Origin of the sequence: Leptospira bourretii, assembly GCF_004770145.1 — a bacterium.
GTDB classification, from domain to species: Bacteria; Spirochaetota; Leptospiria; order Leptospirales; family Leptospiraceae; genus Leptospira_A; species Leptospira_A bourretii.
Genome location: NZ_RQFW01000010.1, coordinates 5,001 through 62,671, shown reverse-complemented (window position 1 = coordinate 62,671; position 57,671 = coordinate 5,001). Strand labels below are relative to the sequence as shown.

At 38.6% G+C, this 57,671-nt stretch carries 51 protein-coding genes (2 of these 51 cut by a window edge); 30 read left to right on the top strand and 21 right to left on the bottom strand.

Annotated features, from left to right (window positions below; all coding sequences use genetic code 11):
* The 3 genes in view from thrB to EHQ47_RS05300 are tightly spaced (at most 53 nt apart) and all read right to left on the bottom strand, a layout consistent with a single transcriptional unit that may run on beyond the window.
* A protein-coding gene (thrB, locus tag EHQ47_RS05310; RefSeq protein ID WP_135748609.1) for a homoserine kinase crosses the window boundary here: on the bottom strand, positions 1-105 show its beginning. 849 nt of this gene lie to the left of the window's left edge; only the first 105 of its 954 coding nucleotides appear in the window; its start codon is at positions 103-105; its stop codon lies beyond the left edge, outside the window.
* A gap of 34 nt (positions 106-139) precedes the next feature.
* Positions 140-1,660, bottom strand: a complete 1,521-nt coding sequence (locus EHQ47_RS05305; RefSeq protein WP_135776714.1) for a phytoene desaturase family protein — start codon at positions 1,658-1,660, stop codon at positions 140-142.
* Positions 1,661-1,713: 53 nt separating this feature from the next.
* Positions 1,714-2,898 carry an acyl-CoA dehydrogenase family protein gene (locus EHQ47_RS05300; RefSeq protein ID WP_135748607.1) on the bottom strand — a complete coding sequence of 395 codons (1,185 nt, stop codon included), beginning with the start codon at positions 2,896-2,898 and terminating at the stop codon, positions 1,714-1,716.
* 374 nt (positions 2,899-3,272) lie between these two features.
* Between EHQ47_RS05300 and EHQ47_RS05295 the strand changes: the two genes are divergently transcribed.
* Positions 3,273-4,745: an HD domain-containing phosphohydrolase gene (locus tag EHQ47_RS05295; protein ID WP_135692783.1), complete on the top strand. Its 1,473-nt coding sequence runs from the start codon at positions 3,273-3,275 to the stop codon at positions 4,743-4,745.
* Here EHQ47_RS05295 and EHQ47_RS05290 read toward each other — a convergent pair.
* The gene (locus EHQ47_RS05290; RefSeq protein WP_135776713.1) at positions 4,742-6,091 is read right to left on the bottom strand and encodes an adenylate/guanylate cyclase domain-containing protein; all 1,350 of its coding nucleotides are present in this window, start codon (positions 6,089-6,091) and stop codon (positions 4,742-4,744) included. The two genes, EHQ47_RS05295 and EHQ47_RS05290, sit on opposite strands and share 4 nt — an antisense overlap.
* Positions 6,092-6,171: 80 nt before the next feature.
* Here EHQ47_RS05290 and EHQ47_RS05285 point away from each other — a divergent pair, with 80 nt between their 5' ends.
* From EHQ47_RS05285 to EHQ47_RS05215, 15 genes are all read left to right on the top strand, one after another.
* Positions 6,172-7,002 carry a hypothetical protein gene (locus EHQ47_RS05285; RefSeq protein ID WP_244290233.1) on the top strand — a complete coding sequence of 277 codons (831 nt, stop codon included), beginning with the start codon at positions 6,172-6,174 and terminating at the stop codon, positions 7,000-7,002.
* A gap of 16 nt (positions 7,003-7,018) precedes the next feature.
* Positions 7,019-7,318, top strand: a complete 300-nt coding sequence (locus EHQ47_RS05280) for an LIC10362 family protein (RefSeq protein ID WP_135748605.1) — start codon at positions 7,019-7,021, stop codon at positions 7,316-7,318.
* Positions 7,319-7,385: 67 nt separating this feature from the next.
* On the top strand, positions 7,386-8,147 hold the full coding sequence (locus EHQ47_RS05275; RefSeq protein ID WP_135600841.1) for an electron transfer flavoprotein subunit beta/FixA family protein: 762 nt from the start codon (positions 7,386-7,388) through the stop codon (positions 8,145-8,147).
* Positions 8,148-8,157: 10 nt separating this feature from the next.
* Positions 8,158-9,117, top strand: coding sequence for an electron transfer flavoprotein subunit alpha/FixB family protein (locus tag EHQ47_RS05270; protein WP_135776712.1), 960 nt, complete (start codon positions 8,158-8,160; stop codon positions 9,115-9,117).
* A 22-nt stretch (positions 9,118-9,139) separates the two neighbouring features.
* Complete coding sequence (locus EHQ47_RS05265) at positions 9,140-9,721, top strand: LolA family protein (protein ID WP_004788865.1); 582 nt, start codon at positions 9,140-9,142, stop codon at positions 9,719-9,721.
* A gap of 2 nt (positions 9,722-9,723) precedes the next feature.
* Positions 9,724-11,694: a hypothetical protein gene (locus tag EHQ47_RS05260; protein WP_135748604.1), complete on the top strand. Its 1,971-nt coding sequence runs from the start codon at positions 9,724-9,726 to the stop codon at positions 11,692-11,694.
* Entirely contained in the window at positions 11,691-12,659 is a 969-nt protein-coding gene (gene trpS, locus EHQ47_RS05255; RefSeq protein ID WP_135748603.1) for a tryptophan--tRNA ligase, read from the top strand. Before EHQ47_RS05260 ends, trpS begins: the two co-directional genes overlap by 4 nt.
* A gap of 41 nt (positions 12,660-12,700) precedes the next feature.
* A complete protein-coding gene (locus EHQ47_RS05250) occupies positions 12,701-14,533 on the top strand; it encodes a ComEC/Rec2 family competence protein (protein WP_135776711.1) in 1,833 nt (610 codons plus the stop codon).
* Complete coding sequence (gene rsmA, locus EHQ47_RS05245; RefSeq protein WP_135748601.1) at positions 14,487-15,362, top strand: 16S rRNA (adenine(1518)-N(6)/adenine(1519)-N(6))-dimethyltransferase RsmA; 876 nt, start codon at positions 14,487-14,489, stop codon at positions 15,360-15,362. The genes EHQ47_RS05250 and rsmA overlap by 47 nt, the downstream gene beginning before the upstream one ends.
* A 19-nt stretch (positions 15,363-15,381) precedes the next feature.
* On the top strand, positions 15,382-16,623 hold the full coding sequence (locus EHQ47_RS05240) for a sterol desaturase family protein (protein WP_135748600.1): 1,242 nt from the start codon (positions 15,382-15,384) through the stop codon (positions 16,621-16,623).
* 253 nt (positions 16,624-16,876) lie between these two features.
* Positions 16,877-17,662, top strand: a complete 786-nt coding sequence (locus EHQ47_RS05235) for a M23 family metallopeptidase (protein WP_135692768.1) — start codon at positions 16,877-16,879, stop codon at positions 17,660-17,662.
* A gap of 6 nt (positions 17,663-17,668) precedes the next feature.
* Positions 17,669-18,496 (top strand): HAD family hydrolase, encoded by an 828-nt coding sequence (locus EHQ47_RS05230; protein ID WP_135776710.1) that lies wholly within the window; start codon positions 17,669-17,671, stop codon positions 18,494-18,496.
* Positions 18,493-19,179, top strand: coding sequence for a 16S rRNA (cytidine(1402)-2'-O)-methyltransferase (gene rsmI / locus EHQ47_RS05225; RefSeq protein ID WP_135776709.1), 687 nt, complete (start codon positions 18,493-18,495; stop codon positions 19,177-19,179). Before EHQ47_RS05230 ends, rsmI begins: the two co-directional genes overlap by 4 nt.
* 39 nt (positions 19,180-19,218) lie before the next feature.
* The gene (locus EHQ47_RS05220) at positions 19,219-19,842 is read left to right on the top strand and encodes a helix-turn-helix domain-containing protein (protein WP_035983954.1); all 624 of its coding nucleotides are present in this window, start codon (positions 19,219-19,221) and stop codon (positions 19,840-19,842) included.
* A gap of 2 nt (positions 19,843-19,844) precedes the next feature.
* On the top strand, positions 19,845-20,771 hold the full coding sequence (locus tag EHQ47_RS05215; RefSeq protein ID WP_135692762.1) for a 50S ribosomal protein L11 methyltransferase: 927 nt from the start codon (positions 19,845-19,847) through the stop codon (positions 20,769-20,771).
* On the opposite strand, the gene EHQ47_RS05210 is transcribed toward EHQ47_RS05215, so the two are convergent.
* Positions 20,768-22,882, bottom strand: coding sequence for a 7TM diverse intracellular signaling domain-containing protein (locus EHQ47_RS05210; protein ID WP_135750009.1), 2,115 nt, complete (start codon positions 22,880-22,882; stop codon positions 20,768-20,770). The two genes, EHQ47_RS05215 and EHQ47_RS05210, sit on opposite strands and share 4 nt — an antisense overlap.
* A 105-nt stretch (positions 22,883-22,987) precedes the next feature.
* Between EHQ47_RS05210 and EHQ47_RS05205 the strand changes: the two genes are divergently transcribed.
* On the top strand, positions 22,988-24,364 hold the full coding sequence (locus EHQ47_RS05205) for a flavin monoamine oxidase family protein (RefSeq protein ID WP_135776708.1): 1,377 nt from the start codon (positions 22,988-22,990) through the stop codon (positions 24,362-24,364).
* A 3-nt stretch (positions 24,365-24,367) separates the two neighbouring features.
* Here EHQ47_RS05205 and EHQ47_RS05200 read toward each other — a convergent pair whose 3' ends face one another.
* Complete coding sequence (locus EHQ47_RS05200; RefSeq protein WP_135750010.1) at positions 24,368-25,480, bottom strand: acyltransferase family protein; 1,113 nt, start codon at positions 25,478-25,480, stop codon at positions 24,368-24,370.
* A 49-nt stretch (positions 25,481-25,529) separates the two neighbouring features.
* On the opposite strand from EHQ47_RS05200, the gene EHQ47_RS05195 reads away from it, so the two are divergent.
* The gene (locus EHQ47_RS05195) at positions 25,530-25,823 is read left to right on the top strand and encodes an HNH endonuclease (RefSeq protein WP_135748077.1); all 294 of its coding nucleotides are present in this window, start codon (positions 25,530-25,532) and stop codon (positions 25,821-25,823) included.
* Positions 25,823-26,188: a DUF1292 domain-containing protein gene (locus EHQ47_RS05190; RefSeq protein WP_100721626.1), complete on the top strand. Its 366-nt coding sequence runs from the start codon at positions 25,823-25,825 to the stop codon at positions 26,186-26,188. Before EHQ47_RS05195 ends, EHQ47_RS05190 begins: the two co-directional genes overlap by 1 nt.
* On the opposite strand, the gene EHQ47_RS05185 is transcribed toward EHQ47_RS05190, so the two are convergent.
* From EHQ47_RS05185 to EHQ47_RS05170, 4 genes are read right to left on the bottom strand one after another with little or no spacing between them, the layout of a single operon-like run.
* Complete coding sequence (locus EHQ47_RS05185) at positions 26,172-26,594, bottom strand: MaoC family dehydratase (protein ID WP_135748075.1); 423 nt, start codon at positions 26,592-26,594, stop codon at positions 26,172-26,174. The two genes, EHQ47_RS05190 and EHQ47_RS05185, sit on opposite strands and share 17 nt — an antisense overlap.
* Positions 26,578-27,843 (bottom strand): sensor histidine kinase, encoded by a 1,266-nt coding sequence (locus EHQ47_RS05180; protein ID WP_135776707.1) that lies wholly within the window; start codon positions 27,841-27,843, stop codon positions 26,578-26,580. The genes EHQ47_RS05185 and EHQ47_RS05180 overlap by 17 nt, the downstream gene beginning before the upstream one ends.
* 3 nt (positions 27,844-27,846) lie before the next feature.
* A complete protein-coding gene (locus tag EHQ47_RS05175) occupies positions 27,847-29,421 on the bottom strand; it encodes an acyl-CoA dehydrogenase family protein (protein WP_135776706.1) in 1,575 nt (524 codons plus the stop codon).
* Positions 29,418-31,319 (bottom strand): AMP-dependent synthetase/ligase, encoded by a 1,902-nt coding sequence (locus tag EHQ47_RS05170; RefSeq protein WP_135776705.1) that lies wholly within the window; start codon positions 31,317-31,319, stop codon positions 29,418-29,420. The genes EHQ47_RS05175 and EHQ47_RS05170 overlap by 4 nt, the downstream gene beginning before the upstream one ends.
* 118 nt (positions 31,320-31,437) lie before the next feature.
* Between EHQ47_RS05170 and EHQ47_RS05165 the strand changes: the two genes are divergently transcribed.
* From EHQ47_RS05165 to EHQ47_RS05145, 5 genes are all read left to right on the top strand, one after another.
* On the top strand, positions 31,438-32,037 hold the full coding sequence (locus EHQ47_RS05165) for a CBS domain-containing protein (RefSeq protein ID WP_135776704.1): 600 nt from the start codon (positions 31,438-31,440) through the stop codon (positions 32,035-32,037).
* Between the two features lie 9 nt (positions 32,038-32,046).
* Positions 32,047-33,480, top strand: coding sequence for a sodium:solute symporter (locus tag EHQ47_RS05160; RefSeq protein ID WP_135776703.1), 1,434 nt, complete (start codon positions 32,047-32,049; stop codon positions 33,478-33,480).
* Positions 33,481-33,671: 191 nt separating this feature from the next.
* Positions 33,672-34,856 (top strand): 2-isopropylmalate synthase LeuA2, encoded by a 1,185-nt coding sequence (gene leuA2 / locus EHQ47_RS05155; RefSeq protein ID WP_135748069.1) that lies wholly within the window; start codon positions 33,672-33,674, stop codon positions 34,854-34,856.
* A gap of 105 nt (positions 34,857-34,961) precedes the next feature.
* Complete coding sequence (locus EHQ47_RS05150; protein ID WP_135748068.1) at positions 34,962-36,710, top strand: N-acyl-D-amino-acid deacylase family protein; 1,749 nt, start codon at positions 34,962-34,964, stop codon at positions 36,708-36,710.
* Positions 36,711-36,757: 47 nt separating this feature from the next.
* A complete protein-coding gene (locus tag EHQ47_RS05145) occupies positions 36,758-37,558 on the top strand; it encodes a DUF4349 domain-containing protein (protein ID WP_135748067.1) in 801 nt (266 codons plus the stop codon).
* A gap of 129 nt (positions 37,559-37,687) precedes the next feature.
* Here the strand turns inward: EHQ47_RS05145 and EHQ47_RS05140 are convergent, their stop codons facing one another.
* From EHQ47_RS05140 to EHQ47_RS05115, 6 genes are all read right to left on the bottom strand, one after another.
* Entirely contained in the window at positions 37,688-38,254 is a 567-nt protein-coding gene (locus EHQ47_RS05140) for a TetR/AcrR family transcriptional regulator (RefSeq protein WP_135748066.1), read from the bottom strand.
* A 33-nt stretch (positions 38,255-38,287) separates the two neighbouring features.
* The gene (locus EHQ47_RS05135; RefSeq protein WP_135776702.1) at positions 38,288-39,349 is read right to left on the bottom strand and encodes an alkaline phosphatase D family protein; all 1,062 of its coding nucleotides are present in this window, start codon (positions 39,347-39,349) and stop codon (positions 38,288-38,290) included.
* Positions 39,350-39,424: 75 nt separating this feature from the next.
* Positions 39,425-39,937, bottom strand: coding sequence for a hypothetical protein (locus tag EHQ47_RS05130; RefSeq protein WP_135776701.1), 513 nt, complete (start codon positions 39,935-39,937; stop codon positions 39,425-39,427).
* A 120-nt stretch (positions 39,938-40,057) separates the two neighbouring features.
* Entirely contained in the window at positions 40,058-40,591 is a 534-nt protein-coding gene (locus EHQ47_RS05125; protein WP_135748063.1) for a hypothetical protein, read from the bottom strand.
* A 148-nt stretch (positions 40,592-40,739) separates the two neighbouring features.
* Positions 40,740-41,762: a hypothetical protein gene (locus tag EHQ47_RS05120; protein ID WP_135748062.1), complete on the bottom strand. Its 1,023-nt coding sequence runs from the start codon at positions 41,760-41,762 to the stop codon at positions 40,740-40,742.
* 226 nt (positions 41,763-41,988) lie between these two features.
* Positions 41,989-43,101, bottom strand: a complete 1,113-nt coding sequence (locus tag EHQ47_RS05115; RefSeq protein ID WP_135776700.1) for an MBL fold metallo-hydrolase — start codon at positions 43,099-43,101, stop codon at positions 41,989-41,991.
* 241 nt (positions 43,102-43,342) lie between these two features.
* Between EHQ47_RS05115 and EHQ47_RS05110 the strand changes: the two genes are divergently transcribed.
* Positions 43,343-44,026 (top strand): SH3 domain-containing protein, encoded by a 684-nt coding sequence (locus EHQ47_RS05110; protein WP_135776699.1) that lies wholly within the window; start codon positions 43,343-43,345, stop codon positions 44,024-44,026.
* A 46-nt stretch (positions 44,027-44,072) separates the two neighbouring features.
* Here the strand turns inward: EHQ47_RS05110 and EHQ47_RS05105 are convergent, their stop codons facing one another.
* From EHQ47_RS05105 to EHQ47_RS05095, 3 genes are all read right to left on the bottom strand, one after another.
* Complete coding sequence (locus EHQ47_RS05105; RefSeq protein WP_135748059.1) at positions 44,073-45,662, bottom strand: hypothetical protein; 1,590 nt, start codon at positions 45,660-45,662, stop codon at positions 44,073-44,075.
* Between the two features lie 118 nt (positions 45,663-45,780).
* Positions 45,781-46,341, bottom strand: coding sequence for a ClpP family protease (locus tag EHQ47_RS05100; protein WP_135748058.1), 561 nt, complete (start codon positions 46,339-46,341; stop codon positions 45,781-45,783).
* Between the two features lie 10 nt (positions 46,342-46,351).
* Positions 46,352-46,930, bottom strand: a complete 579-nt coding sequence (locus EHQ47_RS05095) for an RNA polymerase sigma factor (protein WP_135748057.1) — start codon at positions 46,928-46,930, stop codon at positions 46,352-46,354.
* Between the two features lie 214 nt (positions 46,931-47,144).
* Here EHQ47_RS05095 and EHQ47_RS05090 point away from each other — a divergent pair, with 214 nt between their 5' ends.
* Complete coding sequence (locus EHQ47_RS05090; RefSeq protein ID WP_135748056.1) at positions 47,145-48,371, top strand: acyltransferase family protein; 1,227 nt, start codon at positions 47,145-47,147, stop codon at positions 48,369-48,371.
* A gap of 549 nt (positions 48,372-48,920) precedes the next feature.
* On the opposite strand, the gene EHQ47_RS05085 is transcribed toward EHQ47_RS05090, so the two are convergent.
* Positions 48,921-50,897 carry an AMP-dependent synthetase/ligase gene (locus tag EHQ47_RS05085; protein ID WP_135776698.1) on the bottom strand — a complete coding sequence of 659 codons (1,977 nt, stop codon included), beginning with the start codon at positions 50,895-50,897 and terminating at the stop codon, positions 48,921-48,923.
* Between the two features lie 61 nt (positions 50,898-50,958).
* Complete coding sequence (locus tag EHQ47_RS05080) at positions 50,959-51,717, bottom strand: helix-turn-helix domain-containing protein (protein ID WP_135748054.1); 759 nt, start codon at positions 51,715-51,717, stop codon at positions 50,959-50,961.
* A 291-nt stretch (positions 51,718-52,008) separates the two neighbouring features.
* Here EHQ47_RS05080 and EHQ47_RS05075 point away from each other — a divergent pair, with 291 nt between their 5' ends.
* From EHQ47_RS05075 to EHQ47_RS05060, 4 genes are all read left to right on the top strand, one after another.
* Positions 52,009-53,652 carry an FG-GAP repeat protein gene (locus EHQ47_RS05075; RefSeq protein WP_244290231.1) on the top strand — a complete coding sequence of 548 codons (1,644 nt, stop codon included), beginning with the start codon at positions 52,009-52,011 and terminating at the stop codon, positions 53,650-53,652.
* A 31-nt stretch (positions 53,653-53,683) separates the two neighbouring features.
* The gene (locus EHQ47_RS05070; protein ID WP_135776696.1) at positions 53,684-54,148 is read left to right on the top strand and encodes an AgmX/PglI C-terminal domain-containing protein; all 465 of its coding nucleotides are present in this window, start codon (positions 53,684-53,686) and stop codon (positions 54,146-54,148) included.
* An 870-nt stretch (positions 54,149-55,018) separates the two neighbouring features.
* Positions 55,019-56,227 (top strand): hypothetical protein, encoded by a 1,209-nt coding sequence (locus EHQ47_RS05065; RefSeq protein WP_135776695.1) that lies wholly within the window; start codon positions 55,019-55,021, stop codon positions 56,225-56,227.
* Between the two features lie 357 nt (positions 56,228-56,584).
* Positions 56,585-57,671: the 5' portion of an HD-GYP domain-containing protein gene (locus EHQ47_RS05060; protein WP_135776694.1), read on the top strand. It continues 371 nt past the right edge of the window; only the first 1,087 of its 1,458 coding nucleotides appear in the window; the start codon lies at positions 56,585-56,587; its stop codon lies off the right edge, out of view.

Below are 57,671 nucleotides of genomic sequence, written 5' to 3'. Positions count from 1 at the left end.
AAACTGGTTATGAAGATCCAAAGCAAGACCCATAAGGTCAAAACCAGGTCCCAAGTTGGCGGAAGTTCCCGGCACTTGGATGAGAATCTTAGGAAGGCGAATCATCGTTTCGCCCAGGCTCTAAGACCTGATTCGAAAATCAACCTCTCTTTCTTGCGAGGAATTGTTCTACAACATGAAGACCACCAAGGACTACCGCCGGAATTCCTTGGCCTGGATAGACAGTGTCTCCTGTAAGAAGTAAGTTTGGATCTTCCGAGCGGTTACCCAACATTTGGAATGGATTTGAAAAATAAGAATTGGGTATTCCTCCCACTCTCCCAAATTTCCGGCCTGTCCAAGTTCTCCATGTAACAGGCGTTGCAGAATGTAAAAACAAAATTTTGTCTTTTTGAAACCAAGGAAACGTTTCCTCTAAGGTCTGAATGACAATCGATTCGATAGTTTTCTTTTTTTCTTGGTAGGAAAGATCACGAATCCAAGATTCAGGATTTTCGATATGGGTTGAAATCGAAAGGATACGAATTCCTTTGGGGGAACGAATGGGATCCTCGGGATGGGAAAGAGAAAGGAAAATGGAATTTCCTCCTCCATATGGTAAAACATCCTTCAAATGGATCTGGTGGTGAAGGCATTCCGTTTTTGCCCATTCTTCGGATGGATTGGTTTCTATGGCAATCCCCAAGGAAAAAGCACCCCAAATTCCTTTTTCAAATTTTGTAGTTTTCTTTTTTAGATTCGGTAAGTCATCAGTGATCTCTGTTAGGTTCCAAATTGGAAGATTCGAAACCACCAAGGGAGCATGAAACAAATTGTGTTCTCTATTTTTTGTATGTAACTCCCAAATCATTTTTGGATTAGTTTTGGTGAAACCATTTTTTTTCAGATGGATCACTTCTTGTTTATAGAGAATTTTTCCACCATTTGTTTCTATTTTTTGCAGGATCGATTCAGAAAGACTTACCATCCCTCCTTTGGCAACATAGTTTTGTAGTTGCGGATAAGTAAGACCGATAGATGCAAATGACATGGGAATCTTTGTTGAAGTTGTTTGGCTTGTGATCAAAAGTTGTTCTTCTAAAAATCGAATCCATACTTTGTTTTTAGTAAGACCCAAACATTTCAAAACGAAACGTAAGGAGATAAAGGAAAAAAACAAAACAAGTAAGTCGCGGAGCCGAAAAGCACCAATGGATTTCCAAATATCGGAAAAATTTTGGAAGGGAAAAAATTTATATCTTCCCGACAAACTCCAAAGAGAATCAGAAATCAAATGACAAAGTATCCAAAATACCTCCATCCGTAGCCCACCACCAAACACACGTTTTGCTTCCTTAACCCATTCCTTGCGGTTTTGGAAACGTTCAACAGTTTTTCCATCCAAATGGACCACCATCGATCGTTTTAATGGAATAAGAGGAAATTGAATTTGAAAATCTGTCGAAAGTTTATGAAGGGGAAGACCTGGTTCTAAACCCACAAGGGTTGTGGCACCTGATTCAAAGACAAAACCATTCTTTTGAAAACTGGAAGCACAACCACCAGGAGTCGTGCCTTTTTCTAAAACCAAAACTCTTTGGCCTTTTTCTGAAAGTGATAAAGCGGCACTAAGTCCGCCAAGTCCAGAACCGATGACCACTACATCCCAAAATGTATCCATCCCTCTGTAGACCATTCTACAAAGAAAGATGGAGATAAATTAAAAAGTTTTGTTTATTCCGACCAAAGTTTTTTCAAATCGCTGGCGATGTTTTTTTGCATGGCTTCGTTTGTTCCCCCACCGATGCTGAGTAAAATCGCATCCCGATGCAATCGTTCCACAGGATATTCACGGCAGTATCCATATCCGCCTAACACTTGTATCGCATTTCTGGAAACACGTTCTGCCATTTGAGTGGCAACGAGTTTTGCCGAGGCTGCACCAAGAGAGTTACGGACATCTGGTCCAAGTTCACTTGCCACATGATACACAAGAGCCCGAGCGGCTTGGTAGTCCGCATAAGATTCGGCGACCATCCTTTGGATTTGACCAAACTCCATTAGTTTTTTACCAAAGGCTTCTCTATGGCGAATGGTATAATCACACATGATATCAATACATCTGCGGGCAATTCCAAGTGACTGGGCCGCAAGTGTCACTCTTTCAATTTCTAAATTGCGCATCATATGAGTGACTGCCCCATTTTCCAGACCGAGTAAATTTTCTTCAGGGACTTCCATATCTTCGAACACAAGTTGTGTTGTGGGGGAAGAACGCATTCCCATTTTCTCTTCTTTTTTTCCAACCGAAAAACCTTTGTAAGACGACTCGATCACAAAGGATGTCATTTTTTTGGAAGATTTTTCTAACTTGGTATAAAGAAGAAAAACCTGGCCGATGGATCCGTTCGTAATGTATTGTTTGACCCCATTGATAATATAACGATCACCCTTTTTCACTGCATTTGTGGTCATTCCAAGAACGTCGGTACCTGCACCAGGTTCTGTCATCCCCATCCCACCAATCCATTCTCCAGTGATGACCTTACTCAAATAACGACTCCTTTGAGAAGGATTGGAACTATAGAAAAAATTATTCACAAACAGTACTTCATGAGCCAGATAAGAAAGAGTAAATCCTGGATCAAACCGAGACATCTCTTCATGGATGATGACAGCAGCAAGAGGGTCGAGTCCATGCCCACCATCTGCTTCTGGAACAGTGATTCCAAAAATTCCAAGTTCAGAACCAAGGCGTTTGAAAAGCATGGTATTGAATGTTTCATTTTCATCGTTTTCTTTTGCTTGTTCGTCCATTTCACGTTCTGCAAAGGATGCCACTGATTCTCGCAGTGCCAGGTGGTCTTCTGTAGGATTAAATAAATCAAGAGATGATTTTTTTGTCGAAAGCGTACTCATGGAGATAATTTTTTCGTACTTTTCCTGAGCCTGTAAACGAAAAAACCAAAGGGAATTGCCTAAGTAAGATTGAATTCGCTACAAAAACGAACAGTTTTTCCGGGAAGCAAAACAGAGAATCAAATTATCAATTTTATTTCCGCTAACAAAAGTTATTTTGTCATGAGAACATTGACACAACTTGTGTTAAGTTAATACAGAAACTACATAGGCTAATAGTATCACTACTAAGAACTAGTAAATACCCTAATAGAGAATTACGATAAATCAAAAAGTAATATTAAATTCTAAGGAATGATTTACTTTTTATCGATTCTATTAAAACATCACCATAACATCTGGAAATAACTTTCGTCATATAAGCAAAAATTACAATGAGCACTAACGATACAAACATAGTACCTAGAGAGAAGCTCGCCAAATTTGAGTTAACTGAAGAATCTTTAAATAGTTTTCGTAAAAACAATAACATTCCTCTCGATCTTTACAATAAAGACGGACAAATCCTCATTCATAAAAAAAGAAACCCCACTGAAGCAGATTTCGGAAAACTACTCAAGTTTGAAATGCAAGGGGTTTACTTTCTAATCTCTGAACTTAAAAAAACCAAACAACAAATGAATGGTGGCCATTTTTTAGAACCAGGCCGAACCACAAAATTATTTGACCAAGAAAAAACAGCCAGGTTCGCCAAACAATCCCAAGCCCTCATTGAAGACCTAAGAAAAACATCCTTTTCCTCAGAACAAGCCGTGTTCGTACAAAATTCGGTGAATGAACTTCTCACTGACTTTACAAGTAATCCTGACTATGAACTGGGAATTTTTAATATTTTAGAAATCCTTGGGGTTGCAGGAGTTTCTGTTGAATCAGAACTGATGACCAAACGCACTGTAGTGGCAATGGGGATGAAAGTTCGTACAAAAAAGATTGTCAACGAAGGCAAAGAAGAATCAAACAAAAAAGACCATTTGAGTCTTATGATGGCAAGTTACTTAGCGGATGTAGGATATTCCCGATTGGATATCAAAAACAATCCCAAACTGACCAAAGAAGAATACACGGTTGTCCAACAACATCCTATCATCAGTTATCTAATGACTCTTCCTGCGCCAGAAATTGAATCCCATGTTCGTACTTTAATTTTAAATCACCACAGACCCTACCGTGGCAATGGGGTGAATAATAATTTTCCCGATCCAAGATCACTTTTCACCAAACTCATGTCAGTCCGTGACAAATATAACAAAGAAGTCGGGAAAGAAAGAATCATCCAGGACATTGAACTCCAACTCCACTTACAAGAGAACAATGTAACTTCTGCTAGTTTTGAAGAAGACATTGCCATCCTTTCATTGGCAAGTGAATATGCTTCTCTTACTTCCAACCAACCGTGGAGACCAGCATTCAAATCATCTACAGCTCTTAAGATGATTTTAAATGATTCTTTTTTCTCTTATAGCAATAAAAACATCAGACATCTTTTAGATTACGTGGGAAGTTCTCTCACCAACAACGAAAACATTGTGAACTTTGGTGACTTTGTCATCACCGCTTCTGTGGATTCTGAAAGACGAGCTCATTTTGATATTTGTCTGGTTTTGGATGTAGGCCGTTACCAAACAAGACCCAAACTCCAAAGAATTTGCAGCATCAATCCTGTGTTTCAAAAAGGAAACAAATTCAAAATTGCTGATTTTGATTTGCATAGCATTAAAATTGATCGTAGAAAAGCCATTATGGACTTAGCCTTACAAGCAGGAACTTCTCGTGTGATTTATATCATCGATCCGGAACTCAATCCCGCTCTCCACGAAGCCGTTTACAAAATCAACATGGCCTCCTAAGTTCCGTTTGGTGCATAGAGATGAATTTTTTGTTCTCTTCCAGAAAGAGTCACAAGTTCCTTTTTGTCCCAACCGGCCGGAGAATCAATCTCCAACCAAACTGCCTCCGAAATTAAAAAGTTAACTCCCAAATCTTTACAAGCCGACTCAATCCGAGAGGCTGTGTTCACCGTATCCCCAATCACAGTGTATTCCATCCGCTCCTCTGATCCTATGCTTCCACAAAATACTTCGCCTGTATGAATTCCAATTCCAATCTTAACCTCCGATTCCCCTGCCCTAATTCTTTCTTGGTTCCATTGACTTAATTCATCTAATATAAACTTGGCGGCAAGGACTGCATTTTTTGAGTCCTCTCCTGGTTTTTCTGATGGAGAGGGTGTCCCAAAGGTTGCCATCACAGCATCTCCAATGAATTTATCCAAACTCCCGCCGTTTTTAAAAATGGCTCTTACCATCCTACGACGAAATTCTGTTAAAAAAACAGAAAGGGCTTCTGGATCCATTGGTTCTGAAAATTGCGTGAACCCTCGGATATCGCTAAAGAGAATTGTTACTTTTTGCCTTTTGCCTTTGGCAATCACTTCTGGTTCAGATACAATTTCCGAAACTAAGTCAGGGGAAAAATAACGAGATAAAGTTGTTTTCTGCGACTCGGCCGCAGCAAATTTTAATAACATACGAAGGCTTCGAAAGATCGCATAGGAAATGGCAAAGACCAAAATCAGATAAACAGTGGGTTTGGTTACAGAAGCGTCTGATAAAATGATTTGGTCTCCGAGCACATAATTATGCCAATCATAACTACTGACAGAATTTTTATCCACAAGTGCATAAACCAAAAATCCGTAGTAACTGAATAAAAAACAAACGAAGGAAAAGTTTACGAGAGAAAATCGGTATTGGAATAAACTCAGAGAAAGTGGTAAAAGATAAAATACAACCAAAGGAGTTTTGACAAGGAAGTTTGGATTTCCTTCTCCTTTTAAAATATACCAATTAAAAATGGTAACTGTTATCAATAAGTTATCAATAAACAAACTAATATAATCATACTTTGTTTTCCAATGCCCACGACTCTTTTTTAGAATTTGCGCATGAATGAATGTATTAATAAAATAAAATGTTATTGCTACATAATTAATCAGATATCCATATATAGTATCGGTATTACTCAGATTGGCAACCGCACTGGCAACAAGAGCCACTCCGATCACATACCGAAACCGAACCGCAAACAAAGCTCCCATTTGTTCCTCTTGAAAAAGAAGCTCTGACATATATTTTGGAAATTGGTCTCGGATGCAGTACACAGAACGAATGGCTTTGATTAGGGAGGGGAACATAGGCAGACATTCCATCACTGAAAGTTTTCATGGCAAGGGAATTTTCTCTTTGCCAAATCAGAATCTCTTCGTATCAATGAATGATGTTCCAAAACGAATTCATCATTCGAATGGGAAAAATCTCTTCCTTTCTTGCTTGGGACATCTTAATCTCCCTAATGGCAAACCTTTCTTTTTTCTCTTTGTTTCGAAACCAAAACCTAACCCCCACCCTTCTCCTGTTTTATCTAAGTTCTGTTTGGGCTTTGTATTTGGCAGATCATTTATGGGATTTTCGACGAGAAACGGAACCTCTTTCGGAAAGAGGATATTTCTACAAAAAGCACCAACAAACAATCGTTATTACTCTAATTCTACTGGTTTTGGTTTCCCTATTTGTCGGAACCCTTTATGAATTTACCTTTCTTTGGGAACACCTCCCACTCCTCCTTTCCTTTTTATTTTGTCTTGGTTTGGTTGTGAAAGCTGTGTCACCAGTCCCTAAAGAAATTTTGGTTTCTGGGTTTTATACACTCGGGGTGTTTGCCCCATTTGGAACATTTGGTCACTTAGATGGACTGGCCTTTGTATTTTTTCTCCATGTCTTGGCCAATGTCCTCCTTACCTACAATCTGGACCGAAACTTTGACCAAAGGCAAAATACCTTTACCCTCATCCAAAACCTGAGTCCCCAAAAAGTGAGGATGGTTGTTCTTTCTCTTTTGGGAACAGGTGTTTTTTTCCTGTTTTTTTTGTGGATGAAGGGCCAAGTCAAAGGTCCCTATTTTTTGGGGATGGGACTCACCTATCTTTGGCTTTGTGTTTGTACTTTCCTGAAAACGGAAAGTTTTCCCTTTAAGTCCCTTTGCGAACTTTCCTACCTTCCTCTCTTCCTTCCCCAAATCTTTTTTTTCTTCTCCCTACTTCCTTAAAATTTAGGGTGGGTTTATGTGGTTACTTTGCATCCATTCGCTTGCACTTTTGGTTTTTGTCCTTCTTTACTCTTTCCGATTTCGAAAATTGGTGCCAAATCCCGAACAAAGTATCCTGGAACAAATCCAAGCGACCACAAAAGACTGGAAATCCACTCCGAATTTGGTCCTTCTCATCGCCTTCTCTCTCTTCTTACTGTTTCCACTCACCCTAGGATTTTCCTTTTACCTCAGGAGTGATGCCAACGTCCTTGTTGTCATTCTCTGGATCATTTGGGCCTACAATTGGAGTAAATACAGTTTCTTCCGAGAATAAATTACTTCCCTTATGACTTCGCTCCCGTTTTCTGGTCTAAGGTAATCCACGAAAACGGGGTTAAGGAATGAAAATTGTTGTTCTAGTAAAACAGGTTCCGGACACGGAAACCAATATCAAAGTCGGCGACAAATCGATCAACGAAGCTGGCGTAAAATGGATCATCTCTCCTTATGATGAATTTGCTATCGAAGAGGGAATTAGAATTCGTGAAAAAAGCGGTGGAGAAGTCATCGCAGTGTCCCTCGGCCCAGACCGTGCCGTAGAAGCACTTCGTACTGCCTACGCAATGGGTGTAGACAGAGCTGTTCATGTAAAAGTGGATGACTACGTAACTTTTGACTCTACATACACTTCCGAACTTCTTGCAAACCTCATCAAAGCTGAAAACGCAGATGTAGTGATTGGTGGTCGTCAATCCATCGATACTGATAGTTCACAAGTTGTGGTTCAAATTGCAGAGAGACTCAATGTTCCTCACGTTGCTATGGCCCTCAAACTTGAGTTTGACGGAAACAAAGTGACTGCCACTCGAGAAATCGAAGGTGGAACTGAAGTAGTAGAAACAACTGCTCCTTTAGCTGTCACTGCGCAAAAAGGTTTGAACGAACCAAGATACCCTAGTTTGAAAGGAATCATGTCTGCGAAGAAAAAACCAGTAGATGTTAAAAAACCGGAAGAACTCGGCGCAACTGGATCTAAACTCGAAGTTGTATCTCTCGAACCACCTCCTCCACGTATCGCTGGTCGAAAACTGGAAGCAGCAGATGCAGCAGGTTTTGCATCTCAACTTGTAAAAGCCCTTCGCGAAGAAGCGAAGGTCATCTAAGGAGACGAACATGGCTGATGTTTTAGTAGTTGGTGAATTAAAAAACGGCGAACTTAAAAAAATCTCAAAAGAACTCACTTCTGCAGCTCGCAAAATTGCGGACTCCATTGGTGGTAAAGTTCATACAGTAGTCATTACTGAAAACGTTGATGCGTTTGCAGGTGATTTGAAAGCGGTTGGTGCTGATACAGTAATCGGTGCAAACCTTGGTGAATTTTCTCCTGAAGGTTATGCAAATGGAATTTTTGCAATCATCCAAGAGAAAAAACCAGCAGTGGTTTTAATTCCACACTCGGCTCAAGGAAAAGAATACTCTGCAAGAGTAGCGATCAAAGCAAATGCTGGAATCGTTGCGGATGCGGTGGGTCTTTCTGTTGACGGTGGTAAAGTGGTTGCTAAGAAACCAATTTACTCTGGAAAAGCGTATGCAAATTTCAAAGTCACTTCTGACATTCAAATCTTTACAGTACGTGCTAACTCACAAGAAGTAACTCCTAAAGACGGAGCAGGTGCATTAGAAAAATCTGGTGCAGCAGCTGGTGAAGTAAGAACTAAGTCTATCTCTAAAGATCTTTCTGGTGGAAACAAAGTGCAACTTGCTGATGCTTCTATCATTGTATCTGGCGGACGCGGAATCAAAGGACCAGAAAACTGGCCAATCATCCAAGACTTGGCTGACACTCTTGGTGCAGCTCTTGGTGCTTCCCGTGCGACTGTCGATGCAGGATGGATTTCTCACTCCCACCAAGTAGGACAAACAGGAAAAACTGTCTCCCCTAACTGTTACATCGCTTGCGGTATCTCCGGAGCCATCCAACATTTAGCGGGTATGGGATCTTCTAAATACATCGTTGCCATCAACAAAGATGGAGATGCTCCTATTTTCAAAGTAGCAACTTACGGTGTTGTTGCTGACCTTTTCGAAGTAGTGCCTGCACTTACTTCTGAGTTCAAAAAAGTATTGGGTTAATCCCAATACGAACCATCAAACTTTGAGGAATTTCCTTCCCAAATTTTCGATTGTTCTCCTTTTCTCTGTCCAAACGGGAATCCTTTGGGCAGAGGATGGAAGGGATCGTTTGAATGCCGTCATCGGCAAAATGAATTCCCTAGAAAGTTTTCGCGCCTCTGTCACTGTCAATGGTGGCCTCACTGGTGTCGTTTCCTACAAAAGCCCAAACCAACTCCATGTCAGATTTAGTGATGGAAGGATCATTTCTTCCAATGGGCGAATTTTATGGTTTTATAATCCAGATTCATCGATCGCAGGCAAACAAGACCTGAAAGGTGTTTCGGGTGGCCTTGGTGGACTTCTTTCCGGTTATGAAAATGTGTCAGTTAGTGGAAGAACTTTTCGTCTAACTTCCAATACCAAAAGGTATAATGAAATTATCCTGGTTGTGTCTGATAACGACCTCCCTCGTGTACTCAAAATGAAACGTTCCGACGAAGAAATCACCGAAGTAGCTTTCTCTGGCATTGCGACTAACATTGGTCTTGGAACGGGACTATTCAACTTTCAACCACCCACAAGCTCACAAATTGTTGAGAACCCTCTCAACCAAAAGGAGTAATTGTGACTCCGGTCTCCCGTACAGAAGCACACCGCGTTTTTGCCGATTTATATCGTAAAACACGTACGCCAGAACACCAACAACTCATTGATGAAGCCATTTTAAAATCCAATGATGTTTTCATTCGGATTGATCTCATTCGCAAAGTGGATGAGGACTATGAAAGTAAAAACAAACCAAAAAAAGAAGATGGTCGTGACCGTGGTCTCCCCGAAAGAGAACAACCGAGAAGAGAAGTCGTTTCTCGCACTAGTACGCCCGAACCTAAACCAAAACGTTCTAGCGATTTAGTAACCATCGACAGTGCCAAACAAAAACAAAATCCAGCAAAAAAACGAGTCATCGAACAAAGACAAGGTGGTGGTCTTCTTGCAGGTTTGTTTGGTGGTGGTGCCGGCAGTGTAAACAATTCCATCAGCAAATTTGGAAAAGATACAGGAACCATCGACATTGGACTTTTTGGTAGAAACCCAACCATTTCCAATAATGTAGAAAAACTATTCAGAGGCATGAAAGAAGATGTTCTGATTCCAACTATCCAAGCACTTCGCGTTTCTGAACAACAAGGTTGGAGGATTTGGACTCCTCTAGTTTACAATATCATCAATAACTTTAATAAATTCTATAATGCCTTTGCCTCATTAGATGCATTGATTTTAGATAAAATTTCCGCTGATATATTTTTAGAGCGTTCTCTTAAAATGCAGATGTTCTATGTTCGTTTTTTGCAAAGAAGTGATGCTAACGATATTATTTTATCCAATCTTCCAGATATTGTAAAAATGGATGATAAACTCACACCAAAACTCAGTAAAATCATGGAAGGTGTGAATTATGCGATCAACTTAGAAAACACCAAACCGAAGTTATCCGATGCGATCACTGCATTTTATATTGTAGCAAAAAAGAAAATGTTCACTTGGCCGGAGATTGTTGCTGACTTACGTGTCCCTGCAATCCAAGAACATAAATTCCAAGCAGCCAGAGAAATCCAAAAAGAAGTGGAGATCACAGTTGCTAAAATTTCTGACGATATCAACACAAGAACTTTCAAAAAAGAAGAACTAACGAATTTACGTTCTCGTTATTTTTCTATAGATGATAAAGGAAAAATCAGTTTTGATTTTTTAAATGTGGTTGTGGACGATTTTATGGCCCACCATATGCCTGAATCGGCCAAAAGCCAAACAGTCAAAAACAGTTACAAATCGCAACCACATAGACTCGTTTACCTTTTGTTACGTGACTTACAAACCGTTTACATTAACTTAATCGAAGGGTATGTTCGCCTTGGCGACAAAAACCAAAACCAAGAACTCCTTCTCATACAACCGGGACTTTTTAGAAACGAAATTGACCAACTCAATTCACTCGTTCGAACCATTGACAACTTCAACAAAAAATTCCCAAGTTTTCAATATAGTTTCCAACAATACGGAATGGATTATAGCACGGGGAATGCTGCAAACGATCAAATTGCTGGAACAATCGTACAAGCTTTACAAGAAGCTTCAGAATTCTTTGGAAGTTTTGCAGGTAAACTCAATATCATCGTAGAAAACCATTTGATGGCAAAAGTCACTGAGTCCAAAGGAAAAGTGAACGATAAAATCGTATCTACAAAAGATAAGGTCATCGAAGAAGTTAAAATTGCACAAAGATTTATTCCGCATTTTGACAAAATGGTCGTGGCAAAAGAAAGAATTAACGGACTGAAGGTGGAAGATGTATTCATCCAATTCACCAAATATCTGTATAACTATGCAGTCATCTTCAAAGATCCAGCAACCACTTCCAAACTCACAGCGCACCGAAAAATCGAACAAGAACTGATCAAATTAAATAAAGAATATGAAAGACTCACCTATTCCACTTTCCACAAAGAAGCCGGAAACTCAGGGAATTCAGAGTCTTCCGAAAACCAAGCTGATTCCGATTCGATGAATGTTTCTGATTTGGAAGGAGAATCATGAGAGTCCTTACTGGATTACAACCATCTGGAAAACTTCATTTAGGTAATTACTTTTCTGCGATTAAAAAAATCTTAGACTACCAATCCAAAGAAGAATTATTTCTTTTTATCGCAAACTTACATGCACTCACAACATTCCGATCCAAAGAAGAATTAAAAACTTTCACTCTGGAATGTGCGATCGACTTACTAGCGCTTGGTGTTGATCCGAAAAAAACTGTTTTTTGGGTTCAAAGTGATGTTCCCGAAGTCACAGAACTCACTTGGTATTTATCTCAATCCATTACCGTTTCTCAATTGCAATTGGCTCATTCTTTTAAAGACAAAGTGGCAAAAGGATTTGTTCCGGGCGCCGGACTCTTTACTTATCCAGTACTAATGGCAAGTGACATCTTACTTTTTTCTGCAGAAAAAGTTCCGGTTGGCAAAGACCAAAAACAACATTTGGAATTTGCACGTGATATTGCTGAAAGATTCAATACACAATTTGGTTCCGTTCTTACCATTCCTGAACCGGATATTGATGAAAATACGGCAACTGTTCCTGGAGTAGATGGGGCCAAGATGTCAAAGTCTTACAAAAACACGATCGACTTCTTCGGAACAGAAAAAGAAATCAAAAAGAAAGTAATGTCGATTGTGAGTGATTCGAAGGCGGTTGAGGAACCAAAGGATCCAGAAACTTCTGTGATCTTTCAAATCCATTCTCTTTTTCTTTCCCCTTCAGAGAAAGAATCACAAATTGAAAAATACAAACGTGGTGGATCGGGTTATGGGGATCTCAAAAAAGATCTACTCGATTCGATTTTATCTCACTTTGCACCTTACCGAACCAAACGGGAAGAACTGGCACAAAACTTAGATTATGTGCACCAAGTCCTAAAAGAAGGAAAAGAAAAAGCACAAACCGTGGCAGAGAAAAAATTAACTGACGTTCGTAAAACTCTCGGCATCTACCCTTTTTAGTTCCAATAGAACCAAAATAGTTTTTTTTTACCCCTTCGGATATGAAGCCGGAGAATTACCTTCTCCCCAGAGCCGATTTTGGTTGGTTCTCTTTGGGGATCTGCGGAACTGCCTTCCTAATGAAATTGGGTGCAAAAACTCCCGGATTTCATTCTCTACTTGTAATTACAATTTTCTCCCTCTTCCTTGTTTATTCAGTCCTTCCGAGATTTACCTCTCACAATATTGACAAAAGAATTTACCTTTGTTTCTTTGCCTCCTTTCTTTTTTTGTTTCTGGCTGATGTTCAAGGACAGGCCCACAAAAGAACTACCAATCCCCTCTTTCGTTCCTACTTAGAAACGCAGATCAAACACTCTCCACTCAGTAAGTTTGAATCACGGATTGTTATGGGTTTTGTGACAGGTTCTACAAAGGAAATACCTGGAGATTTTAAAGACCTTGCAAAAGAGTCAGGTATCTTACACTTGTTTGCTGCTTCAGGTCTTCATTTGGGTATTTTTATTGGTTCCCTACAGTATTTGGGAAATCTCTGTTTTTCAAAACGGAAATGGATTTCTTTATTCCTATCTTTAAGTCTTGGATTTTTGTATTTGGCGGCGCTTGATTTTCCAGTTTCTTTTTTACGAGCATATTTATTTGTTTTTCTAACGCTCACGGCTTCCTTGTTTTATCGAAAAATTGGACCTTCGGATTTACTTCTTTTCTCCTCTGCTTGTATTGCATTTTTTCTATTTTACGATTTCCTTAGCATTGGATTTTTGTTATCCTTTGGAGCGGTCTTTGGAATTTTTTTTCTTAAACCAAATCTAGATAAACTTATTTTCCCTGATTCAAAATCCTTTCTTAAAGAAAATCTTCATCTAACAATTGCATGTTCCCTTTGTAGTTTTCCCATCCTTGTCTATTACTTTCGTTCATTTTCCTTTGGTGGGATAGGAATCAATTTTCTATTGGTCCCTATGGCGGGAATTCTTTTGCCAACACTTTATATAACTTTATTTTTACAAAGCCTTGTTCCCAGTTTTTTATTAGAACCACTTACGTCTTGGATTTGGATTCCTGCTTCATTTGAACTTTCTATTTTTTTGAAACTATTCCATTGGTTTTCAGATTTGGGTCGGGGATATAAAACTTGGATGAACGTTCCCAAAGAACTTTGTATCGTTTCCGTCTTACTTATTTTTTGTATTCCTTTTTATCACAAAATTCGATTTTTAAACCTACCCCTTTTTAGATTTTGTTTTTATCTTCTCCCCAGTTTGTTTTTGGGATTTTCTTATTTTTTTTCAACACAAACCCTGCTCCCAAAATTCATCACAAAACTTGGAAAGGGAAATCTTTCCATTCGATTCGGTGACCACTTGTATTTGTTTGGAACTTGTTATTCTAAAAAAATGGCTGAACCCTTGCCTGGATTTCCACCACCAAATTCAATTTCCTTTGAATCAGAGTCTTGTTTGCCTGGTGTACTTTCTCAAATCAAAAAACACAAAATAACAGATGTTTACTGGCACGGAACCACCCATTCAGGAAATTGGATCAGTAAATTTTCACTTCCCATCCAACTAAAAAACCAAAAGATCCTGGGAGCGGAGATGAATCCAATTTTTTCCATCATTCGTTTTGATGGAAATCCAAAGGGTGTTGAACAGTTTTTAAAACAAACGAAAGAAGCGGACCAATCCAAAATTACCCCAAAATGGAAAGGAGTTCTGCTTTTAGACTTTCCTCCATGGAAAAAAAAGGAAGCCAAAGAATGGATCCAATACCAAAAACTACTTGGGATTTCAACTGCCTGGAAAATGATACTCGTTGAGGATACTTTTGAAATCCCCTTACGCGACTATCTCCAACATCCAGACCTTTTTTGAGTCCAAAGGAATTCGCGCCCAAAAGAAATTTGGGCAAAACTTCCTCATTGACCAGAACATAGTCGATTTTATTGTCAAATCCGCCAAATCTTTGTTAACTGAAAATATGTCCTTAGCAGAAATTGGAATTGGTCTCGGGACTCTCACTTATCCTGTTCTCTGTTTGGACAAAAAAACCTATCTATTCGAAATTGATCATGCCTACATCCAATTGGCTAAGGATGAAATTTTACCGAAGTTTCCAAAAGCTTTGTTATTTGAGGGAGATGCGTTAAAAAATCTTTTCCATATCTACCAAGAAGAGGTTTTTGTATTTGGAAATTTACCTTACCACCTAACAACAGAAATCATCAATACTCTAGTCATCCACTGTCGAAATTTCCAAGGGGGAATTTTTATGGTGCAAAAGGAATTTGCCGAACGCCTTGTCAAAGAAACATCGTCCTTATCTGTTTTCCTTTCTGCTTTTTGTGATGTGAAGTATCTAAAGACAGTTCACAAAAATTGTTTTTTTCCCATTCCCAAAATCCATTCTGCCCTGATCCTTCTCAAACCCAAAGTCCAAACCAAACCCAATGGGTGGCGACTGAGTTCGGAACGAGAAGTAGAACTCTGGTCACAGATGTTACGCACTCTCTTTTGGGGGAAACGAAAACAAATTCAGGTGAGCCTCCGGGAATCCCCTTTTTCAGAAGATCCCGTCTTTCGAGAGGCTTTGGGAAAGGCCATCCAGTCGGCAGAAATTCCACCCACCGCAAGGCCAGAAGAATTGAACCGAGAACAATTTCTGACTTTGGGTCAACATTTGCTTGACCATTTGTCAAAATGATGGCAAAATCATCACCGCCATGTTCGAGAATTTCACACCTCCGCCCATCGTTACCTATGCCATCCCCGTATTCTTCCTTCTCATTGGAATTGAAGTCTACATTGGATACCGCAAAAACAAAGCCCTCTACCGGCTAAACGATTCTATTGCCGACTTAAGCACAGGGATCATCTCCCAAATCTGGGGCCTTTTCCAGAAAGGGATTGGACTCTTTGCTTATTTTTATATCTACGAACACTTCCGTTTTTTTGAATTTGCCATGACAAACCCCTGGGCCTGGATCCTCTGTATTGTCGGCCAAGACTTTTGTTACTACTGGTCCCACCGTTTGGCCCATGAAGTCAATATCCTTTGGGCAGGACATGTCATCCACCACCACAGCGAAGAATACAATTTAGTTGTCGCCCTTCGCCAAACGGGACTCGGTGGAATTGTCTCTTGGATTTTCTATGTTCCTTTGGCACTCATTGGATTTCACCCTTGGATGTATCTTGCCAGCGGACAAATCAATCTTATCTACCAATTCTGGGTGCATACAAAAGCTGTGGATAAAATTGGAAAGGTTGGCGAATTCCTACTCTCCACTCCTTCTCACCACAGGGTGCACCATGCCATCAACCCAATCTACATTGATAAAAACCATGGTGGGATCTTTATTATCTTTGATCGGATGTTTGGAACTTTCCAGGAAGAAACAGAACCTTGTGTGTATGGAACTGTGAAACCGCTTCGGAGTTTCAATCCGGTTTATGCCAATATCCATTATTACTGGGAACTGATCAAACAAGCGGCCAGTGCCCCTTATTTCTTAGATAAAATTAAGGTGTTTTTCAAACCACCAGGTTGGTACCCAAGGGAAGGAACAAAACCAGCAGGATTTTTACCCATCCCTGAGGTTCGCCCTGAAACCTTCCATAAATATGATCCGAAACCCCAATCGGAAGTGAGAACGTACACAACCACTTGGTTTGTTCTCGTCCTCCTTTTGTCCTTTGCTTTTCTTTTGTTTGTCGCTAAGTTCTCCCTCATCTCACAAATCCTTGTGACTGTTTGGGTAACTCTTTCCTTACTTTCCATCAATGCCCTGATTGAAGGGAAATCTTGGGCTGGGGCCATGGAAATCACAAGGCTTCTTTTTGGATTTCTCGTCCTTGGTTACTTTGGGGTGGGTTGGGCTTACTATGCCGTTGGGATTGTCTGCCTTCTTGCCGCAGGAATTTATCTCTATCGCACAAGTGGACAAAAAGCCCAGGCAGCTTAGGTCCATTTTCTAAAACAGGAACGAACAGTATCCAATCCTACCAGACTCTTTCTGGCGGGATTGGGAACGAAAGCTCTCTGAACACCGCTCTCTAATCTTTTTTCCCTCTGAAAAACAGATGACCTGAAAACCACTCTCAGTGTTATGTCACATAAATGCCATGAATAGGGCGGATTCCCCCGACCGTTCCCCTTGACCGGACGGGGCCCCGTGAGAATTTGGCATTGCACCAGAGTTTTTGAGGCGAAATGAGATGAAGCGAAACCGAAGTTACTATATCATTCTAGTCCTAATCCTGTTTGTAGTGACCTACTCCGCCTATGCGGCCTACCAGAAGCAAAAAAATGGTCCTGTTTTTTTGGACAACCATGTCTTCCAACGTTATAATGAGCAGTGGGGCCTTTGGGTAGACCTAAATGCCGAGAAAAAGAGCCTTCTCGAAAAGGCTTCCGAGTTTGGGATCCTGGCCCAAGAGGTAATGGAGATCAACAACCTAAAGGAATCAGACCTCAGCCGATTGAAACGATCCATTTTCTTTCCTTATTCCGCAGAATACATGCGGGGACTCCAAGAAAAAGAACTCTTCCGGGAAACTGTCGAATCTCCCATCGACCAATTCATTTGGCCAGTTCTCCCCAATCACAAATCCCGAATTTCTTCCCGGATTGGAAGACGCTGGAACACTTGGCACACTGGCCTCGACATCGCCATTCCGAAAAATTCCGTAGTCCTTGCTGCCGCCGATGGTGTTGTAGAAGAGGCTGGTCGTAGTGGTGATTATGGTCTGGCAGTCAAAATTTACCACCATGACATGAACCATTTCCATACGGTCTATGGCCATAACCAAGAGTTACTCGTAAAACCTGGAGATGTGGTTCGCAAAGGACAGATCATTGCTTTTTCTGGAAATACAGGAAAGTCCACCGGTCCGCATGTTCACTTTGAAGTTAGATTTCACAATGTGTATCTCAATCCTGAAAACTTTCTCACTCCCTATGAAGAAGGAGTTGCCACAAGCATCGTTGGATTTGCAGACTAAGTATTAGTGACTAACCTGACAAAGAACAGTTGGACGGACGAAATTTTCGACCGTCTGACAACCATCATACCCCAAACACCAGGCATTGCCTGTTTTGATTTCGATAACACACTCATTCGCAACGATTTCGGTGAAAAGATCATGGATGAACTCCTCCATGGTGGACTTACATTTGTACCAAAAGATTTATCAGAATTTTTTCGAGATAAAGAACTTTGGCGTGACCATACAAAACTGAGTCATCCAGAAAAGGAACGATTGGTTTGGGAAGAATACACCTACCAATTAAAAGAATACGGAATCGAAAGAGGATACCGCTGGACTAGTTTTATTTTCCAAGGAATGGATAAAACAGAATACTACGAAGTGTCTAGACGTGCCTGGGAAAGAGTCAATCACTACGACAAAGATTCCGGTGTGTTTCCCCAAGTGGAAATGAAAGACCTGATAGCTTATTTAAACCACCACAATTGGACCGTGTACATTGTGACCGCATCTCCTGAACCCGGAATTGCTGCCATCGCCCACCTCTTCCCCGTAGAAGAATCCAAAGTCATTGGCATGAGACAAGAATTAGGTGAAAATGGAAAATTTTCTCACAAACTCATTGAACCTTATACATATGGAGAGGGAAAAGTAAAAGCCATAGAAGAAAGAATTGGTGTGTATCCCGACTTAGCTTTTGGGGATTCCTTTAACGACTATCCTATGCTTTGCCGTGCCAAACAAATGGCCGTGGGCATCAATCGTGACAACCCAGAGTTTGCCAAAGCTTGTGCGGCCCAAGGAATTTACGTCCAACCTTATTTTACCTTTCCTCCAGTGCTGACATGAACCGACTTTATTTAGTATCTAATTCGATAGGAAATGATGAGGACCTTCCTCCCCGCACCAAAACCTTGTTAGAGGAAGCTGACTGGATCATTGGGGAAGAACAAAGGACCACTTCCACATTTTTAAAGAAGTTGGGAGTATCCAAACCCTTTGATCTAGTGAACGAACATACCTCCAGGCAAGAGATGGATGAGATCGCAATGAAACTTGCGACCACCAAAAGGACCTGTATGATCTCTGATTCGGGAAGCCCCGGACTCGAAGATCCAGGCAAATGGCTTGTCCCTCTGGCTTGGGAGATGGGTGTAGAAGTTCGTTCGGCTCCCGGACCAACTGCCCTCGTCGCTGCCCTGACCAGTTCTGGGTTTGCCACCTCCCCCTTTCTCTTTTTGGGTTTTTTGCCAAGGGAGGAAAAAGAAAGAGAACGAACCTTAAAACAATATTTGGGGCTTGGGATCACCATTGCCTTTTATGAAACACCTTACCGGGCCAAACATTGCCTGGAAACCTTGGCAAAGATCCTACCTGGGGACCGGCAAATATTCCTTGCCCTCGGAATCTCCATGGCCAACGAAACCAGTTTTCGCGGAACAGCCAAAGAAATTCACAAAAAATTTCCGCAAGGTCTGAAGCTCCCCCCGGTCTTTGTGGTGGAAGAGAAAAAAGAAAGGATCAAACGTTAGTTTCTTGACAGTACCTCTGTTATATTGGACGCTTGGACAATGGTAAGTAAAGTAGAGCAACCGAGTGACGGAATAGACCAATTGATTTCAGAGTCTGGCGATTATATAACAGATGTCGTCAAAGAAAACCTGAAACTCATCCGCCATACAAAAGGTTTTTCTTTGGATAAACTCGCAAATCGTTGTGGAGTGAGCCGTGCGATGTTATCGCAGATCGAACAAGGGAAATCGGTTCCTACGATTTCTGTGTTATGGAAAATTGCAAACGGACTCAATGTTCCTTTTTCTGAACTCCTCAAAGAAAAAAACCAAGACGGAATCCATATCCTCAAAGCGGAAAATTCCAAAGTTTTATATTCCAATTCCAAAGTCTTTGCTAGCCGTGCGCTTTTCCCATTTCTTGGAAATCGCAAAACAGAATTTTATGAACTCATTTTAAAACCTGGCGGGCATGAAGTTGCCGAACCACATAAAACAGGAACTACTGAAAACTTGGTTGTTGTTTCCGGCAAACTGCGGTTACGCGTTGGCGAAAAAGTTGTGGAACTAGAACCAAAAGATTCTGTATTTTTTAAAGCCGATGTTTCGCATGAGTATTCCAATCCAACAGACCAAGAAACTCTCATGTATCTTGTGATGGATTATACGGACGAAATAGGTTAAGATTGGAATACAGAGAACTCAAAGTCAATCTACCCAAAGAATTATCTGACAGTTTTTATGAACTGTTGGATACATTACAATGCGCTGGTTATTACGAAATTTTATTTGATGGAGAGGCTCCCAAGGAAAAAGACCAGGGCCTGATCCGAGACAATACCAACATTCGGATTTATTTGCAAACTGATGAAATTGATAAGGAATTAAAGATTCTTATCTTTTTAAAAATCAACGCACCAGACAATTCAAATGCAGAATCACGAAACATCGAAACTCGTGATTACGAAGAAGCCTATAAAGAATACTATAAACCATTCTCTATTGGAAAAAAACTTTGGGTGATTCCCACTTGGGAAAAAAACGAACCAGAGACTGTAAAACTTTGGAAACCAAGTGGTGGGATTCCACTCTTCATCAACCCTGGTGTTGCATTTGGAACAGGCCACCACGAGACCACCAAACTCATATTAGAGTATTTAGATGAATTGTACGACAAAGGTGAATTTCAATTTCAATCCGCATGTGATGTGGGAACCGGTTCTGGAATTTTATCCATAGGCCTTGCGAAATTCGGAGTTTCCAAAATTTTTGCCTTGGACATTGATCCCAATGCTGTCAAAGCAGCATGGTCTAACTGGACAGAAAATGAATACCCAAAAGGATTTCAATTCAGTGTGGAAGAATCAGGGATTGACAATCCAAAATTATCCAATACCAAATATGATTTAGCCATTGCGAACATTACTTTTGCTGTTCTTTCACAAAATATCCGTCATCTGGCAAAGATTGAAGCACCTAGGATTATTTTTTCAGGTATCATCACTGAAAAAAAAGATCAGTTTTTGAGTTTATTACAAAGCCATCTTCCAGGTAAACTCCTCTACTCCAAAGAATGGAATGAGTGGTGGGTTTTGGATTGGGTCCGAAACTAATCTTTATTCAAATACTTAATCAAACTGACTTGGTTTCCCCGATCGTTATATTCAATCCGATCAAAAACAGATTTTGTCATTAGGATTCCACGTCCATGTTGCACATGTGCTTCGTTCATTTCTTCTAATGATTTTTCCATATGTTTTTTATGATCAAAACCACGACCTTCGTCTGTGATTCGATAGGCAACAAATTCTCTATTAAAAGAATATTCGATTTTAATTCGTTTTTGGCGATACCTTGGGTCTTCTTGTCTTTTTTGTAAAAACTCCAAGTAATTTCCTTCCATAAGAGCTTTGGATTTTTCATCAAAACTAATATTTAAATTTCCATGTTCCACAGCATTGATGATGATTTCGCGAACCGATGATCTCACTTCCGTTTGTTCCACAGCAGTGAGATACTTAGCTAGTTGAGAAGTGATCTTTTGAGATACAATCTCCGCATTACGCAGATAATTGTTCATGGAAAGTTCAATTTTTTCCGAATCAATGAGTTGGATGATAGTATCCTCAAATTGAGATGACATGGTCGCCAATACTTCTCTGGTTTCGTCGAAGTTTATGTATTGTAATCGACAGTACATTTCCTTTGGTTCCTTTACATATTTTTGATCAAACTCTGTTTTAAAATTAATAATTGAACCTGTCATTTTTAAATCAGTTAATTTATCGGTGACATACATTACGTTGTAATCAGACTTTTGGTCTTTGCCAGTATAAACTAAGTCTGTAATCTTTTTGCCACGTAAGTCATCCAATCGAAAACCCATATGTTTTGATAATGCTCTGTTTGCATTGATCACCTCGAAGTTTTCATTCATCATGATGATAACTTCATCCGAACCTTGGAAAATTTCACGAAATCGTTTTTCAGATTCTTCAATTTTTAACTTTGCATGCGAAAGATCTCTAATATGATCCCTGAGACTTCTTGTTAAAAAATTGATTCGATCGGCAAGTCCAAGTGATAATAGAATGGTTTGTAAAGCTGTTCCAATTTGAATGGTCCATCTTGTGATCTGATTGTCTGGCAAAAATCCCAAACTCTTTAAAGAATACAAAAGGACACCCAAAAGAAAAAACGACCATGATATCAAAAAATAACGAGCAGCCCTTACATTGGATAGGTAAGTAGATGTTCCGCTAAAAACCATTACAAGAGCAGTTGGTACGGTGAGTAGAATGGCAGTAACCATCGCAATTCGGTAACTCAAAAAAAATGTAAAACCTGAAAACAAAAAAAGAATCCCTGCCCAAACCCACATCAATTTGGAAATTTTAGGAAGGTGTTTTTTTAAATTTAAATAATTATCTGAAAAGATAAGCCCTGTGATACAAGAAACACAAATAAAAAAAGGAAGAGAATAATTAGCCCAATAAATCCAATTAGGCCATAGGTATTGAAAAGCAAATCCATTATTAATAAAATGAAAGAAAAAAATAGAACTTACAAAAAACATATAAAAAAGATAACTTTTTTCATAAGTGAAAATATAAATAAAAAAGTTATACGCAATCATCACAAATAAGATTCCGTAAAACAATCCGAAGATCCATTGTTCTTTGTTTAATTGATCATAAAACTCACGTTCCGTCCATATACTCATTGTTAATGGAATAGTCGATTCAGAAGAAATTTTTAAATAATAAACAGAAGATACTCCTGATTTAGTTTCCAGGGGAAAAACAGGATTTCGATAATCCAAATTCCTTTCCGAAAAAGGATGTATATCCCCTAAGGTTCGAACAAACGACTTAGGAAACTCATTTCCAAAAATTTGAATTTCATCCAGAAGTGGGAAATCAAATACTAAATTCCAACGGATTGTATCTTCGGTTGGGTTTGTTACCAAAACTCGAATCCAAAAAGTCGATTTCGAAAAACCTAAATTGGGGGAACTTATTTTTTGAAATTTGGAATCCAAGGATCCATTGGTTATGGTTTCTTCCGAAATAGATTGGTCTTTGTCTTCCAAAACAAGAACATCCGACCAGATGGATTTGCCGGTAATTTCCTGCGAAAGTAAAACCGCAGGTTCCGATAACAAAATTCCAGGCAAAAACACCAGAAGACTTAAGGAAAAAATTTTTATATTCTGGAAAGACAAAGGTTACAATCTCCCAATTCGCTTAAAAAGACAGAGCTAGTAGATTGTATTTTTCTAATTTTTCTAGCCTTTTTTGTTTCCAATGTTAAAATAGGGGAAAGTTCTATGAATCGAAAAAGTTTCCTACAAAAGATGAGCGCTGTCACTTTAGGGGCAGGTCTCCTACTTCCTAAAAAATCATTCGGACAAACCACAACGATCACAACGGCCGAAACCAAACCAAAGTCTAGCGGTGGAAAAAAAGCCATTGTTCTTGGCGGAGGACTCTCGGGTCTCTATGCGGCTTACCTCTTAAAACAAACCGGCTATGATGTAACCGTCATTGAAAGAGGAGAAAAATTGGGTGGAAGGATTGCCACTTATGAAAACCCAGAATTAGGAATCTTACAAGATTTAGGTGGTGAGTGGATAGGTGAAGGCCAAACAGACATTAAAAGTTTGGTAAAACAACTGAACTTAGATTTGATTCCGGCGAGTATAACTGATCGATTTTCATTCCAAAAAACAAATGCGGATTTCTTAAAAATTTCTTCTGTATCTATAGAAACTTTAGACAAAGTCATCGATCTGCATAAATCTTTGGGAACTACACAAAAACAAGGATTAGACAAAATTAATTTTTCTTCTTATGCTAGGTACCAAGGATTAACGGAAGAGGAAATTCGTTCGATGAATGATCTTTACCGAGTGATCCTAGGTGCAGATCTCAATCAAATTTCCAGCGAATCCGTGCTAGATGATCTTTCTGCTTTACAATCAGCGCTCAAGCCAAAGTTCCAAGTGAGAGGTGGTGCCGAACGTATCATCAAAGAACTTACAAACTCATTACGAAATCAGGAATTGATTTTAGGAGAAACTGTAACCAAAGTCTCACAACAAAAAAATCAAGTCACAGTAGAATTGTCTTCTGGTAGATCCGTAAAAGGAAGTTTAGTCATCTGTGCTTTACCGGCTGCTGCAGTACTAGATATCAAATGGACCCCTGGACTACCAAAAGATTTAATTTACTCTGCATTGAGAATGCAAACTGGGAAAATTTCCAAAAACTTGAGTTTGGTTAAATCCAAAGAATCATTATCAAAACTCTTTTTATCCACAAATACAGCTGCCGAAACTTTGTATGTATCGGAAGCTGCTATCGGAACCAACGTAACGGCCGTTACTTCAATTTCAACGGGAGACAGAGCCGCTTTATTTGAAAAAGGGAGTGATCGCCAAAAAAAGAATCTGATGACTTCCTCATTGGAAGAAATTGAGAACTTAGAGTTAATTCTTGAATCTCCATTTATTTTCCATAGTTTTCAAAAAACAACAGGACGCCCAGGATTTGTATCTTTGTTTCCTCCTGGAAGTTTCGGAATTAAAGATGTTTGGGCCGAACCTTTTGAACGTGTGTATTTTGCCGGAGAACATTTGGCTTTTCATACAGGAAGTATGGATTCTGCCGTTGCCTCTGCAATCCAAGCCATAAGCAAAACATAAATTCTACTTAGTCTTTAATCCGAAAACAAAACGAAGGGGTTTTATTTTTCGGATTAAAACTTCGTATAAGAAAAAACTGACAAATAAAACAAAAAGGATATGGGAAAAAAACTTCAGCCATATCCCCCATTCAAGTTCTCTCACCCAATAAGCAAAAAATAAAGAGATTGGATGGTGGACTAAATAGATGGGAAGACTTGCCTCAATCAAATAAGATCCTAATTTTCCGTCTTTGTTACCAAATGTTTGAAACACAGAAACAAGAAAGTTTGTCCAAAGAAATGGAGAAAGAACCCATAAAAAAATATGGAGAGGTCTTAACCAAACGTTTGCATAATGGAAATAAATCCAAAGTGGATCTTCAATCTCCAAATCTCGGAATACCAAATAAACAACAATCGCCCAAATAAAAACGGAAAGTTCTTTTAATCGAGAAATAGTTTTAGGTATCAAAATACTTTTCCAATGATAACAAAAAACTCCGGAAAGAAAAAACGAAAACTGAAAGATAAAAGTAAGTTTGAAGATTCCGTAATAAGATTCTCCTTTGGAAATTTGTATATGACTTAGAAACACGACAAAAAAACAAAACCCAATTAGAATCAAATATCTAAAATAACCATGTGGAATTTGATCCCAAAGTTTTGTTTTAAAAAGAGATTTTGGAATCAAACTATAAAGAATACTAAAACAAAACAAATCAACAAGGAACCAAATATGCGAATGCTGAAAATTTTCTTTTGTAAAAAAGATTTTTAGGAACGAATAAATATCTATATTGGGATTTTTTATTTTTTCGGTTAAATAGTATTGGATGGGTGCAAGAAAAATAAGTCCAAAAATTGTTGGGACTAACACACGTTTGAACCTCGCTTCTAAATAAAAACTTCTCCCCTTTTTTTCCCAAACCATGGCCGAAAAAAAACCTGAAATCATATAGAACATTGGCATTCGATAACTATGAATCCAATAACAAAAATAAGAGAGAACATCACTCCGATCCTCAACTTGGATGGCATATTTGATCTCTGAAGCATACACGATGGCGGCATGAAACACAATTCCAAGCAAAAGTGCAAAGGATCTCAAGTTATCCAGGTAAACCAATCTTCCCATTCCTCCATCTTTTTCTTGACGAAGAGAAAAAAACAGATTTTTTTAAATTATGACGGATACACCTTCCGATTCTTTTTTTTCCGATGTGAGCGATGAAGAAATTGCAAGGGAACGAAAGAAGGCAAAAGAACTAAAAACAACTGCATGGTGGAAGAACAAACGATCTTCTGGAATTTGCCATTATTGTGGGAAAAAGTTCAAAGTGGAAGAGTTGACAATGGACCACCTAATCCCTCTTATCCGGGGTGGGAAATCGGTCAAAGCCAATCTAGTTCCCGCATGTAAAGAATGTAACTTCAAAAAAAAACATAGTCTTCCCTTTGAGAAGGAGTTTTTCTCCTAATGGATATGAAAGATTTCGGATTCCAAGGTGATGACTTTCTTCCAAGTAGAGTCACAGAAGAAATAGATCTTGTAGATGAAAAGGGCAACAACTACCAATGGGAAGTCTTTTATTCCTTTTCACAAATGGGAAATGATTATCTAGTTTTTCTACCCAGTACAGAACAAGAATTTCAATTTGTGAATGTGGAAATGGATGATCCTGATTCCGACGTCCCCGGATACATCGTCATGCGCATTGGGCAAGACGAATCGGGAGAGGAAATTTTAGAAGAAATTTTAGATGAAGACGAACTGGAAGAAATTCGCGAGTATGTTGAAGATGAAATTGGACTCGTTGGACAATTCCTCAACCGGGAGGAATGACAATAGTTTCGCCCTTACTCACTACTTCTGATTTTTGATTGGTCCAAACAATTTTCATCTTCACCGCTTTTAGTCTTTCTATTTTTTCAACAACTTCCACAAAACATGTGATAGTGTCTCCAAAGTATACTGGTTTTCTGAATTTGGTTGTTGTTTCCAATGCAACCGTTCCAAGACCCGGCAACTTCATCCCGAGCACAGGGGCAAGCAGTGAAGCAGCAAGTCCCCCATGAGCAATTCTTGTTCCGAAACTAGTTGATTTTGCGTATTCTTCATCAACATGGAGTGGATTAAAATCCCCGCTGATTCCAGCAAAAAGATATACATCCGTTTCCGTAATTGTTTTGGTAAAGGACGCAGAATCACCAATTTGAATTTCTAAAAAACTTTTACCCTTTTGATACATTTATATTTTCCTTTGGAATAACCTTTTTTGGTGAAAAGGCAAAATGATAAAACACACCTTCGTTTGGTGCAGACGAACATTCCACTTCGCGACCATTCATCTGACTGCATAACGAAAAAATCACAGACAATCCAATGGATTCTGCTTTTTTATAATTAAGGCCAGGAGGGAAACCAATCCCGTTATCTCGATATTTTAATTCATAATTAAATTGATCCATCACAACAAAATCAATTTTAATCCAAGCATCCGATTGTCCCCCAACGAATGCATGTCGAAAACTATTGGTCAACATTTCCGTGATCATAAGACCCATAGGAATTGCATCGACAATATTAAATTCTAATTTTTGGATATCGAGTTCGATGCGAATGTCTGTTCTCATATACATGAGTTTGATATTTTCTACAAGACTTGTAATGTAATCTACCGAACTAAGGCCTGACAGATTTTTACTACTATAAAGTTTTTCATGGACAAGTGCGATGGCTTTGATTCGGACAATACTTTGTTCCAAAATATCAGCAGTTTCAGGAGGAGAGGAATATACTTGGAGTTGTAAAAAAGAGATGATAACCGCTAAATTGTTTTTCACTCTGTGATGGACTTCTGTTAGCAAAGTTTCATTTTCCCTCAGAGACCGTTCCAGTTTGGATTGGTTTTCCATATAACTAGTCATATCAGTAATGACAGCTACAGCCTTATTAGCACTTCCATCTTTTGTTGGGATAAAAAGTCGATGTTCCAACGCCCATCTAATTTTCCCATCTAACATACAAATACGATACAATAAACCAGTATGATTTTCTCGCAATTGATTCATCCAAATATTTGTCATCCGAGCCCTATCACTTTCGTGGACACGTTCGATTAAAAGTTCTGGATGAATGAGAATTTCTTTTGTTGGGATATCAAATAAACGAGAAACTTGTTCACTTAAAAAATCTATTTTCCAAGTATCCAAATTAAAAACGATAACTGCATCTTCAATCCGTTCTACAATCACTTGGAAAAGTTGGTCAGACTCTATTTTTTCAAATAAAACATGTTTTTGTCTTCTGAGCGCCTGGGCCAAAAGTATAAAAATGATGACTGCAGATACAGTCACAAATCCCCAACCTTTCAAACTTTGGAATTCTCTTATATCTTCAGGGGATTTGAATATAAGAGAAATCGCATAGTCTGAAAAGTAAATCCAGACGTAGCCGAATAACAAATAAAAAAATGCAATTCGGCTAGCGGCTTTCATGGGTTACAAAAGTTCCTGAAGGGAGTGGAAACGCTCATGAACCGTTTCCTCAATTGATTTCCCTAATTGAGAATAAGAATCCCAAAGTTGGGTCAATTTTTCGGGAACATAATGAGAAAGTCGAGTGAATGACATAAGATACTTGCCCACAAGATAATACGAAAGTAACTTTCGATCCATCAATTTTTCATCACGAGAATAGTATTCTGTCGATTTATGAGTGTCAATTTCTGAAAGAGAAAGGATCACAAAAATGGACAAAACGTCTGCAAATGCAAATTCGACTGATTGTTGTTTTTTTCGATTTGGTTCTCCATCCATAGAAAGTATGATTTCAAAAAGTACATTTTGAATTTTGTCTGCTAGGCTAGACTCTATTTCTAATTTAGAAAAATCTTTTAAAAACTTTTCTTTTCCTGGATATAAAGATGAAATGATGGAACGTTGAATTTCGCTGGTTCCACCGCCAATAGTGCCCAATTTTACGTCTCTGTAAAATCTTTCTACAGAGTATTCCTTCATATAACCATAACCACCAAACAACTGCACAGAATCTTTTGCGACATCCTCTGCAATTTCCGAAGATATGAGTTTTCCCAAACTACTTTCTAATGGAGAGGCAACACCTCGATCCTTTCGTTCCGCCACCCAATATATCAATCTTCGTGCCGCTTGGATATAAACCCAGTTCCTAACTAGAATATCACGCATTCCATAAAAACTTGAAATTGGTTTTCCGAATTGTACCCTTTCGTTCGCATAACGTAGTCCTTTACGAAAACAAAATTCCATGGCACCTGCAAGTCCTGCCACAAAAACAGTTCTTTCCCATTCCAAAGTTTCTTTCCCGATCCGCATAAACCCTGTATTAATTGGTCCGAGTAAATTTTCTTTTGGAATGATCATATCCTCAAACACAAGTTCAGCGGTCATGGAAGTATGATGACCTAATTTTTTTAAAACCTTACTTACCTTAAATCCAGGAGTATGACTTTCTACGATGAAAGCAGAAATCCCCATTGGCCCTCTTCCTTTTTCAGAAGTACGTGCCATCACAACAAATACTTGGCCAACGGGACCATTGGTGATGTACATTTTTGTGCCATTCAATTTCCAACCACCTTCCACTTCCTCTGCTTTTGTTAAAAGAGAAGCTGCATCGGATCCGGAAGCTGGTTCAGTGAGAGCAAATCCTGCCATCCATTCTCCGGAAGCGAGTTTAGGAAGGTATTTAGATTTTTGTTCGTTTGTGCCTTGGAAAATAATCGGCATTGTTCCAATGACTAAGTGGGCAACCCAGGAAAGCCCCATTCCGCCATCTAACGAACCTGATGCGAATGCATCGGTTGCAATGGAACACTGTAAACAACTTGCGCCCTCCCCACCAAAATCCGATGGGATGGTAAGTCCTGTTAAACCAGCTTTACTAAATTCTTTCCATAATTCATCCGACCAGATTTCTTTTTCATCTCTTTCTTCTGCAGAGGGGAAAACTTTATCTTCCGAAAATTGGAAAACCGTGTTGTAAAAACTTCTTTCCTCCTCATTAAGATAGGGATTCAGTTTTGGGTGTATCATTGGTAAATTCCTTCAATTTGTTTTGAGAATACATCCGAAATGACATTTCTTTTCATTTTTAAAGTTCGTGTCATTTCGACATCGGGATCAAAGGGTCGAGGAACCACATAAAAATTGTTAGCTGGTATCATCTCAAATCCTTTGAATCCGTTTTCGCGAGAAATAATGCGTGAAATTTCGGCTCGGTATAATTCCCGAACCTTAGGATTGGTATTCCATTCCCCTGCTTGTTCTTTCGAAAGGCCGGGAATCTTTGTTTCTAATGCTTCAAAGTTAGGGACAATGAGAGCACCAAGTGTTTTTTTGTCATGACCCACAACCATTACTTGGTCGATGAAGGAGGAAGTTAATAGTTTGTCCTCAATCGGGATGGGTTCTACGTTTTCTCCACCAATCAGAGCAATGGTATCTTTCGAACGACCGGCAAAAACCAATTCATTTCGATGGGAGATCATCATTAGGTCTCCAGTATCAAAAAAACCTTCTGCATCAAAAACAACTTGGTTGAGTTCTGGACGTTTGTAGTAACCTTTTAAAATTTGTTTTGATTTGATCCAAAGAGTTCCTTTTGCACCAACATCTGTTAGTATCTTACCAGTCTCATCCTTTAGTCGAATTTGATAACCAGCAATGGGAATCCCGACAGTACCTTTGGTTGGTTTTGTATTGGACCGAATGGAAACCACAGCGGAAGTTTCTGTCATCCCATATCCTTCCAGAACCTTTAGTCCTATGGCAGATAAAAATCCATCCACAACACTCGGAAGAGCAGAACCAGCAGAAATACAGATCCGAATCCTTCCTCCCAAAGCTTTATGAATGGCAGAAAAAATTTGAATGCTAACGAGTTTTAATGGAAAGAGAAAAACTAAAATCAAAAACGCATAGGTTCTTTTTGCCACCGACACAATAATATTTGGTTTTTTAATTTCAAATTCGAAACCAAAACACATTGCATAATAATGCGCCCAAGTAGAACCAAACCTCAAAAAGAAATGGAATAACTTTTCTTTAAATCCACCTTCTTTTGCTACTTTGGCAATGATTCCGTTGTATACTGATTCCCAGATTCTTGGTACCGAAGGAAAAATTGTAGGACGAAAATCACGAAGATCATCTTTTAACGATGACATATTCGAAACTAAAAAGTCGATCCCAAGAAAGATTCCTGCATATTCTATGGCTCTTTCAAATGCATGCCATGGAGGGAGTAAACTGACAGCATTGTCGTTGGAATTCATATCCAATCGAGAAATTGTATTTTGAATGGCGGTGATCCATCCTTTTTGAGATAACATTACACCCTTAGGATTTCCCGTGGTTCCAGAAGTATAAATCAAAGTGGCAAGTGCATCCGGATCAGTCTGACGAATTCTATCCTCTAATGTTTGTTTGCCGTTCCTTCCCCATTTTTCCTTTCCTTTTTCGGCAATCGATAGGATGGAATTTTCACCCTCATACAAATCACCTTGGTCAGTCTCCAAAATAAAAATTTGTTTTAGGTGTGGAAGTTCGCCTAACAAATCATCAATTCGTTTTTTATCTTTTGGTTTTTGAACCACTAGGAACTTTGCTTCCGAATGATTTAGAATATAAAGAATCTCTTCCCTGACAATGTCTGTTCCCCTCGGCACAACCACTGCCCCAGAAGTTAAAATGGCAAAGTCTGTCCGAAGCCAATTGACAGTGGCATCACAGAAAAATCCAATTCGGTCTCCAACTTCCACTCCTAGTTCGATAAAACCCAAACTCAAGTGATCGACAAACTGTTTCAGATCTCCGAAGCTGATTCCAGGGAATTCCTTTGCCGATTTTCGTTTCCGAAAGGAAACTTTATTTGGCAGAGTTTCAGCGACGTGGGCGAGGGCTTGGTAGAGGTTGTCGTAGTTTTGGGTCATGGATTTTACCTTTTCGTATGGAACTTTTCGGAAATGTAGGATGGATAAAAAACCACTGTTCGTTTTTTGCAAGTTTTTTCTTATTTTTGACAAACTTTTCAGATAGGTAGGCACAATTATGTTCTTTTGGATTCACGATGGACGCATTTTACCCAATCCACCGGCGACTTATGCCGATCGGGTCCACAAAATCCACCCTGGAGGGAAGTCATCCCCCGTTTCGGGAAAGGAAGAAGACAGGTCTCCACCTCCCACCACTTCTTTTTTGCATCGTTCCCCGGGGGATGTGTACAAGGAATCAGCCGGCCAAACGGAAAAACCTGTTTATTTCCTGCATGAGATCATGTCAAAACCTGCCTACAGCCTTCCCTCTTCCGAAACCATCTCCAATTGTTTGGACTTTATGTTGGAAAAAGGAATCCGACACCTTCCCATCACTGACGATTTGGGTGCTCTTGTTGGTTTTGTTTCCGATCGGGACATTTTAGAAAAAAGTAAGTCTTACGAGAGAGATTGGCCCATTTCAGATATCATGACCAAGCGAGTGTTAGTTGGTTCACCTGGATCAGAAATTAGAGGGGTAACCAAAGTACTTTTAGAAGAAAGAATTGGATGTATTCCTGTGGTAGATGACGATAATCATCCTATTGGTATGATCACACGTTCGGATTTACTTCGATTGTTATTGAAATATCCAAATTTAAATATCATTGCCTAAAGGAATTCTATGATTTGGGATTTATTCGTTCTTGTTTTTTATTTTATTATCGTTTTTTATTTTGGATTTCATTTTGCAAAAAACAACCAAAAAGAAGAAGATTTTTATTTAGCTAAAAAAGAAATCCATTGGATTTTTCTTCTACTTTCTCTTGTTGCAACAGAAACTTCAAGTTTAACATTTTTAAGTATTCCTTCGTTATCATTTAAAGGTGATTATAGGTTCCTCGAAATTGCCTTTGGGTATTTAATTGGAAGAACCATCGTTGCCTTATATCTTTTGCCATCTTATTTTTCAGGTAATACCATTTCTGTTTACGAGTACGTAGGGAATCGGTTTGGCAAATCTCCTCAAAAAACAATATCTCTTGTGTTTACCGTTTCTCGACTTTTGGGAGATGGAATCAGATTGTATGTCAGTTCCTTACCAATTGCTTTTTTATTGGAAAGGATGGGTTTAAATTTTTCATCGGAACTTCTGGGGATGTTCGCCCTCACCATTCTTAGCATTGTTACCATCATTTACTCTGTAGTTGGAGGATTTCGTGCTATTGTATTTACCGATGTTTTACAATGGTTTATTTATATCCTCGGTGGAATTTTTGCTTTAGGACTTCTTGTTTCCAAACTGGACATTCAGTTGGGAGAAAGTGTCAGCCAATTACAAAATTTAGGTAAGTTGAACTTTTTGGTTTTGGATTACTTACCCTCGGGAGACAATAGTTATTTTATCATATTTGCATTGATAGGTGGTGCTTTTATCTCCATTGGATCTCACGGAACAGACCTAATGCTTGTTCAACGAGTTATTGCCACAAAAAATTTGGTCTCAGGGCAAAAGATTTTAATTGGAAGTGCAATTGTTGTCATCTTACAATTTGTTCTTTTTCTTTTGATCGGGTCTTTTCTATATTTATTTTATCTTGGCCAGAACATGGCTCCAGATAAAGTATTTAGCCAATTCATTATCAATGAAGTTCCTTCTCCTTTCCTTGGAATCCTTGTTGCTGCCATCCTTGCCAGTGCCATGTCCACATTGAGTTCCACGATCAACTCCCTTTCTTTGACTTGGGCTAGGGATTGGGAAATGGACCGGTGGTTTAGTCCAAAAGTCCTTTCCCTCTTTTTTGGAATCACCCTTTTTGGTTCTAGCCTCATTCCTTACTTTCTCATTCAGACTTGGGAGAAAGGTATATTAGAAATGGGGCTTACCATCTTTTCCTATACACTGGGGCCTTCCATTGCGGTATTCTTTTTAGCACGTGGGAAAGCCAATTTGCCCGTTTCTGGATTTGTATTTTCGGCTTTTTTTCTCCTAAGCATTCTTTCCACAGTAGCCATTGGACTTGGATTTCAAATTTCCTTTACCCTTCTTGTTCCCATTGGATTTGGAACTTTGTTAGTTCTTGTGCAAATTTCTCACTTCTTTCGTAAAAAAAATTGACAGGAAATTGGTATGTGTTCGTCTAAAAGTTAAGTATGAAATTATCTGCTAACATTCAGTCACTCCTCCTCCTCGAACTTTTATAGATCGAGGGAGAACGTGCTGTGTGACAAAGCCCACTCCCAACCGGGAAGTGGGCTTTTTTTATTTTGGGTCCTCCCGGTGGTAGTGGCAGCGGATGTGGAGGAACCATGAAACCAAATCAAATCAAAATCCAAGACGTTACCTTGCGGGACGGAAACCAAGCCTTAAGAAAACCGTGGACCTTAGATGAAAAAATCGAAGTCTTCGACTTACTTGTCGGATTGAATGTAGATGGAATTGAAGTGGGATTCCCCTCTTCTAATGAAACAGAATTTGTAGCAAGTAAAACCTTAGCCAAACGAGCGCCAGTTGGAAAACCGATTGCTGGATTATCAAGAGCAAACGAAACAGAAATCGCCAAAACTTGGGAAGCCATTCAATATGCAAACAAACCGAGAATGCATATTGTGTATCCAGTCAGTGATTTTTCCATTCGTAATGTTTTAAAAATTTCTGAAAAAGAAGTCATCCAAAAGATTCAAAAATCAGTTTCCTTTGCGAGATCCATAGTGGGACCAGAAGTGGAGATCCAATTCTCGGGGGAACATTTTGGGGATGCGATTGAAAATTTTGCGTTCACGAAAGAAGCATTTTTTTCTGCAATTGAAGCAGGTGCCAATATCATCAACTTGCCCAATACCGTGGAAAGATATCGACCGATGGTATTTGTCAATATGGTGAAAGAAATGAAGGAGTTTATTGGAAATAGAGCCAAAGTTTCAGTTCACACACACAATGATTTAGGTATGGCCACTGCCACGTCAGTAGAATGTGTTTATGTGGGTGCTGAACAAATTGAGGTGGCATTGAATGGACTTGGAGAACGAGCGGGTAATACAAATTTGTATGAAACTTGTATCGCCTTACATCAAAATGGTGAAAATTTAGCAATTAACTTCCAAAGAATTTATCCTACTGCCAAACGAATTGCTGAAATGACAGGCATTCCCATTGGAGAAAAAACACCAATCATAGGAGATGATATTTTTTCCCATCGATCGGGGATCCACCAAGACGGTGTAGCAAAGACCATCAAACAATCAAAAGGTGCATATCGAACTTTTTCTCCCGAATTTGTCGGTAGGAATGATGCAGAAACCATCTCGTTTACCAACCAATCAGGCCATAGGGCAATCCAGTTTTTATTGGAAAACCGAGGGATTTTTGTGCCCCAAGCAAAAGTGCATGAGTTATTTGAGACAGCTAAATCCATTTCTTCAAAAGAAAACAACAGAGAAATCACCGAAGCAGAGTTAGTGGATTTGGCGACAGGTTTGGTGGCTTCTCTCTGAACAAAGAGAGATTTCGTCCAGAGAATCTTTTGAGTGATTCTTAACGAATCATTGACAAATCTTTGTCAATCTGCCATAATTTCGTTTGGTTTTTCCGGAGGTATCATGGCAGACACTCTCATCAAACAGGCGAGAATTTTCGACGGTAGCACAAATCCATCCTTTGTTGGTGACTTACGTATCAAAGATGGGGTTGTTACATCCATCTCAAAAACAGAACTAAGTCCAAAGCCTGGGGAAACAGTTGTCGATGCAAAAGGTCTTTGGCTGACACCAGGATTCATTGACTTTCATACACATTATGATGCTGAAATTGAAATGTCGCCAGACCTTTCGGAATCCGTGCGCCATGGAATTACCACTATTTCACTCGGAAGTTGTTCTTTAAGTTTAGCGGTTGGTGATCCAACTGATTTAGCTGACATGTTTAGTCGTGTGGAAGCAATTCCCAGGAAGAATGTTTTATCCATTCTCGAAAGTAAAAAAAATTGGAACTCTGCATTAGAATACAAAAAACATTTAAACAATATGCCCCTTGGGCCCAATGTTACTTCCTTTGCAGGTCACTCTGCCATTCGCGCTCATGTTATGGGACTCGAACGATCTTTGACAAAAGGAGAAGTTCCCACAAAACAAGAGTTAGAAAGAATGAACCAAATTCTCGAAGAAGCACTTGATGCCGGTTTTATGGGTCTCTCTATCAATACTCTGGTATGGGATAAGATGGATGGATCACGATTTCGATCAAGACCTCTCCCTTCTACTTTTGCCAATTGGAGCGAATACCAATACTTAAACAAAACATTGAGAAAAAGAGGAAAGGTTTTCCAAGGTGTTCCGAATGTTTCAACAAAAATCAATGTTTTGATGTTTTTAAAAGAAGCCTTTGGATTATTCCGCAAACCACTTAAAACAACAATCATCTCTCTTATGGATGTTAAGTTTGATCCAGGTTTGTATAAACTTCTTGGACTCATCGGTAGGATCACAAATACTATTTTCAAATCTGACTTTAAGTTTCAAGCCCTTCCAGAACCTTTCGATTTATATGCAGACGGAATGGATGTGGTTGTCTTTGAAGAATTTGCTGCCGGTGCCAAAGCAAATCACATTGAAGATGAATTAGAAAGAAAACAACTGATGAAAGATCCAAGTTATAGGGATTGGTTTAAACGCCAATGGACCAATTGGTTTTTACCAAGAGTATTCCATCGTAATTTCAAAGAAACTAAGATCGTAGATGCTCCTGACAAATCTCTGATTGGAAAATCAATTGATGATGTTGCCAAAGAGAAAGGTGTTCATTCCGTTACAGCATTTCTTGATCTTGTGGCAGAACATGGAAATAAAGTACGTTGGTATACTGTAATGGCAAATCATAGGAAGGAACCATTACAAAAAATTGTATCCTATCCTGACATTTTGATCGGTTTTTCTGATGCAGGTGCTCACTTACGAGGAATGGCACACTACAATTTTCCACTTCGAATGTTAAAACTAGTGAGAGATGCAGAACTCGAAAAAAAACCTTTTATGACAATGGAAAAAGCAGTCCATCGACTAACAGGAGAAATTGGAGATTGGTTTGGAATTGATGCAGGATACATCAAAGAAGGAAAACGAGCCGACTTAGTTTTAATCGATCCAAATAAATTGGACGAGTCTCTTGCCAGAGATGTGGAAGCTCCGATGCCATTTATGGAAGACTTCAAACGTTGGGTTCGTCGTAACGACGATACTGTGAAAAAAGTGTATATCAACGGGAAGCTGGCAATTGACCAAGGAAAACCAGTCACTGCACTTGGAAAAGAAAAAGGTTATGGTAGCTTTTTAGAATCCACTATCGGAACATAAAAAAGATTTGCGATTGGATACTGGGAGGAATACACTCAGTATCCACCATGGGAATCTTTAAAAAACTTTTTTCCTTCGTATTTTTCCTCAGCGTTTCCTTCCTTTTTGTAGCCTGTTCTTCTTCAAAAGAGATGGGACGCGAAAATAAATCATTCAGTCGTTCCTATAATGACGGTATAGACAATATTTCTGCTGCACCCATTGCCACTCCCTCAGGAGAGGCAAACCAAAACAGTCCCAAAGTCCACAAACGAATGATGGTGTATTCGGTGAATGTTAACTTGCAGTCAAAAGAAATTGAAGCAAAAGTAACCGAGGTCATCAAACTTGCAGAATCTTATGGAGGTTATGCGCTGCAATATAGTTCCAACGGAAGTGTTCAGCTAAAAATCCCAGCAGACAAACTAAAACAGTTTTTATCTACCTTACGAAACCAGTCACAAAACTATTCCGAAGAAGTATCAGCACAGGATGTAACAGAGGATTACACTGATACAGAAATCCGAATGGAGAATTCTCTTAAAATGAGAGTTCGACTTTTGGAAATACTAAAATCTGCAAAAACTTTGGAAGAAACGCTAAAAGTCGAAGCAGAATTAAATAAAGTTTCCGAATCCATTGAAAGGTGGGAGGGAAAATTAAAATACCTTTCCAGTTCAGTTCAATTATCCTCTGTTCATGTACAAGTGCGTCAAAAATGGGAACCAGTGGTTCAAAAAGAATACAAACCTGGTCCACTAGGGTTACCTTTTTATTATCTTTATCTAGGACTTGGAAAAGTAAAAGACGGAATCATTTGGATGTTTGTGCAAGAAATTCCAAAAGAAAAAACAGAACTCCCTGAATGAAAATTTTTCCATTTATATCAGTAATCTTATTCTGTAGTTTTTGTAATTTTGTTAAGGATCCATACCCCGAACTTACTAGTCCGGTGGTTGGTCCGTTAGGTGGGTGGTGCTAGTGGAAGTTGGTGATCCTTAACTTTTAACAACACGTTCTGCGGAGGCAATCATTTGTGACTTCATTCTCTCGATCACCTTACGATCTTTTGTTAATGCATAAAGCCTTAAGCCGCCAAGATAACTCATATATAGTTCATAACTCAAAGCTTTAACAAGTTCGGGTTTTAAGTTTGGAGAAAAGTTAAGAATACAAGTTTCCACTGTTTCTAAAACATGGTGAACTGCTTTATTTCGATAGGCATCAAACTGACTTAAATGAGAAATTTCACCAGAAAAAAGAGCAATGGGACAATCCTTTCGAGAAGTATTTCTTTGATTACGAACAATGAAGTTAACCCATTTTTCAATGAAGTCCGACATATTATTTGCTTTTGCCAGAACTTTTAACATAACAACTCTTTGTTGCTCGGAAAGATAATTTAGGTATTCAAACCCAATATCATCTTTGGATTTAAAATGATCATATAAGGTTTTTTTGTAAGCACCAGCCTTATCTAAAATTTCTGCAATTCCAGTGGCCTGAAAACCTTTTTCACGAAACAATGCAAAGGAACTTTCTAAGATTTTTTGTTTGGGTTTCAAAACGAGGGTCCTCCGATTGTTTATAAAAAAAGTTTATTCTTTAGAATCATTGTTAGGATAGGAAAGAACTACATTTCCAGTTTTGTCTTTGATCTGGGAACGCCAAACCAATTTTCCGTCCTTAAATTGAATCTGTAAGGATCCATAGTTCTCTTCCCTAAAAGCAGGCCCAAGTTTATATTCGGAATCAAATTCCAATGGCAAAAATGGAAGTGGTAAATTGAGAGAACTGGAAGTGATTTCGATTAACTTTCGAGATTCTGATAATGGAAATTCATATATTTCCGCAATATGTCTATCTCCAGAAAGAATGACTAGATCCTTAGTTTTGGCTTCTTTAAAAAGTTGAAATAGTTTTTCCCTATCATTTGGAAAGTTTCCCCATTTTTCAAATGGCTGTTCTGTTGGAATCACTTGGATTCCCGAAACAAAAATAAGTAAATCGGAAGGTTTATTGAATTCTTCCACTAACCATGCCCATTGTTCCTCTCCTAATAGTGTGGCATCCGGAGAATCATTAGGTCGATAACGAGCTTTGCCTGTAAAATAAGAAAAAAATGTCCGCTTAAGCGGTGAACGAAAGTATCTTGAGTCAGGGATGATGATGTGGATTTTTTTCTTTTTGAATTCTAAAAAATAAGAATGAAAAATTCCTTTTCCCTCTTTGGTTCCAAAACTTCGACCTTTTGGCATAAGAGATCCCACTAAAGAAATAAATACCTCGCGACTTTTTACTTTATCGGTATATTCTCCCCCACTATCATTGATCCCGTAATCATGGTCATCCCATGTTGCCAAGATTTTTGATTTTGTCCTGATGGTTTTCCACTCAGGTCGGAGAAATTGTTTTTTGTAAGCTGGAATTTTTTCTTCAGCAACCAAACTATCTGCGTAAATATTATCACCTAACAGAAGAATGAGATCAAATGATTCCTTTTCCCATTGCCCAAGGATGGGACTTTCTTTGTCTTGGTGAAGGCAGGAACCAAATCCAATATGTAAACTTTCATTATCTTTTCCAAACACAGGAGATTGGAATAAAAAGAAACAAATGAAAGATAGGAAAAATAAAAAGGAAATAGAAAACTGTTTCATATTGGGTTCACAAAAACTTTAAACTTGTATCTAAATTTTTTTAGAATTTTTCCCGATTCGTCAATCGGAAATCTTCTAACGACCTCCTGTATAAAAAGGAGTGATCCGATACGGGTAGACTGGGTTGTAACGCATCACTTCTGGTCCATACATATCACGTCTGTAATACCAGGGTGAAAACCGAGAGAGTCCTCTTCTTTGTGAATAACTGGAAAAGAAAACAATACTTTGATAGTAATCATTTGTGACATGTAAATCATATCCATAACCTGCAAAGGACCATTCAATCGGGAAAAAATCACCCTCCACTACCACCTCAGATTCCTGGTACATATCTCTTACTGATCGCCTATCTCCAATGGCACAAGGTTCCATACGACTGGGGACAGGTCCTTCCATCAAAACCAAACATTCAGAATTGTATCCATGTTTTTCTGCATACGCCAGTTGCCCATGCGGTCGTTTGTCCAAGGTATAATAAAACCCTTTAAAATATGATTTTTTATCCACTGGGGTACATTGGAATAAAGAACCAAATGTAACACAGGTAAGAAAGTATGGCAACATAAACCAAATCAAACGTATCATGTTGCCATTCTAAACAAAAACTAACAGAGATGCGATGGGAGGTTCCCGCAATTGCGGATACTACCTAAAACCTTAGGGAACTTTTTTAAAATCCTTTTGAAAACTCAAACATTCATTCCCTTAAAGTTTTCGTAAATTGATCCTGTATGGGGTGATACTGGAAGATACGGGCCTACCTTGGCATTGGTAACCGGAAGGATCCACTAACCCAGTCGACTGAATGGAATATGATTTTCCGGCTTCTAGGGAAAGAGTTAGGGTTTGGCCCGAATTAGTGGAAAACAGATCTGAGTTTCCATCCTTTAGAAAAACATGATAATCGAATCTTGTGGAATTACAATTGGAAGAACTCAAAGTTTGTCGCCCTGCACTGCCAGAAACTTCATATGTGCCGGACTTTTGTATTTGGACAGTTCCGTTCACAAGTTGGTTGCTACAAATCGAAGTTTGTCCTTCTCCCAATAGGATAGGAGTATTCGCATTTGCTGTTGTTAGGAAGAAACAAGGTGGGTTTGTTAACACCGCAAGGACGAGTGCATCGGCAACCGGATCACCAGTGAGTTTTGTACCTGGAATTAAATCGTTTTCTTCATTGGAAGAACAACTGAGAAAACATACAAAGAGAATGGGAAAAACAATCAACAGCTTACGCATAGAATACCTACTTATTATTTTCTAAGTAGGTCAAATTTCTTTAAATTTGGTTCCCCATTCTGATCCTTTTTTTGTCACCTAAACCACCTCTACTAGAGGGGTGGTTTAGGAATGATTTGGTTGGTAAAAAAAAATTAGTCTTAAAGGATCAATCGCAGGAAGCGGTCATCACTTTAGAAGAAGGGGCATTTGCAGAAACTGCCACAAAAGTATTTTTTCCAAAAGTAATAGATCTCCATAAAATTTGCTCTGGGGCAGTTTGTGCTTTCCAAGTGATTCCATCTGTGGATGTCATAATCCGATTGGTTCCATCTTGAGCGATCGCCACAAAAAGACCATTCCCATAAGTGACGGAAAGCCATGAGTTTTGTTCAGTGGCAGTACGTGGTGTCCAAGTGATTCCATCAGGAGAAGTCATGACTCGATTGGCCCCGTTAGAATTAACCGCCACAAAAAGTCCATTTCCATAAGCTATGGAATTCCATTGGTTCGCTTGGACATCACTGCGTGGTGTCCAAGCGATCCCGTCAGGGGAAGTAATGACTTTTCCAGAAGTAGCTAGAGCTACAAAAAGTCCATTCCCATATCCAACGTGAGACCATGTATCTTCAGGAGGAGTACGACCAGTCCAAGTAATTCCGTCAGGAGAAGTCATGGCTCTCTCAGTAGTATTGTTAGCAACTGCCACAAACGTTCCATTGCCAAAAGTGATACTTTGCCAGTTAGGAGTAGGAGAAGTTCTGTTTGTCCAAGTTACTCCATCAGGGGATGACATCACTTTCGTTGTGAAAACAGATGGTGAAGTTGTCACAAACATTCCATTGCCATGTGCGAGTGTAGTAAATGACCCACCAGTCGGCGGAGTATGCCCTGTCCAAGTGATTCCGTCGGCGGAAACCATCGCAGGAGTTGTTCCATTTGTAGCAATTGCCACAAAGCGATTGTCTCCAAATTTGACAGCAAGCCATGTGTTTGCTTCTGCAGGAGTGCGAATCGTCCAATTGAGTGTTTTATTTTGACAACTTAAGTCTTCGGAAGAACTGTTCGCCGAAGCCCCTGCCCCAAGCAAAAGTAATGCTAGGGAATCATTATTGTCTGACTTCGGCGTACAACCGAAGGTAGAAAGAATTAGTAAACTTGATACAAGAACGGAAAGGAAAAATTTTCTCATTTTAGAACACCAAAAATAAAATTTAACACTCATCATTCGAATTTACGAATGTTGTGTCAAATCGCATTTTTCATTTAACAATTATTAGTAAAACAAGGAATGATTTTTTTTGTCACCTCGATCCAACCTTAATTTGTATTGAATTTCGCTACAAAGGGTAGAAGGAACCAAAAGACTGCGGTGGTTCCTCCGCCTAACCGAAACTTCCGTCCCAATTCGCTTAGAATCATTCCGATTGGATGAATTTTTTCCACCAACGCTCCATTAGGTTGGGTTCACGAATTTTCACAATTTGCCCAAATTTTGGTGTTAGAAGATCGATTTTATAAACCTCGGCTTGTTTTTCCAATGATTCAGCCGGTTCATACCAACTATGCAAAGACAAATTAAACATTCCCCAATGGACTGGCACAAGTCGTTTGCCTCTTAAGTCCAAATGTGCTTTCGCAGTTTGTTCCGGCAATACATGGACTGCTTCCCACATCGGATTGTATTGTCCATTTTCAATAAATGTTAAATCAAATGGACCAAATTTATCGCCAACGTCTTTGAAATGTACATCATACCCGGAGTCACCGCTGAAATAGAATCTTTCTTTTTCACCAATCACAGTCCATGAGGACCATAAAGTTTTATTTCCATTCATTCCTCGCCTTCCCGAAAAATGTTGGGCAGGTGTACAAACAATTTTTAGTTTTCCCAGATCCAAACTTTGCCACCAATCTAACTCCGTTAGGCGATCATCAGGAACACCCCATTCTTTCATATGAGAAGTAACCCCGAGAGGTGTGATGAACTTTGTTTTTGTTGATTTAAAAAATTCTATGGTTTGCATATCCAGATGATCATAATGATCATGAGAGATAATGATATAATCAATTGGAGGCAGTTCTTCTAACTTGACCACTGCATCTTGAAATCGTTTTACCATAAAACTAAAAGGGGCGGCAGACTCCGAAAACACGGGATCAAAAAACAAAAGTTTCCCTTCGATATTCACAAGAAAGGTGGAATGCCCAAACCAAATGAATTTTATGTTTTCATCCGGTTTTAAAAACTCAGAGAAGTCTGGTTTTTCTTCGGGTAACTTCACATCTGGTTTTTGGTGTTTGTCTCCACCAAACATAAATTTAAAAAAAAGTGAGAAGAAGTTTTGATTCTCTCGCATTTTCTCTAAAACATCTGGTCTACGATTTACAAATTGTTCACGAGTTTGGTCATAATGAGTGGATGTTTTTATTTTTTCAAGGTGGGAACCTTCCGGATCCTTGCCGAAGGCTTTGCACTGGGTAAGGGAAAAGGTAAAAAATAAGAATAGATAGAATGGTAAATATCGCAAATACTTCTCTCCAGAAAATGAATCTCAGTTTAGACGCAACCAATGGAACAAAAAGTAAATTGGAGTCCCTTCCTTTTGAGGGTGTTTTTCATTTTTCTTTACCCATGTTGTAGCGAAAACCGGGTTTTTTGTATCTCTGTTGTGGATTTTAAACTTCGTTTTTTTGGTTGCCTTTGGATTACCTCAATCCTCATGATAGGCAAAATCACAAACGGCTACCAAATATTAGGAAAAGTTAAATATGAAATCTTTTATCGGTATTATTTTAATTGCACTCACCTCAACTTTTTCTCAAATCCTCCCTTGCGAACCTTTTGATCCCGTGTTTTTAAAACCTACGGATACATCGAGAGAAGATAAAGATTTTTTTTCCTTCAAACAAAAGTTAGAAAAAGCAATCCAAGACAAAGATATAAAGTTTATCGAATCCATTGTGGACCCACAAATTTCTTTTGATTTTTCTGAAGATGGAATGGGAAAAACAAAATTTTTTAAGTATTGGAATTTGGATAAAAATCCCAAAAAATCCGATTTTTGGAACGTTTTTTCGCAAACCGTCAATCTTGGTTTTGCTTATAAAGATAATATTTGGTCAGCACCCTTTTTGTTTACCCAAACTCCTGAATCTGTTGATTCTTATAGTTTTTCACTCATCACTGGAAACACTGTGAATATTCGGAACAAACCATCCAAAAAAGGCGCAGTTCTAACACAGCTTAGCTGGGAGTTTGTTAAAAACGAATATGATGAAACACTAAAACCTGATCCGAACGAACCCTGCAATTGGAGTAAAGTTTGTATTTCCGACGGACAAGTTGGATATGTTTGTGAACAATACCTAAGAAGCCCCATGGACCATCGTGTTGGTTTTTCCAAAAAAAACAAAAACTGGAAGATGATTTTTTTCATTCAAGGTGGAGACTAAAACATTTATTCCACTTCCTTTTTTTAAGGAAGTGGATGTTTCCCATTCATTTTGATTTCCCTTGTTCTTTCACAAGAATACCATAAAACCCTTCTTTTCTGCCCTGCCAATAAACACGATCTAGGTTGTCTTCTTTTTTCATTCGTTTTTGAAAGGTCTCTGAATAAAAATCCCATTCCGTTTCACCTTGATAATCATAAGGCCAAACTTTTCTTCTTTGGTAAGGATGATTCTCTTTCGGAAATTTTGACTGATGATACGCCCATTCTAAAACATGAAACAATTCATGATAGATAAAGATGGGGTGATTGGCATGATTACCACTTGCAATTTTTTTATTTGAATCAGAGAGAATGGTCAAACGAACCTCCGGATCTGTCTCCGTTCCATAATTCCATTCTGTCCCACCTCCATTGGTGATGAGCACTCCATCCGGTTGGCGAGTGCCTGCCCAAACTAAGATGACACCATCTGCAGCCTTTATGGTTTTCAGTTGGTCTTCGGAAAGTTGGGGAACAATGGAACCAATGGAAGGTTGCATCACAAAACGAAAACGATCATCAATACAATTTGTATTTTGAATTTCTGAGTTGGTTTGCAAAACTTCATGATCCCAATGGATTCCGTTGGAAAGGTCTTCAAAAGAATCTCGAAAATATTCAAAACTCAAAAGGAGATCAGAAACATCTTTTGGATTCAAATCAGAATCTAAATTTTGAAATTTTGCTACTTGAGATGGCAAATCCCCTTTCATTCGTGTTTTTGGAATCACTAAAAACACCATCTTCAAAGTTTTTCGTGGAGGAATCTTTAGCCTTTTGGTTTTAAATTTAAGACCAAGATATTTGATGTATAGTTGGTCCCTTAAAAATTTCCAATGGGCAAGGAGTTGCGTATCCATCTCGGGATATAAAAGGGAAACTATTTCAAAAGCGTCTTGATATTTTTTTTTCGAAACATAAAGATCAGTTAGTAAAGAAGTATTCCATGCTATGGAAGGAATCAGCGGATGATCCTTTTTATCTTTAAAAAGATTTTCGGAAAAAAGTTTATGCCAATTTTCTCTTTCCTCCAAAGACATGGTTTCATCTCGAAAAAGATCCCCTAAATTGTATCCTGTATGCAAAGCAGCCGGTGTCCCACTCAATTCACTAAGACCTTGCATCAAGACAGAACGAGCGTTTTTCTGATCATTTAACCTATCGTAGGCGACTGCTAAAACATTAATAAGAAGTGCATAATTTCCGTCCCCAACTTTTGCCCTGGCATACGGAATGACTTTGGGAATCAATTCCACCATTCTGGAATATTGATTTTCATGATTCAAACACCAGATTGCGGTTGTTAAACTAGAAACTTCTTCTGGTTTATGAATCTCTGCATATTTCAAAGCAGAAAAAACACATTCCTTTGGCCACTTACCTTTGGTATCTGCCAATTGGGAGGATGAATTCAATCGCAATTGCCATCCAAAAACATCTTCCGGATCTTTTTCGATGATGGATTCGGAGAGTTTAAAAGCAGCCTTAAAATCCTTTCGTTTCATCAAAGAATCTGCCTGCGTCCAAATGTCTTTATCCACAGCAGAAACGGGGCAAAAACTAAAAATCAGACAAACCAAAAAAATATGTTTCATAGGGAATCTGATTTTATAGGAACTCTTTGAAAAAAGATTCCAAAAAAAAATGGATTTTCCTAATTTTTTAGAGTTTGGTTCCTTCAGATTTTGAATTTAAAAAAATCTGAAAATCAAATCAGGCTCCAATGATTTTATCGATGATACCATATTCGATGGCTTCTGTTGCGGAAAACCAAGTGTCTCTTTCCGTATCTTCCTTCATCTTCTCTAATGGTTGGCCCGTTGCTTTTGCCATAATTTCATTTAACAAATCCTTTTCTCTCCGGACAGACTCGGCAAAAATCCGAATGTCTTCTGCTGGTCCTTTGAACTCTCCCATCACATGCGGTTGGTGGATGAGCACTTTACTATGCGGATAAGCAAAGCGATATCCCTTTGTTCCCGAAAGAAGTAAAACAGCACCAAAGGACATTGCCATTCCCAAACAAGTGGTGTAAACAGGATTATGGAGGTTTTTCATTACATCCAATATCGCCAAACCTGCATAAGTTGATCCTCCGGGAGAATGGATATATAAGGTAATTGGCCTTGTGGGATCCAAAGCTTCTAAATATAAAAAACGATCTATTAAATATCTTGCAGAGTTATCGTTGACCTCTCCCCAGAGAAATACTTTCCTTTGTTCCAGATACACATTATCAATCTGCCCATTTGAATATACTTGAGTTGTTTCCAAATGATTCCTCCTAAGCTACCATCATCAATTGAGAGTGTGCCTCTGGTCGGAACGTTTCACCAATTCCGTTGCGGAGAACTTTTTTGAGGTATAAATGTCTTTTTTTGATGAAAGACAAAGTTTTTCCTTCCGATCTTGAGATTTCAACTAACGAATAGTTTTTATAGTAATAGAGTTCAATTAACTTTTGATCGTCGGGATCTAGTTTTTTTACATTTTGAAAAATCGTTTCATAACATTCTTTTTCAAAATAGGTGGAATGTAATTCTTCCGAGTTTTGGTCCATTTGATTCGGATCGACAAAAACTAAATTCTGATTTTCCTTCTTTCTCAAGATGCGGTCACTGTGTTTGATGATTGCTCTTTTCAAATGAGAAGGAAATGCTACTGGGCTTGTCATTTTTTCCAAATTTTGATACAAATCCCAAAATGATTCCTGCACGATATCCTGTGAAAGATCCTCGTCACCGATAATCTTTGACGCAAATTTGACCGCAAAACGAGAGAACCGGTTCTGTACCACCGTCCAAGCACGAAGATCACCAGACTTTGCTTGGTTTAAAAGTTCAATATAGGATTTGTCATTCATACAATTAAAAGTCCCAACCCATTTCAATTTGGTTCAAAAAAAAAGATAGGAAACCTTTATTTTTTTTACGATTTCAGCCCAAAAAAGGGAACCAATGAATCGGGAATTAGCAATATTTATTTCTTGTCTCGGAAAGTTTAGTCAATTTGAATGTTGTTACCCAGATCCAATTTAAGATCCTTGGTTTCAAGAATCAGTAGGTAATATTGTAAGTATGTCAGTGCTGAAAAATGCTTTTTTATCTGTTTTTAAACATAGAGCCGGGGATATTGAATCTCTAAATGGTCTTCGGGCTTTTGCGATTTTAATTATTTTGATTTTCCATACATCTCCTTTCCTTGAGTTTGCGGGGATGTTTACTGGATATATTGCAATTATCTACCCGGGTTTGCAATCAGGGGTTGCCCTTTTTTTTGTATTAAGTGGTTATTTAATTTCCTTTGGCCTAATGAAGGAATGGGAAAAAAATCATCGGATAAATTTCAGTTTATTTTTCATTAACCGCTCGTTAAGAATATTTCCAGCCTACTATTTTTATTTGATCTTAGCGCATTTGGTAGCCTTAAAGATCGCGGAAACCCTAGTGAACTCACAAGCGACTGGGTCAGCAGAACTTGCTGCATCTACCGAATCAGTGCTAGCACAAATAGAAAATTTTAAATACGATTTGATATATATGTCTGATTATTTTCAGAGTTATAATGTTCACACCTGGTCGTTATCAATAGAAGAAAAGTTCTACTTAATACTTCCATTTCTCTCTGCATTTTTTATCTTTCGTTTAACAAAAGGGAGCCGATTGTTGTTCCTTTTCCTTTTGTATTTAATTCCACTTTTTTTTAGAATACTCTCTTATTTCGATTCAGCAACCCAATATCAGAATCCCCACTCTTTCCATTTTCGATTCGATGACCTGATTGCTGGTGTCATTGTAATGGATTTACATTTACATTGGAACATTCAAACATTGATCAAACGGTTCCAAAATATTCTAATTCCAATCATTTTACTCGGATATGGATCCACTTTGTTTTTTTCACAACATAGTTTCCCATTTTTTTATTATGTGTTTTCTTTTAACGGATACAATATCATCTTCAGCATGCTTCTTTTACTCTGCCTTTCAGAGAAAAACATCTTAAAATCTTTCTTTGAATTTAAAATATTTAGACCTATTGCCCGCTTAAGTTATACAATGTATCTTTGGAATGGTATGATTGCCATTCTGGCAATCAAGAGCGCAACAGCCAAGATCAACAAAATTGGCACCGTAAATTGGTTCGATTACGGTTCAGCAGTAATCAATTTTCTATTTCTTACATTTTGCATCAGTTACTTACTTTATCTCTTAATTGAGTATCCGTTTTTATTTTGGAAAGAAAGGCTAAAAGCCAATTCAAAAAAAGAATCACTAAAGCAACAATCTTCAAGCAAAGTGTGAAGACAATTCCAACTAAGCCAAAAAGTTCCTTTTGTGTTATTCCCGTTAGGAGACACTCGTGTATCTGGGATGAGTGCGGAAGAAATCCAAAAAGCATAGTGTAACAAATATTATCCCGTACTCCCTAGCCAATAAAAAGTCTTTTATCAAAGTGAATGGATAGAATCAGAATAGAATTCTACAGCTTTAAATTCAGACAATTCCCTTTTTTCCAAGGCTTTCTCTCCAAAGATTATTTTACAGTGAACTCAATTAACTAAAAGCTTTTTCGAATTAAACCATTGGTTATCAATATACGCTTGTTAGGTAGTTTTTCATCACAAGTAAAAATAGGCTTCAACAATTTAACTTAAGGAAAAACCAGAGACGATGTATCATATTATTTTATAAATAGGATTACTTGATACGATGCAGATTTTCAATATGACGATTTTTGGATGCGCTTTCATAGAAAATCATACTCTCAGATCATTCTAAATATATAAAATACCCTTTACCAATCGCATCTAATTATTTGGAAAACATGCGCAACGTTTTGTTTGAAAGAATTTATTTAGTTACATGAATCTGCATTTGGGACTTTCCATCGTACATTGACTCGATGAGCGATTCGTATTTTTCTGCAACAACATGTCTTTTGACAGATAGTTTTGCAGACAACTCCTCACCTACTTCAAAAGTTTTTGGAAGGAGTCGCACCTCTACAATCTTTTCGAAACTTTTAAATCCATTCTCTGTGCGAATCAGATTTTTTACTTCCTGTTCGATTTTTTCTTTTACAATACGATTCGTTGCCAATTGTTCATAAGTGGATCCATATTCCGAAAACTTTTCAAGGGCCGGTAAAATCAATGCACCTAAATACTTTTGATCCTGTCCCACAACCATTACTTGGTCAATCAAAGGTGATTGCATGAGTTTATTTTCAATGGGAACTGGTTCAATATTTTCACCATTGAGAAGTACAACCGTTTCTTTCGTTCTTCCTACAATTTTAAGCGTATTGTTAAACGTCATGATCCCAAGGTCTCCTGTGTTCAACCATCCATCATCTGATAAAACTTTTGCAGTTGCTTCAGGTCTTTTGTAGTACCCTTTCATAATTTGCGGTCCTCTTACATAAATTTCGCCTTTGATTCCTTTTTTCGGAGGATAAATGACTATACCTGTTTCAACATCTTTCAGTAAAATTTCAGTATCAGGAAATATTTGCCCTACACTTCCCACAACAAGATGTTTTTCTGTACGGAATGCAAGTCCTGGAGATGTTTCAGTCAATCCATATCCTTCGAATACAGGAATCCTGATGGTATTAAAAAATTCATCAATATGAAAGGGTAAGGAACCACCGCCAGAAACTGAACCTCTCAGTTTCCCGCCGGTAGCTAATCTAAGTTTACTTAATACAATCAAATCAAGGATGCGATAAGGTAAATAAAGAACCGCTATCGAGGTTAAGGAAACAATAGCGAGTGCTATCGATTGAAAAATATTTCTTCCATGAAGATCCAATCGATTACCTTTTAAAAATTGAATTGATCTTTGAATCTTTAATGCACATCCATACGCTAATTTGAATAAAACTTTTTTTATAACTGAACCTGTTTGGATCTTCGACTGTATCCCTTGATAAATACTTTCCCAAAGTCTCGGTGCTGAAGCCATAAAAGTAGGCTTCACAATCATTAAGTCTTCTCTGATATTTCTTACATTTGTATAATATTGTGTAGCGCCCATCGCAATTGTTCCCATTTGAAAAACTCTTTCAAAACTATGCCATACAGGTAAAATCGATAAAAATCGATCTTTCGGTCCAATCTTTATGGGTATGTTCCTTAACTGCGATATCATGTTTGCATGAGTTAACATTACCCCTTTCGGTTCCCCTGTAGTACCGGAAGTATAGATGATCGTAAATAAGTCATCAGGTTGAATTGCAATCACTCTTTCCTCAGCTCTTCTATCACCTAACTTTCGCAGGTTTCTACCTTTTTCGATAAGTTCATTTAAACTCAAGATATTTGGATACAAAGGATTCCCTAGATCAATTTTTTCCTCACCATTACTATGGACTTGCGCATTCAATACGACGGGCTCGCTTTCCATAACAATCATATGTGTTATATTTTGTAGTTTGGAAATATTCTTCTTAACTTTCTTTAAAGTCACTTCGTTTTCTACGAAGACCATCTTTGCATCCGAATGAGAAAGAATGTATTGTATATCACCATCTGTAACGTCCGTACCACGAGGAACATCCGCAGCACCGCAAAGTATAATTCCATAATTAGAAATAATCCACTCTTTTCGATTTTCAGATAGAACTGCTACATGTTCATGTGGCTTTAAACCGATATCAATTAAGCCTGTTGCCAGTGAAACTCCAGTTTCATATAAATCTTGAAAGCTAATTGTAGAGAATTGTTTTTCTTTGTTTTTCGTTCCAAACGCTGGTTGATCTCCAAACTGCTTGGCACTATCATAAAATAACTCTGCTAGATTTTTTGCTTTGATTTTAGAACCCATTTTTCTTTCCCCAATACTCGAAAGAGTATCAGAAATGAAAAAGTAGTCTTGAACGCAACGGCTACTTGGAAAAGAAAATTGCCTGAAACGGTTCTTTCTTTTTTGTAAAATCTGAAGGACCAACACCGAAAGATCGGCGAAAAATACGAGTAAAGTGAGACTGATCTGCAAAACCACCCTCGTAGGCAGCATTTGATAATTGCGAATGATTTGCTAAATAGTCGACAGCCTTTTTTGTTTTTAGCCAAAGTTTATAAGCAGAAAATGGAACACCTGTCTCCTGACGAAAAAGATGACGAAACCTTTCAACTGATAAGGAAGCCTCTTTTGCTAAATGGGAAAGTGAAAAACGATCAAGTTCTACATCTTTTATGCTTTTTTGAATGCGTGGATCCAATTTGCGATTTGTTTGTTTATCAAAATTTATATTTATCAATTCGAGAATTTGTTTACGAACATCTTTATTCGATGTTTTTAAAATTTCTCTTATCTGATGTTTTAGGGTTTCAGTAAACAAGTCACCTACTTCGAATGCTGATTGATTTGAGGTCAAACTTCTTTCATGAAAAAGTTGATAACCTGTTGTAAGTGGATCCAAATAAAGAAGTGTAAGATTACCTTCCCCACTCCTCATTTCGTGACTTATTCCAGAAGGAATACAGACAACATTGTATGACTTCCATTCACCATCTAACGTACGTATTTCAACAAAACCTGAATCTGGCAAACCAATTTGTATAAAAAAATGACTATGCCGATGGGTTGAAAATGCCTCACCTCGGTATGTAGCAAAATCTTCCCAAATTAAAAATTGTTTCATAAATTTATATTCAGAGACACAAAGAGATCAGTAAGGGAAATATGATATGTGGTAAACAAAAAAAACAGATGGTCAACAAAACATTTCCATTCCTAGATTTGAAATGAAACAGTTCCAACACTCGAAAAAAATTGAAAAAATAATTTTCATACTATCAAAAAAATAAGAAAATACTTGCTAACTTTGATTGAATGAAGAAAGTCTTTAACGAATGTTAGCAAATTTGTATCTGGATAACCGAATCTGAGGAATGGAATGAGGAAAGGAAATTTCAAGCTTCGTTCGTTATTGATGAGAAAAATCACAGGTATATTGCTGCTTCTTTTTTACGGAAGTTGTAATCCTTTAACATTAAATAACCCCTGCGATCAAAAATCAAAAGCGTATATAGAGACCTTATTACTCACTTCCGTATCGGAAACTCCTATTCCCTTTTGCGGATTCAGCGTTGGTAATTCTCCAAAACTCTGGGAAACACAGGCCTATCTCAAAGCATCGAATGCAGAAGCAAATGATGGCTTCGGATATTCCGTAGCGATCTCTGGTGATACAATCGTGGTGGGAGCTCCAGGTGAGTCAAGTAACCAAACGACAATTACAAATGGACCCACAGCGAGTAGTGACAACTCATTAGGATCGGCTGGTGCGGCATACGTCTACCAAAGATCTGGTTCGTCATGGTCGCAAGAGGCATACCTAAAACCTTCTAATTTAGGAGGAACAGATCAATTTGGAGTCTCTGTTGCGATTGATAGAGATACCATAGTGGTCGGAGCAAACCAAGAAGATAGCAATCAAACGACGATTACGAATGCTCCTAATGCTATTGCTCCGAATGAAGGAGCTACTGATTCAGGTGCAGCTTATGTATTCCAAAAATCAGGCACTACTTGGTCGGAGCAAGCCTACTTAAAACCGTCTAACACCGGCGCAAATGATCAGTTTGGAATTTCCCTTGCTATATCAGGTGATACCATTGCTGTTGGCGCATATTTTGAAGATAGCAACCAAACAAGCATTACGAATGGATCTCCTGCACCAGCCAATGAGGGAGCAACAAATGCAGGTGCCGTTTACGTGTTCCAAAGATCCGGCACTACGTGGTCAGAACAAGCCTACCTAAAACCGTCTAACATGGGAGCAGGTGATCGTTTTGGTACTACTGTCGACATCGCAAATGATACGATCGTTGTCGGTGCCAATTTAGAGGCGAGTAATCAGATCACAATTACAAACGGATCTGGTGCCAGTGCCAACAACTCAGCAGCCAATGCAGGAGCGGCCTATGTCTTCCGTAGAACTGGTACGACCTGGGTTGAAGAAGCATACCTAAAGGCACCTAACGCAGAAGCTGATGATCAGTTTGGCAATTCGGTTGCGATCGATGGCGACACCATAGTAGTCGGTGCCTTTTCCGAAGCAAGCAATCAGACCACTATTACAAACGGAACGGCAGCAAGCTCCGATAACTCAGCGACACTCGCAGGTGCCGCTTATGTGTTCCAAAGAACGGGTTCTACTTGGAGCCACCAAGCCTACCTCAAACCTCCCAATCTAGGAGCAGACGATCGTTTTGGTATCACAGTTGCCATCGAAGGGAATACAATCCTAGTTGGTTCTATTTTTGAGGACAATAATCAAACAACGGTCACAAATGGAACGATGCCAAATGATGACAACAGCTTATCCAATTCGGGTGCAGTTTATTTGTTCCAAAGGTCTGGTTCCACTTGGGCATTTCGAGCCTATATTAAGGCTCCCAATGCCGATGTCGAAGACAGGTTTGGCAATGCAATTGCTTTTTCAGGAGATACCGCCGTCGTTGGAGTGAACCTAGAGGACAGCAATCAAAAGACAATTACCAATGGACCTACTGGCAGTACAGACAATTCAGCTTTATCGTCTGGTGCAGCATTTGTGTTTTTTAGAAAGTAAAACGGATTTGATACATAAATTACATTCATAAATGAAAAAACAGATTCCCTATCAAAAAGAAATCCTTCTCATCACTGGCACCACTCTCGTTTTAAGTTTTGTGTATTTACTTTTCCTTCGTCCCATTTCGAATGGAAATCAATTCACACAAACTTCAATGGAAGTGGATAAAAAAGGTCTCTCACCTTACCACAAACGAGAAGTGAATTTTACCATTACCAAACACAAACGTAAAATTCAAATTTGCTACAATATATACTTAGAAACAAAACCAAAAATCGAGGAAGGCAAAATCCATTTCGATTGGCAAATTGATCCGGACGGAATTCCTACAAAAGTGGAGCTCATCCAATCCGATTTTACATCTGATTCCCTCATCGGTTGTATACAAAAAGAAATCAGTTCATGGGAATTTCCTCCTCCACCGGAAAGATCGCATAACACCTACACAGAATATACTTTTTTCTTTAAAAAAGAAGTGAATCTTCCAAAATAAGGAAATCTTTTCGTGAATTTGAAACGCTTCCTGACTTAGGTAACTGCGAACTTCTTAGAAATAAAATTCCAGATTTTTGGAAGCTCCTTGCCTGGTTTTCGAATTTATGTTAGGGGGAAAAAAGCACCTGCCCACAAGCCACTCCCCTCCTCCCTAACTCGGGTGGGGGTTTGTGGATTCGCATCGGAATTATGTCACATTATATCTCAGCATAACTGCGATTCCATAGCCAAAAGCGATCTCTACTTTACATTTGCTCCAAGGCGAGCCCCCAAAAACCCAAGCCGCATCACAAAGAGATGTTTTGAGATTCAGAATTTTATTTCTAATTTGGGGTCGGGCTATGCAGGGCTTCGGTTGCCAAGCGACCGCTACCGCGCCCTTTCTATCCCTCTCGCGGAGACTCATGACCAAAAGCGGTTACCTTTCTTAACATTACATAACATGGAATCAAAAACTATGTCGAATCCACCAACGATAGAACGCATAATCGAAGTCTAACGAAATCATTTATGAATCACTTGAACGGCAACTTTTTCTTTCTCCCTTACAAAGGGAACCCCGATTGTTACGACAATAATGATTATCGACCACTAAAGAGAAACATTTAAAGAAAGTGATTCCCCTGATAACCTATCATATGTTTTTGAAACAGCTCTCAATCCAGAGCATCTAATGCACATTATAAGGTTTTTGGAAAACACTCTTTTCGGAATCAAAATCTTTGCAGTAAGGGAACAGTGCCAATAAGAATCGAGGGATACAATATGAATTTTACGCCACATCCCTCTGAGAGAATATATTGTTCAATTTTTTCCTCATATAAAAAAATAAGTTGAGTAAAGCCAACGATTTTCAAAGGATTACCCCATGTGGAAATGTAAGTGGATTTTTTTATTTTTGATTCCTCAAATCCTATCTGCTGAAGGATTTCAAAAAGGCAATCTCATGTTATTTGGTTCTGGATCGTATGGTCTGGGAATGTCTTCTGGAAGTTTGGAACGTTATACGGAAACGTATAATTTCCCAACATATTTATTTTATCGCGATGGAGTTAGCCCCGAAGCAAGGAACTTTTATTTTTATGCTCTTACTGAATTCAATTCTGATCAAGTCCAATTGAACAGCCATTTAGGAGAAATGGGAGTGCAATATGCTTTATTAAAATATCTTTCCGTTGGACTAACGGGGGTTTATCAGTCGATTGAAGCGTCAAACTTACGACAGTTGGAGCCTACTTTTGTGCTTTTAGCGGCAAACCAATTGCAACGCCAATATCCCTCAAGTTCCTATAACGATAGTCTGTCTTCAGCCGAATTACTTTCGTTTTTAATTCGAAAAGACCAAAGAATTTCTTCGATCACTACCGGAAATTTGGATTTTGGAATTCATTTTTTACCAAATTCTGTTTTTGATCCCTATATCCGCTTTGGTGGAGGAATTGGAAACGAACGTCAGTCAGGTGGGAATGTGCAACGTTTCTTCGCTGGCCTAGGTCTACGTTTCCATTTTGCATCGTATTTCCTTTTTTTAGAAGCTTTAACTACCAATACTTACATTGTGGATTATAAAGCCCAAGTAAATGCATTTCGTAACCGTGGTAATTTTGAAGAGAGTTTTGTGAGTTTAGGATTTGGAAAACAATTTTCACTCGTTTCTACCACTGAGGAACCAAATGTTGCTCCGGCAGTCCAAACTTTAGAAAAAACTCAACAAGCAGAATCCCCACCACCTGGGATCAAAACCTTTTCATTTCTCGCCAATGAGATTTTTGAACCAAAGACAACTCGGGTTCATGTGGAAGGCCGAGCAAAATTGGATGCCCTTGCACGTAGTTTCACGATTGAATACCCTCAATATGAAATTCTGATCATCAACTATGTGGCACCCATCCCAGGTACAGAAGAGGAAGATCCGTTGCACGAACAGTTCGGGATCAATCGTTCCTTTGCCATTTTCCAAATCTTACGAGAGAAAAACATTCCTGCAGCACGCATTGTCAATGCAACTGCAGGCTCTACTCGCTATGAATTAGATTCTTCCGAACGGGTGTTATTTGAACTCCGTGCCAAACCATAATCGAATTCCTCACCGAGGTGGTAACACGGATTTATAGTGCTAAAATCTATTTACCACTCACATCGATTCCGGGCGAGTCCCCAAAGATTTGATTCTCGAACATGATGGGTCGATATTACATACCATTTGAACTAAAATTTGGGGTCGGGCTATCCAGCGCTTCGATCACATGGGCGACCCCAAGCGGGCCCTTCGATACAGTTAGTTACTCAAGGGCGAAGAGTTTATTCTATACTGGTAATTAGTTCCCATTTATTAGAATTCATTTTCTCGATAAAAAGGAGACAATCATTGGTATAATTCAATTATGTTCGTCCTATATCATTAGATAATCATACCATAATCGGACTATATAATTTGAGCGATTCTCCCTTAATTTCCCCTGACCAACTTGCTAAATTTGAATTTAATGATGATCTGCTTAGTAGTTATCGTAAAAGCAAACAAATCCCGCTCGACCTTTATGATCGGAACGGCAAACTCATCATGGCAAAAAAAAAGAACGCAACTGAAGAGGATTTTGGCAAACTTTTGAAGATAGAGTTGCAAGGAGCCTATTGCCTAACAACTGACACAAAACATTTGCGAATTACATCGGGAGAATCAACAGACCCTCGCCAAACCAAACTTTTTGATCCAGACAAAACAACAGAATTTGCAAAACAAACTGAATCATTGATCTTAGAGTTAAAAAAAGAAGCCTTTAATTCGGAACATGCACTCAGAGTACACAAATCAATTGGAAAAGTTTTAGACGACTTCACAAGCAATCCAGATTTTGAATCTGGATTATTTAATATATTAGAGATTTTGAATCATGCTGGTGTACCAGTTGAATCGGAACTCATGACCAAACGAACGATTGTTGCCATGGGCATGAAGGTCAGAACCAAAAAGATAGGTGTAGGTGATGATAACAAACCAAATAAAAAAGACCATCTTTCAGTGATGACTGCAAGTTTTCTTGCGGATATAGGTTATTCAAAATTAGTATTACCTGACAAACCAAATCTAACAAAAGAAGAATACAACGCAATCCAACAACATCCGATTATCAGTTATTTAATGACTCTTGCAGCACCTGAAATCACGCAAGAAATTCGCACTCTAGTTTTGAACCATCATAGACCATTTCGCGGTAACTCAATTAATAATAACTTTCCTGACAATAATACAGTATTTAGAAAGTTGATGTTGGTCAGGGATAAGTTCATAAAAGATCCAAGTAAAAAAATGATTGTAGCTGATATAGATGCGCAACTTCGAATCCAAGAGTCGAATGTAAACTCAGTCAATTTTGAAGAAGATATCGCAATTTTGTCACTTGCAAGTGAATATGCCAGTTTAACAACTAAACAACCTTGGCGTCCTGCATTCAGTTCAGCAACAGCATTAAAAATGATTGTGAATGATTCGTTTTTTTCTTATAGCAATCGAAACATTC

Excerpts from the sequence above, each read along its gene's own strand:
- EHQ47_RS05200 (WP_135750010.1), bottom strand. The coding sequence starts at position 25,480 with ATGGGAAGATTGGTTTACCTGGATAACTTGAGATCCTTTGCACTTTTG.
- EHQ47_RS05205 (WP_135776708.1), top strand. The coding sequence starts at position 22,988 with ATGAATCGAAAAAGTTTCCTACAAAAGATGAGCGCTGTCACTTTAGGG.
- EHQ47_RS05160 (WP_135776703.1), top strand. The coding sequence starts at position 32,047 with ATGATTTGGGATTTATTCGTTCTTGTTTTTTATTTTATTATCGTTTTT.
- EHQ47_RS05120 (WP_135748062.1), bottom strand. The coding sequence starts at position 41,762 with ATGAGAAAATTTTTCCTTTCCGTTCTTGTATCAAGTTTACTAATTCTT.
- EHQ47_RS05280 (WP_135748605.1), top strand. The coding sequence starts at position 7,019 with ATGTGGTTACTTTGCATCCATTCGCTTGCACTTTTGGTTTTTGTCCTT.
- EHQ47_RS05095 (WP_135748057.1), bottom strand. The coding sequence starts at position 46,930 with ATGAATGACAAATCCTATATTGAACTTTTAAACCAAGCAAAGTCTGGT.
- rsmI (WP_135776709.1), top strand. The coding sequence starts at position 18,493 with ATGAACCGACTTTATTTAGTATCTAATTCGATAGGAAATGATGAGGAC.
- EHQ47_RS05065 (WP_135776695.1), top strand. The coding sequence starts at position 55,019 with ATGTGGAAATGTAAGTGGATTTTTTTATTTTTGATTCCTCAAATCCTA.
- EHQ47_RS05135 (WP_135776702.1), bottom strand. The coding sequence starts at position 39,349 with ATGAAACAGTTTTCTATTTCCTTTTTATTTTTCCTATCTTTCATTTGT.
- EHQ47_RS05285 (WP_244290233.1), top strand. The coding sequence starts at position 6,172 with ATGATGTTCCAAAACGAATTCATCATTCGAATGGGAAAAATCTCTTCC.
- EHQ47_RS05170 (WP_135776705.1), bottom strand. The coding sequence starts at position 31,319 with ATGACCCAAAACTACGACAACCTCTACCAAGCCCTCGCCCACGTCGCT.
- EHQ47_RS05070 (WP_135776696.1), top strand. The coding sequence starts at position 53,684 with ATGAAAAAACAGATTCCCTATCAAAAAGAAATCCTTCTCATCACTGGC.
- EHQ47_RS05165 (WP_135776704.1), top strand. The coding sequence starts at position 31,438 with ATGTTCTTTTGGATTCACGATGGACGCATTTTACCCAATCCACCGGCG.
- EHQ47_RS05085 (WP_135776698.1), bottom strand. The coding sequence starts at position 50,897 with ATGGGTTCTAAAATCAAAGCAAAAAATCTAGCAGAGTTATTTTATGAT.
- EHQ47_RS05080 (WP_135748054.1), bottom strand. The coding sequence starts at position 51,717 with ATGAAACAATTTTTAATTTGGGAAGATTTTGCTACATACCGAGGTGAG.
- EHQ47_RS05250 (WP_135776711.1), top strand. The coding sequence starts at position 12,701 with ATGAAGCCGGAGAATTACCTTCTCCCCAGAGCCGATTTTGGTTGGTTC.
- EHQ47_RS05275 (WP_135600841.1), top strand. The coding sequence starts at position 7,386 with ATGAAAATTGTTGTTCTAGTAAAACAGGTTCCGGACACGGAAACCAAT.
- EHQ47_RS05290 (WP_135776713.1), bottom strand. The coding sequence starts at position 6,091 with ATGTTCCCCTCCCTAATCAAAGCCATTCGTTCTGTGTACTGCATCCGA.
- EHQ47_RS05180 (WP_135776707.1), bottom strand. The coding sequence starts at position 27,843 with ATGAAAGCCGCTAGCCGAATTGCATTTTTTTATTTGTTATTCGGCTAC.
- EHQ47_RS05195 (WP_135748077.1), top strand. The coding sequence starts at position 25,530 with ATGACGGATACACCTTCCGATTCTTTTTTTTCCGATGTGAGCGATGAA.
- EHQ47_RS05235 (WP_135692768.1), top strand. The coding sequence starts at position 16,877 with ATGAAGCGAAACCGAAGTTACTATATCATTCTAGTCCTAATCCTGTTT.
- EHQ47_RS05075 (WP_244290231.1), top strand. The coding sequence starts at position 52,009 with ATGAGAAAAATCACAGGTATATTGCTGCTTCTTTTTTACGGAAGTTGT.
- EHQ47_RS05125 (WP_135748063.1), bottom strand. The coding sequence starts at position 40,591 with ATGCGTAAGCTGTTGATTGTTTTTCCCATTCTCTTTGTATGTTTTCTC.
- EHQ47_RS05150 (WP_135748068.1), top strand. The coding sequence starts at position 34,962 with ATGGCAGACACTCTCATCAAACAGGCGAGAATTTTCGACGGTAGCACA.
- EHQ47_RS05130 (WP_135776701.1), bottom strand. The coding sequence starts at position 39,937 with ATGATACGTTTGATTTGGTTTATGTTGCCATACTTTCTTACCTGTGTT.
- EHQ47_RS05110 (WP_135776699.1), top strand. The coding sequence starts at position 43,343 with ATGAAATCTTTTATCGGTATTATTTTAATTGCACTCACCTCAACTTTT.
- trpS (WP_135748603.1), top strand. The coding sequence starts at position 11,691 with ATGAGAGTCCTTACTGGATTACAACCATCTGGAAAACTTCATTTAGGT.
- EHQ47_RS05105 (WP_135748059.1), bottom strand. The coding sequence starts at position 45,662 with ATGAAACATATTTTTTTGGTTTGTCTGATTTTTAGTTTTTGCCCCGTT.
- EHQ47_RS05240 (WP_135748600.1), top strand. The coding sequence starts at position 15,382 with ATGTTCGAGAATTTCACACCTCCGCCCATCGTTACCTATGCCATCCCC.
- EHQ47_RS05185 (WP_135748075.1), bottom strand. The coding sequence starts at position 26,594 with ATGTATCAAAAGGGTAAAAGTTTTTTAGAAATTCAAATTGGTGATTCT.
- EHQ47_RS05305 (WP_135776714.1), bottom strand. The coding sequence starts at position 1,660 with ATGGATACATTTTGGGATGTAGTGGTCATCGGTTCTGGACTTGGCGGA.
- EHQ47_RS05175 (WP_135776706.1), bottom strand. The coding sequence starts at position 29,421 with ATGATACACCCAAAACTGAATCCCTATCTTAATGAGGAGGAAAGAAGT.
- EHQ47_RS05190 (WP_100721626.1), top strand. The coding sequence starts at position 25,823 with ATGGATATGAAAGATTTCGGATTCCAAGGTGATGACTTTCTTCCAAGT.
- EHQ47_RS05145 (WP_135748067.1), top strand. The coding sequence starts at position 36,758 with ATGGGAATCTTTAAAAAACTTTTTTCCTTCGTATTTTTCCTCAGCGTT.
- EHQ47_RS05300 (WP_135748607.1), bottom strand. The coding sequence starts at position 2,898 with ATGAGTACGCTTTCGACAAAAAAATCATCTCTTGATTTATTTAATCCT.
- EHQ47_RS05270 (WP_135776712.1), top strand. The coding sequence starts at position 8,158 with ATGGCTGATGTTTTAGTAGTTGGTGAATTAAAAAACGGCGAACTTAAA.
- EHQ47_RS05295 (WP_135692783.1), top strand. The coding sequence starts at position 3,273 with ATGAGCACTAACGATACAAACATAGTACCTAGAGAGAAGCTCGCCAAA.
- EHQ47_RS05090 (WP_135748056.1), top strand. The coding sequence starts at position 47,145 with ATGTCAGTGCTGAAAAATGCTTTTTTATCTGTTTTTAAACATAGAGCC.
- leuA2 (WP_135748069.1), top strand. The coding sequence starts at position 33,672 with ATGAAACCAAATCAAATCAAAATCCAAGACGTTACCTTGCGGGACGGA.
- EHQ47_RS05220 (WP_035983954.1), top strand. The coding sequence starts at position 19,219 with ATGGTAAGTAAAGTAGAGCAACCGAGTGACGGAATAGACCAATTGATT.